Source organism: Saccharicrinis aurantiacus, from assembly GCF_001660705.2.
In the GTDB taxonomy this organism is placed as follows: Bacteria; Bacteroidota; Bacteroidia; order Bacteroidales; family Marinilabiliaceae; genus Saccharicrinis; species Saccharicrinis aurantiacus.
The window spans coordinates 1-40,719 of the sequence record NZ_LYBV02000016.1 but is presented as its reverse complement, the minus strand read 5'-3'; the positions used below and the strand labels follow the sequence as shown (position 1 = coordinate 40,719).

The following is a 40,719-nucleotide window of genomic DNA, read 5'->3' as shown; positions in this document are numbered from 1 at the left end:
AAAAAAAAGGCACTCTAAAAAGAATGCCTCATCTATATTGTATAAAAATCTACAATTCCCAACCAATTCCACTTTGAATAACATAATCCGTAGTTAGGGCATCTGTTGCGGGTTCATTATCGTAGTTAATAGTAGTACCCAATTTTATATAGAAGTCACGAGGAAGATCAAGCTTCAAGTCAAATTTAAAATCAGATCTTACCCTACCCCCCTCTGTTAAACTAGGATAAAGAATAGCTCCTGTTAGAAAGCTAATATCACCTGTATTAAACATATTGAATTCTGTACCCAAAAAGGCATCCATACTTTTACGTACAGGATCGTCATTTGTAAATTCCTCATTATTGTATGCTAGTCCGAGGTTAAGACTCCAATACAATAAATTAGTTTGCACTAAATACTTACCTAAACCTAACTTACCAACGGATCTTAGTTTCAAATTTAATTCGTTATTAGAAGAAAGGTTAACTTCGCCAAGTAAGAAGTATGCCCTCGGTAAAAAGTAATTATACCCTATTATACCATCTGTTCTTTGAATCTTTTCAGTACTATCTTGAGTTGATATTACTTGGTCATATTTACCTGTTAATGAATAATTATCTGTTAAATAACCTAAATTACTTCGCACATTAAATTGTTGGGCATTTTTAGCCTTTGTATAACTAAATCCTAAATCGATATTTGCTGACATTTTACTCCAAAAATCGGTTTCTATGGATTTTATCCAAACAATATCTTCAGCTTGAACTATAACTGCACCTTGTTCAACATCATTAATAACAATTGTCTTATCTCCTTGACTGGTAAACCCTCCAGTTAAACGAGTTCCATCTGCTAATGTGAATAGATAATAAGCATTTGAATGTATCTGACTGATACCGTCCCATTCAATTTTAAAATCAGAATCAGAGTAATCCGTTTCGACCTGAATTACCCCTCTATTCATTTCTTTTATCTCACCAACAATATAATTTCCATTATTAAATACTAGCGAATCATTTTGGGAAAAAGCTGAGAGAGAGATACACAGCCCCATAAAAATAAATGATAAAAATATGTTCAATTTCATAGCAAATATTTTAAAACAAACTAAGGTTTTATATATTGCTAATCAAGTTAGGTAAATTATAATTATAAAAACAAGTTTTAAATTAGGTATTTTACAATACATGTAATATGAACACTAGTTGATATTTAGCACAAAAAAAGCAGACACGTTAAATATGTCTGCTTTATCTGTTATTTTGTGTTATTGTAAATCTTAATACCCAAATGCCTTTGGATGCTGAGTTCCACTATCATATGTTTTATTATCAATATCATCAAAGAATTGATAGTAGTTTCCATACTTATATTTCGACTCTCTTTTCACCCTCATTTCTTTCATCTCATTAAACTTTTTAGTTGCCTCAGCCTGATCGCCAATTAAAAAGAAGTAATCATTCTCACTTAATGCATTCCCTTTTTTATCACTCAACTTAAGTGTTACAAAGAATTTCTTGTCAACACTTTTCAACACTTTTTCGTTGATGGCGAATAAGGACTTAGCACTATTAGCATCAATCTTAGCTACATCAAATTTTTGAGTAGATAGAACAGCGCCGGCATCATCTTTTATTTGGAATTCGATTTTACAGTTACTGTAATCTTTATACAAATCGTTAATTACCCATATGTTACCAACAAATGGTTCTTTCTTATCCCAACGACGCTTTTTAAACTCAAAGTTCACTAACAATGGCTGGTACGCTTTCTTAACAAAGTCGTATGAATTCTTTGGTTTTGCATAGTTATCAACAATACCCCATTTCATATCTGGCCAATAGGTAATCCAATGGCATAAAGCAATACCACTTAAATTAGGCTTTTGGCGACGGAAATACTCAATACCATTTTGGAAAATAATACCCTGTGCATCTTGTGTAGCATTCACAAACTCACCTAAAGAACCTGTCATTTCGCTATCAAAAACATCCCAGTTTTGCATACGTAAGCGTGTTAAATCAGCCCAATGATGTCCCCAACTTAATCCTGGAGGCCACATTTCCTCTTCAGGAATAAACTTCTTTAAACTCTCAACCGATGGAACAGAAGTAATGGCGAACTCTGGCACAATAGGAAATTCAAGTGTTTGATACCAATCTTCATGCAAGAATTTACCCATATCGTAGAAATACCTTAGCGCATGAACAGCTTCTTTATTTTTATAACCAGCCGCTTTAGACACATGACACGTTAATGGTGAATCTGGTACATAAGGTAGCTTCACGTAGTTTTGTAAAGAATCCCCTAAACGCTCTAAGAACTGACGTCCAAATTGAGGATCACGAGTACGTAACATCATTTCTTCTCCACCTTCCATCATAATTAAAGATGGATGATTTCTACGCTCTTTCACTACTTTTACACCTTCGTTAAAAATAGCGGCTAGTTTTTCCTCTTCTGTTGGAATATTACCTGTTCCTAATGGAATCATATCTTGCCAAACCGTCATACCCATTTCATCGCAATACTGATAAAACTCTGGTATCTCTGGCGGATGCCATCCGAAAATACGAATATTATTAAGGTTCGCTTCCTTAGCTAATCGGATCAACTCTTTATATTTTTCAATACCTGAACGACCTACAAAAATATCTGGTGGTCCTCCCCAACAAGCTGAGCGTATAAAATGAAACTTCCCATTGATATATGTTGATCGAGGGAAACTCACTTCTACATTTTTCTCAAATCCAGGATTCCACTTTGAAGTAACTTCACGAATTCCGAAAACAGTTTCGTTAAAATCGTGATTAACGGCTCCTTCTTTTAATGAAATACGTGTTTTGTATAAGTTCTGATCTCCTAAATCCCATGGCCACCATAATTTTGGATCGCTAATGTGTATATTCTTTTCAACTTTATGAACACCTGGCTTAACTGTTTTTGTAAATTCTACAGTTTGAGTCTTCATTTTAAAGTTCTTCCCTTCTAATGAAGCAATAAAAGTCATATCACGTGGTTCCGAATCCGTATTTTCAACGGTCATCTCCAATTTTACATCTGCAGATTTATCCTTATTGATGGTAGTATTTGCATACACATCTTCAAAAAGAACTTTACCTGTTGATACCATACGTACCGGCTTATTAATCCCAAATGGAATCAAATCGCGCCAGTAATCACCAAACCAAGGTGTTTTTTTACCGGCAACCAAAGCGTTTACTTGTGGTGGTGGAGCCAAACGAACCATTAACATGTTTGTACTCGCCAAATGATCCCATTTGGAAATACGTAAAGCATCGTTCACATCAAATGAAAATCCGGAAAAGGCACCTTCGTGGTGACCCAAAAAATGGCCATTTAACCAAACATCACATTCATAATCTACACCGTCAAATTCAATACGCACAATTTGATCGTTAACAGGCTCAGTAACTTTAAATTGTACTGAGTACCACCACTCGTATTGTTGTACCCATTGTGCTTTTACACTATTACGTCCGAAATAAGGATCTTCAATAGCCCCTGCTTTCCATAAATCTGTGTATACATCTCCTGGTACCTGTGCATAATTCCACACTAAAGTTTCAATATCTTCAGGAGGTAGGTTGTGTAATCCTTTTTTAACTCCTTCGCCAGGCAACATCATCTTCATGGTCCACCTGCTGCCACTTAAATCTCGAATAAGTTGGCTATTATCTTCATGAGATTCCGTTGTGTTTGGCTGAGCAAACAACAATAATGGCGAAATCATCAGAAAAAATAAATACGTAATTTTCTTCATTCTATAACAATTTAGTAATGTATTAACAATATCTTAAGTAGCATATACTATTAAATAATGGCTCCTATTTATTCATATATACAACCACACTTCAAATTTGAAACTTTAATTACAATGTTACGGGGGGTAAAAAAAGCAATATTGTTATAATTTAGCACCGTTAGTTTTTGTCTAGGTTACTAAATGTTAGTTTTTAAACTGATAGAACTCAATTTGTAAGATTATTAATCTGATATTCAGTATATATAAATAGATACTTAATCCAATCCGAGTAATCGCATTAATGCCTCTACATAGTAATAATCAGCATAATTTAAAGGCACATCAATTTCATTATTATGAGGAATACTTCCTACACTATGCTTTAAAATAAAGCCATTTTCATGGCCTAGCATAGCACGATATTTATCAGAAGATAACTCTTTCAAAATTCCTTTTGCCTTTTCTGAATAATCCTTACTTGTATATTCGTTCAGCTCAATTAAAGCTGAAGCAATAATGGCTGCTGCCGAAACATCACGGGGCTGGTTGGAAATATTAGGGGCATCATAATCCCAATATGGAATATGATCTTGTGGAAAATTTTCATCGTTAAAAATGAAATCTGCAATAAATTCAGCTTGCTGCAAATACTTTGGATCGTTAGTAAAACGATAACAAATCGTATATCCATATAAACCCCAAGCCTGCCCACGAGCCCAAGCACTATTATTTGCATATCCTTGGGCGGTTTGTTTACTTCGCACCTCACCTGTATCTGGGTTATAATCAATCACGTGAAATGAACTATTGTCATCTCTAAAATGATTCTCTAAAGTGGTATTGGCATGTTTGATGGCTATTTTTTTATATTTAGAATCTCCTGTAATTTCAGAAACTTTAAACAAAAGCTCTAAATTCATCATATTATCAATGATAACAGGGAACTGCCATCCTCTTTTTGCTTGCCAACCTGCATCAACATCCCACGACTGTATACATCCAACATTGGCATTAAAACGGGTACTTAAAGAATTGGCTGCATCAATTAAAACCTGCTTTGAAGAATCATCTTTATTATACTTATAAGCATTACCATAGGAACAATTAAACACAAAACCTAAATCGTGGTTATTTGTAAAAAATCGGTGTTGCTTATAGGTATTCTGTAAAATAAGTGCGCGTTTTTTCCATTTCTCATCTTTCGTAAATTTATATAAGTACCATAGGGTACCAGGAAAAAAACCTTCTGTCCAATCAAAATTCTGATTTGCCCAATGCACTTCTCCTTCAGGCGTTAGAGTGCGAGGAATGCGTTTTATTTCAGCTGCTATTGAACTTATGGAATCAACTTGCATAGAAGCTAATATTAAGTCCTGATTAAATAATTCTAATTTCGATTTTTTATCTGCACAAGCAGATAGCAAAACAATACTCACAATTAATAAAACCCATTTTATCATGTCAATAATTTTTTGATTCCTACTAATCTTATCCTCGCTTTTTTACTCACAGTCATTAATACTCTAAATATTCAGAGCATACTTTATTCTTTGCCCAAACATCATCAACTTTCTTAAGCTGATTTACCAACTCTTTTTTCCAAACAGAAACCATTTTCTCATTCATAGCGTCACCTGTTATGCGATGAAGTTGATAAGGATCGCTTTTATTATCGTAATAAAAAGCTTCCTTAAATGTAGCTTTATCTGAAGTAGTAACAACAAAAGTATAATCTCCTAAATACAGACCGCGTGAGTAATAATCAAAATAAAGTACTGCCTTTGGGCGTTTTATCTTAGTTGATTTATTTGCTATAATTTCGGAATAATTGTTTCCTTGCACCGAAGCTGGTATTTTATCCTCGAAACCCGCTAATGCTAAAAGAGTGGGCATTACATCAGGTACACTTAGTTTTAAATCTTCAATACGATGCTTTAATTTGTCTCCCCACTTAATAATAAATGGGATATTAAAGGCTTCACTCTCGGGATATGGTTTTCCTTTATGTCCGTGACTTCCTAACATTTCTCCATGATCAGAAGTAAAGACAATAATTGTATTACCGCTAATTTGCATCTCATCGAGCTTGTTTAAAACCTTTCCGATAAAATGATCAACAGCACTCACGTTCGCAAAATAATATGGCGCATATTCTCCCACCAATTTATCTGCATTTGCTCTCAATAGAAGTTGATTCACATCAACTTTGCCATTAACGGTATACTGAGGAAAGAAACGCATGTCTGTACTTTCTACAGTCCATGGATTGTGTGGCGGATTTAAAGACCAAGTAATAAAGAATGGTTTATTCGTATTTCGCTGATTATGGGAATTATCAAGATAATTGAGCAAGGCCTCTGTTTCTAATTGCGCATTAAACTTTTTGGGTTGATACAATTCACCATCTAATAAACCATTAATTGCAAGGCTATCATTCGAATAACAAAGAGGATCGTAATGAGTATCCCTCAATGTTTGAAAGAAATATTGAAAGCCCAAACGAGATTTACCAGGTGGAACATACGTATCATAAGCATTTATAAAATGACCTCCAGGCACTATATCTGTTCCTCGATAATTCCCTATTGAATCAAATAAAGGCTCTGTTCGCTGCCAGTGGCATTTACCAAAATAAGCAGTTTCATAGCCTGCCGACGAAAACACATTTGCAATGGCATTTCCATCTGCTTTTATTCCGACAGTTCTATTTTTATGACAATTTGCTGTAAGTCCATTTTTATATGGATAAGTGCCTGTTAGTAACATTCCCCTATACGGACTACATAGCGGAAAATTACTAATCGCCTGACTAAATACGACTCCTTGATTAGCCAATTTATCCAGATTAGGGGTATGAACAGGGTCTGGTTTACCTTGAATGTATTGTGCATTTTTACCCTGCGACCAGAAACCTAAACTATATTGCCGAAACTGGTCGGGAAATATTACAATTACATTGGGCTTTTCCGTTTTAATACAAGAAGTAAATAATAGAATTGATGCAATGACTAAGCAAATTTTCATTACTATATCTTTAAAAAACATAAACGGTAAATTTTACATTTATTTATATGCCTCTATCCACTTTGGCAATTTACCCAAACGAAGTTTCAATTGTGATTCCCAAAGCGATTCAGGACTTACCCGTTTCCCCAAACTTTCAACAATATCCACATCCTGTTCTTTAAACGTAGTTCCGGCACCGTGGAAACCTACAATTATAGGGGGAACTATTTTCCAATACCAAGTTTTTGTATCCCAAAACTCAAAGTTTTCTTCAGCCTCATCAATTTCTTTAAAATTCCATAATACTAGATACCTACCATGATTGGGGAGATTTTGTCGTGCTCCGCCACCTCTACCTGCAAAAAAACCACCTTCTACATTATCAAACAATGTACAACGTGGCTGCGATGCATGCGACTCGAAACAAGTATAATCAGGATAAGTACAGCGCCAAATAACTGTACCTGTAGTACTCCCGCCTTGCACACCAAATGTATGCCACATACCTGCTAAATCAATATTATGGGCAATTAAAATACTTGTAGAACCGCCGCCTGCCGAAATAGCGCTATGACCAAAATTGCCTAGTATTGTATTGTTTAAAGCTGTTGAATATGCACTCTGACTAAAAACTACGGCTCTGCTTACATTCTCGAAACTGCAATCTTTCACCCATGAGTTAACACAACGGCTTAAATTTAATATGGTCCAACCGCCATCGTGCTGAGCATTTTTATGATGCACAAAAGGAATCTTCCAATTCCCTTCAAATTTTATATGCTCAAAACCAACACCTTCAAGATATGCATAAGAATACAACTCCCAGTTATGTTTAGACTGAACATCATAATGAATTGGCTCAAAAAATGTAACTCTATTATTTTTAACACTCTTTATTTGATGACGCTCATTTACAATAACTCCATCATTTAATATAGACACCCATTCTTTTTCAGGTACTAGAGGTTGTAAATCATATTCAATTAATTCAGGAGCATTATTTTTCACCTTTAAAATTACCCAGTCGCCAGGCTTTATAGCTGATGCATCTGAAACTTCAATTGAGAATGATTCACGCCTTGCATCCGCTATAACTTTTGTTATAAACTTGTCACGTTGCTTTACATTAACTTTTATCGATGGAGGACAAGTCCATAACTTAGTAGGATCTTCTGCCGGTAAATCTTTATCAAAAAACAATACTGAACCATCAACAGAATCTCCTTCACCTCGAAAAACAATATTTGATTTAGAAACCAATATAGTTTCTAAATCGTCTCCCTCCGTATTAATCAAATATCGGCCTTTAGGGAAAAATACTATTCCACTTCCATTGTTTTCTGCTGCTGATATAGCCTTTATCAAAGCCTGTTTTGATGATTTATTACCTAATTTATCTGCACCAAAATCAACTACATTAAACTCTTTATATTTAACAATTGGAATGGGTTCTTCTCCATATTTATATCCGGCATAGGAAAAGTTGGGTAATTTAGGCTCTGATCCACTTTCGTAAGCACTTTTGTAATTTTTCCATAATTCACTCTCTTGAGAATAGAGCAAAGATGTGGATAGCATTAGAACTATTAAAATAACTTTATTCATAGACTATACTTTCATTTTAGGGATTTTGCAGTGCTGTAAAATGAACAACACCTTGCAATATAAGAATTGTTATCCTAAGAAACTGTATGTTTTTTTATCCTTTTACTATTAGTTAAAATGCAATAAAACTAATAGAAACAATACTCACAAAGCTTCTAAAAATTAAACAAATAGACAATGATTTATTCTGAGGGCTACTTCTTTCTCAACTTTAAAATATAGTTAGCTAGTGAATTACTCTATATCTCCAGAATGTGAATTAGTATGCTATATCCGTATGTTAAGCAGTTGCTTTAACACTCTCAAAATCTTTCCGAAACTCTGTAGGCGTGCACCCTTGACGTTTTTTAAATATCCTGTTAAAGTTGGATAAATTATTAAATCCACAGATATAACCAATTTCGGAAACCGTTTTGTTAGATTCGATTAAATGACGTGTCGCATAACCCAAACGTATTTCATTAACAAAATCGACAAAAGATTTGCCTGTGCGTTGCTTAATCAAACGGCTAAAAGTAATTGCAGACATACTTATGCTTTCAGCAGTTTCTTCAAGTCTTAGTTTTTTATGAAAATTTGACACAATGTACTTGTAAGCCTTTTCAATTCGTTCGCTATTATAAAAGTCATTTTCGTGATTAAAAGAGAGGTTTGTTAAGAAGCTTTGATTGGCTGAGTTAGCTATATCATATAAAAAGGATTGAAACAGCAGAAAAGCTTCGAAGCCCTCAAGTTTTGTTAGCTTAATTATTTTATGATGAACTTTATTGATTGTTTCAGTTGAAAATGAGATTCCCCTGCAAGAATTATTTAAAAGCTCTTTAATCGGCTTAACATCCTTTTTACAGAGATAACTATTAGTAAATAAATCGCGAGAAAACTGAATGGTAATCTGGCGATACTTTGAATCTAAATTCATATTTCCATTTTCCCAACCATGGTATAAATTAGGACCCACCATCACCAATTCCATTTCACCAACTTCGCTTATATGATCACCCACAATTCTTTTTGAACCGGTGCCATTAATTATAAAATTAATTTCAAACTCAGGATGAAAATGAACTGGATAATTAAACGCATTCTGCTTTCTATCTATAATTAAAAAGCAATCACTTTCTTTTAAAGGCGTAATTTCTCTTCTAATTTCAATACACATAATACGACATAGATTGGTGACTAAAACAAATCTAACACCCTTATGTGTGATCTATTTAAAATCATGTTACATTAACTTCAAATCATGTTACATCTTAATATTATCAAGCGATAAGTAGACTATAATTCAATAAATTATAATATTATTGTATAACACAGTCCAAAACCTTTTTATATGTATAAACGCATTGTTTCCATAGTTATTTCTATTGTTTTAGCATGTCAGCTTTATGCTTATCCTGATAGACTATACTCAAAAGGCGAAGGCTTAGAGGGCAGTTTCTTCTATAATATTATGCATGACCATAATGGAATTATGTGGATATCGGCCATGACAGGTTTAATAAAATTTGATGGCTACAATTTTAAAATGTATCATACTGATATAAATGATATAACAACCTTAAATTCATCGTTTATACTAACATCATTTATCGATAATAATAACCAACTATGGGTTGGGAGTAACATTGGTTTGAATTTATACAATTATGAAAAGGATAACTTTAAACGCCTAAATTTATTACACAACGGTATTAATATAAAAACTCCGATTCAAAAAATACTTCAGTTTGACACGAGAACACTATATCTTGTAAGTCACAATGGACTTATTAAATTTGATACAAAAACCTTTAAAACACAATTTTACAATACCTCTTTTAATTCGGATGGATCTCCGGCGTACATTCACATTTATGGAGGAAGTATAGACTCGAAAAATAATATTTGGCTAGCCACAAACGGTCATGGCATATTGATTTTTAATCCTAAAACAAATCGCTTCTATACCTTTAAAGAGTATACGAAGAACACCAACTTTGAGCCCTTTCAGAGCATTCAAACCATTGAATGTTTAGAGAACAACATTATTTGCTTTGGTGGAATTGATGGTAATATTATTTTATACAACGAATTAGATAACACAATTCAGTGTGCAATAAAAAAACACAACCAGGCATTAGGTGGCATTACTTCTATAACGGAAACTAAAGCTGAAATAATTGTGGGAACTGAATATGCCGGAATTCAAAGCATCAATAAAAAAACTCTAATTCTACAAGATGCCAATAAGCTAGAGAACATCAATAACCTAAATAAGTCATCGGTAATTTGCCAAAAAGATAATGATAATGATTTGTGGTATGCCATTAATTATGTAGGTATTTATCATCAAGTTAACCCTACATTTCCGTTTATAAGCGTTACTCCAAAAAATAGCCAATTAAACCATCATCTGGTAAGAACCATAATTAAAGATAAAAATGAAAACTTATTAATTGGCTCGGATGGTGGCGGCTTAATACACCTGAGCAACGATGCCTCGAATGGTGAAACTATCCATAATTATAATTGGAAGCCCTCGGCAATATTGGCTGTTATGAATGATGAGAGCCAAAATTTATGGATTGGCAGTTACAGTAACGGTTTAGGATGCATTAGAGCTAATGATAACACACTGATTAACTACCCTATAAAATCAGATAAATCTGAACAATCATTAAATTGGATTTTTGATATTGAAGAAGAGGATGATGATCATTTACTAATGGCTACCAATGGATCGGGCTTAGTTAGATTCAATAAACACACAGGTGAATGGACATCGAAAATAAAATTTAAAACAAATTTTGGAAGCACTGAAACCCTAACTAACTTAAACGACCTTCTGATTGAAGAAAACGGAGATATTTGGATGGCAAGCTACCAAGGCCCGTTAATTTGGAAACAAAAGGAACAACATTTAGTACGCCTGCAGGATGAGTTTCCTATTTTTGAGAACACTCCTGTTTATTGTGTAAAAAGAGGATTCAACAAGCAAATACTTTTAGGAACATTTAAAGGATATTTTGTATTTAACCAAATCACAAACAAACTTGAACACTATAGCACTGCCAATGGCTTGTGTAATAATAAAATTGCTAGTATCATTCCGTATAAAGAAAATGAAATTTGGATATCAACTGCCAATGGCCTATCCAAGTTCAATCCGCAGAACAGAACATTTAAAAATTTTAATCAGTTTGACGGGCTTCCTTTTAACGAATTCTTATCAGATGCCAATTACCAAGACAAGGAAGGCTATATATATTTTGGAGGCGTAAACGGATATATTAAATTTCATCCTGACGAAATAAAAATTAAAAACGTTCACTCAAGACTTCATTTTACCAATTTTAAACTTTTTAATAAAGAGCTTAAAAAAGGTATTTCTGCTGATAACAGGCAGATATTAAACAAAAGCATTAATGCTACGGATACTATTAACTTACTTTATTCTGATAAATCATTTTCTATTGAATTTGCAGCAATAAACTACATCGCGCCCGAAAAAATAAAATACAGATATCAGTTATTAGGATTTAACGACAAGTGGGTTGAAACAAGCTACAAGTATAGAGTGGCCACCTACAGTAATCTGAAACCAGGAAGCTACGTTTTTAATGCTAAAACAACCGATACTAATGGGAACTGGCTAAATAATAGCCGAGAGATTATTATCAATATTAAACCTCCATTCGCCTTAAGCTTTTGGGCATACTGCATTTATTTTGTGTTAATTACAAGCATAGTTATTATAATACTTAAGCTATACCGATTTAGACTACGGATGCAGAATAAAGTTTTATTTCAGGAACTAGAAAAACAAAAGCAGCGCAAACTAAATCAGGCTAAGTTCCAGTTTTTTACAAACATATCTCATGATGTAAAAACTCCTTTATCAATGATTTCAGCGCCTTTGCAAAAGCTTAATAGTACTGATTTAAATAATGAACAGAGAAAATATATTTCCTATATCAGTAGGAATACAATGCGAATGCAGCGTTTAATCAATCAATTAATCGACATTCAAAAAATTGACAACTCGCAACTACATATCAAACAAGATAGTGTTAACATTAACGACCTTATTCACAATATAATCTCTCTGTTTGAGATATCAATAAACAATAACTCAATAAGGGTTCAATTTAGAAATCATCTACAATTTAGAACTATTTGTATTGATGCTGATAAAATAGATAAAGTTGTTTATAACATATTTTCAAATGCAGTTAAATATACTCCCAAAGGCGGAAAAATTTCAATTAACATTGAAGAAAATAACAGCATACTAATTCTTTCAATTAATAACTCAGGGTCGTATATCCCAAAAGAAAATCGAACAAAAATATTTGATCGCTTTTATCAAGAATCGAATAATGACGGAACTGGTATCGGTCTTCATATTGTTCAGAAACTTGTTGAAACTATTGATGGTAAAATAAGGATTGAAAGCTCTAAGAAGTTAGGCACTAGGTTTATATTATCTATACCTTTTCAAATAAATTCAGAAAATACAAACATTCACAAAGAAAAGTTTCATGATGAATCAATGGATATAAACAACTCTTCAGAACTAGTTAGCAATAACACTAACACTGAAATCAAAAAATCAAAGCTTCTGCTTGTTGAGGACGATTTAGATATACTTGAATTCTTAAAGAATGAATTTAACAGTACTTATTCTGTTTATACAGCCAACAATGGTAAAGAAGCTTTAGCATGTGTAGAAACCAATTCTTTCGACCTAATAATAAGTGATATTAGCATGCCTATAATGGATGGTAATCATTTGTGTATTGCTATAAAAGAGAACTTAGAAACCAGTCATATTCCAGTCATATTACTAACTGCAAAAACGGCTGATAAATTTGTAATAAATGGTTTACAAAATGGAGCCGATGCCTATATAAGTAAACCTTTTAACATTGATATACTCAAGGCCAAGGTAAAATCAATTATTGATGGACGAGAAAAGCTTAAGGAAGCGTTTTCGCATACAGTGAGTTTTAAAGCTAAGGAAATGACAGCAACAAACACCGATGAACTTTTTTTACAAAATGCCATTGACTTTGTTAATAATCATCTCGAAGACATAGACTTAACTATTGATAAAATAAGCCAAGAATTAGGATTTAGCAGAACGCATTTTTATAGGAAAATTAAAGCACTCACTAATCAATCCCCAACCGAATTTATTAGAATTATTAGGTTAAAACATGCCGCTAATTTACTTGAGAAGAATCAACATAACATCTCTGAAATTGCATATATGGTAGGCTTTAACTCTCACCAATATTTTTCAACCTCATTTCATAAATATTATAAAATGAGTCCGAAGGAATATGCCTTACAGAAGCAAGCTACCTAATGTATAACTAATCAAATATGCTTGCTTTGACAGATGTATTGGCTATACCAAATTCTGAATTAAAAACTTGATCTCCCCAATAGCTTAGAGTTTGCCAATCATTAGGGTCAACTAGATTGAGCCAAGCATTATCTTCGTTATTTCCAGTCCACGACCAAGCAATATATCCATATCCCAATCGGTTGCATGTTTCAAGTATTTTCAGATGATTTACTTTACAGGCTAAGTTATTAATGCCATTTTGAAAGTTATAACCAAACTCTCCAATAATAATAGGCAAGCGTAATTTTTTGGCCTTATTTAATTGGCGGTCGATACTTTCTTCAGAATTCCATGAGCCATACATATGAATGGAAAATAAAATATTATGATTTTTATCTCCATCAATTAGGGCATTTCCGTAGCTCAATATTGGCGAAATATCTTGCCCCCATCCCGATCCGTCAATTACTATTGTAGTACTATATCCTGCTTCACGCAATAAACTTACGGATGACTTGTATGAGCTGTACCAATATTGGTCATCAAGAAGGTGATTGCCCCATTCGTTAGCAATGTTTATTAAAAGGTAATCTTCATATTTCAATAGCATTTCCTTTATATCGCTCTGCGTATAATATTGTACGAGATTAAATAAGGATTGATTTGAACTATCCCCAGTTGCATCGTGTAGTTCAATCATAACTACCATTTCTAATTCAATACATCGTAAAATTATCTTTTCTAGTTCCTCACACTTTCCATTTGTTTCCCACACCACCCTAATACAATTTGTCCCTTTTTGCGCAATACACTCCAAAGCATCATAAGCTTTTTGAGGATACCAAATATTAGGATTATTTACTCCTCTAATAACAAATGGTTTATTATTAGAATCGAGCAATATATTATTATCTGTTTTAAAACCAGGCTGGGTACACGCTTGAAATATTAATAAAACTATTATTGGGAAATACCTAATCAGATTAAACATACTAAACTGTTTAAATTAAGAACAAAATCATCCTGAAAATTGATGAGAATATGGGTTGTCAGTTCATTTCATTAACCTGATCCTAATCGTTTTATAACTTCAATTAAAGCACGTGAATTATGGTAAGGACATTTCCAAAAACCTAATTTAGGATTAAATGTATCCGCCTTTCCATTATCACTAACTTTCCAAAACCATTCCCCTTTTATAGGATCCTTCATAGTACCTATTATATATTTCCAAACACGATTAACATGTTGTAAATAGGCTTCATTATTTGTATTTAGATATGCATCTGTAAATCCAACTAATGCTTCTGCCTGAGGCCACCAATGCCTATCAGTATCTAGCTGTCCATTCTCTTTTTCGTAATAAATACTTCCATCTGGGGCAATCCCCTCGTCTATGGTAACCTCTACCATTTTTATAGATAAATCCATCATACGATTAATATTATTGGTATCATTAATTGCATAGGCCGCTTCGTTTAATAACCATGCTCCTTCAATATCATGACCATACGAGACAATTTGAGAGGTACACTTCCAATCTTCTTGAAAAAAGAGATTGAAATGAAAGGTTTGTTTATTGATGATATGCTCTGAAAATAAATCGAGTAAATATTGAATACTCACTTTTAATTGAGAATTAGACCATACTTTATACAAGTTTGTATACGGCTCTATTATGTGTAGATGCGTATTCATCGATTTAGGTTCATTGGCATCTTTTTCACTCAAACGCATATCAACAAGAGGTTCCCAACAATTAGATAAAGCTTCGAAATAACCACCATGTTTGTGATCTTTATAATGCGCTTCGATTATTCGATATAAATCAATTGCATAAGCCAAACTTTCTTTGTTACCTGTAACTTTAAAATATTCTGAGAAAGCATAAATACCAAAACCTTGCGCATATGCTTGCTTTCGGTTATTGAGTATTGTGCCATCAAAATTTAAAGACCAGTATAGACCTCCATTCTCCTGATCCCAAAAGTATTTTACTAGATATTGATAAGCTCTATTGGCTAATGATAAGTATCTTTTATCTTTTGAAAAAGCATATGCCGCGGAGAAAGTCCATAACAAACGAGCATTAAGAACGGCCCCTTTTTCTGCTTTATCAGTAACAATACCTAACCCATTTATTTCACCGAGAAAACCTCCATACTTGTCATCTATAGAATTCTCAGCCCAATAATTTAACAGGGCACTTAATTCTAGCTTCATTTCATGAAGCATGCTACCTATATTAATATTGATTAGGTTATTCATAGCATTAATTCTAAAATAGATCATAAATAAAAAGGCCGATAAGTCAATTACTACAATTTGATTTACCGACCTTTATCTACTGAAAAAATCAATTCACTTTATACACACTAAACTGTAAAATCTACTTTGGTGAAAAACGGAAATTATCCATATATAATCCTGTAACATCCGCTGTTCCATCAACATAATCCATAATAAAGCCCCAATCGCCTGTTGCTTCAATATTACCATCTGGCAAATTACCATAAGCTGATAAATCTATTTCAACAGTAAACCAACCTTCAAAAGTTCCATCGGCACCAAAACCAAAGCTTCCTAAATTAATTTGATGTTTATTAATTAAAAATGCAAAACGAGGATTACTACCAAATGGCTTAGTTAACTTCATATCAATACGCAGATTATGAGTTGCTTTAGTTGATTGAAAATCCATTGGAGTCCAGTTCATTCCCCAACCCCATATAAAATCACCATTACCAATTGCTGTTCCATTTCCTTTAACACCAGCTCCGTTTGAAACGGCGTCATCTGTAATGGCGAGAAATGGTTGTCCACTCCAATTTAAGCCTCCAGATTGAATAAAGTCGGGCCACACATCAGGGTTATCCGAAATTATTGCATCTGCAGCATCAACCGGAATTAAAGCTGTACGTGTAAGTGCAAAAACAAAGAAGTTCTCTTCTGTTTCTACATTTACAGGCTCTTCATTATCAGTAGCTGTTAAGGTAAGTATTCCACTCTCTATGTGAGCCGGTACTTCAACCATAATCTGACGTCTTGTTTGCTCAACAAAATCGGCTGCAAGCACTACGGTGCCTCCAGGAAACAATATAGACTCAATCTTTTGTAAATCCGAACCAGTAACAGTTATCATTGTACCAGGAACGCCGTATTCAGGAGTAAAACCCTCTAATTCAAAAACTGGCGGAACCTCAACTTCTGGTGGCTCAGGAGTTGGTGAATCAATAGTTATGGGCTCGTCTACTTCTTCTTTCATACAAGAAGTATTAAATACCAATAATGATCCAATTAGTATCATAAAAGATACTGTAAATTGACTTATATATTTTGTTTTATTCATAGCTATAACGTTTTGTTAATATGAGTAACCTTCTTTCTTAAAGTGCCAAAACCAAGCAGCAGCATCTCCATCGTTCGCTGTAGGAGTAGCACAAAGTCTAAGTTCGTTTTCGGTGAGATTAACTATATAATATTCGTAATATACATTAGCCTCTGCATCACCATCAACCCCAAATGGGATGGAATGCCCTGTTAATACAAGCTTTCCTTCAAAAACAACATTGCCTTCTTCATCTAAAACCTGGTGTTCGCCACCAACTTGCAATACCCAAGTACCACTTCCGCTTCCTGGTGTTGCACCTGTTTCACTATCAAAACTTAAACCATCCATTTTAAAAGTTAGCTTATCTGTTAAAGCCATTCCTTTAGAATCAATTGCATCGGCAATAGAAGGAGCCCACCAATTAGGTGTAGGACTTAACCATCCTCCTTTACCCCAAATACAATCGGGTTGATAGGTATTATCATCGGCCCAAACCCATGTTTTTTCAATGGCGCCATCTTCTGTTTTGGCTAATAATTGCCAGTAAGGATGATCGAAGAAATTAGGATCGTCCTGAGCTATATTAAACGATTGAGTTACTTTTACTACTTTATCTCCTCCGTAAAAACTAATATCAATATCATAATCGCCCGCTAATGCAACTACAAATTCATGAGCGGGTCCTGTGGCCATCCATCCAGAAGAAGATACCCACTGTGCAATTAGTCCTTTTTCGGAAGTTGTGCAAACCACCTTATTACCATCTACCTCAACTGAAACAGACGCTAACAATTCGGTTTCTGACTTAGCTGGTTCCATCGATTGCCTATCCTCTATAGGGTCGCAAGCTGCAGATACCAGTAAGCCTATTATAAATAAATATATAGTGTTCTTATTCATTGCTTCATGTTTTAATTATTAATAATTCAATCATTAGAATTAATTATAATCCAATGCTTTACTCCCATCCCGGATTTTGAACCAAATTGCCTTGCGATAATCTAATTTGAGATTCAGGCAATGGAAGAAATACGCGATCTGCATTAAACGTTACTTGATAAGGTTCATCAACACCCGAGTTTTTAACGATTGTACCATTAGCTTCTTCTATAGCTTCTTTGGCATCGCCCCAGCGTAGTAAATCGTAATAGCGAACCCCTTCGAAGGCCAATTCTTTTCTACGTTCTGCTTTTATGGTTTCTAAATCGGCTCCTGCCGATGACATACCTGAACGTGCTCTAACTTTATCAATTCCTGCTACTTCTCCTGTTAATTCTGAGTGCATTAATAAAACATCTGAGAAACGAATAATAATATCATCCTGCATATTCCAAAGCTGCATATTGGCTTGCACACCACCATATAAGTTGTAATACATTCCTCGTACATTTCCCTCGCCATCATCAGCAACAATTGGAATGTGTTTTTTAATATATAGACCCGTTTCTTCTCTATTTCTGTCTAATCCAAACTCATAATCTGGCACTTCTAAAGTTATATCCACAATAGATTGTGATAAGCGACTATCTCCAACAAAAGCCTCGCGCAATTTTGGTGATACCTGAGCAAAACCCCAACCTTGACCATAAGGTGCATACTCTGCTCCGCGCATTCCAATGTAAAGGCAATATTGATTACTATAAGCTAATCGCCCTGGATTACCTGGCCAAACACCTTGGTTTGTATATTTAACGGCAAACACCGTTTCAATATGACCATCCTTTGCCCAATTATCATCTAAGTACGAATAGGGCCAAACACTTTCGTAATCACCTATTAGGTCGTGTCCGCTTTCATTAATACAAGATTCTAACCATTCAACCACCATATCTTTTGTAACATCACCCTCTTCGAGCGTACTCAATTTTGGTTGTTTATAATAGCCTGTATAAAACAAATATACCCTTGCCATTAAAGCTTGTGCAGCCCATTTTGTAGCTCTACCACTATTTACAGATGCCCATGCTGTTGTATATTTTTCTTTTGGAAGGCTATCAATAGCTATTTTTAGATCAGAGGTAATTTGAGTATATATTTCGGTAGGAGTTGATTTACCTAGATATAATAACTCAGGCTCTAACTGTAGTGGAACTTCTCCGAATAATTGAGATAAGCGAAAATAAAAGAAAGCTCTTAAAAAATAGGCCTCTCCTTTTTGCTGCAGCTTTAACTCTTCATCGGTATACGTTGCTTGATCTATTTTAGCCAAGAGTGTGTTTATATAAAATATCCCTTGATAGCAACGCTCGTATATATGCAAGAATGTATCTTCACCCGAATTCTTAGTAAATTTATCTAAATCATTTGGAATTGGATCTGTTGTTCCGGCCCCAGCAAAACAATCATCAGATTGAATATTTGCCATTAAAATAGGATGATTTTGCGCATCATCAACTGCTAAACATGAGTACGCTCCAACTAAGGCTTCATCAACATCTTTTGCATTTTGATAATAGTTGTCTAAGTCTTTTTCAAATAGATTTTCTCTATCTAAAAACTCATCTCCACAACTCGTAAGAATTGTTAGAAACGCTATTGATATATAAAATATATTTTTCATAAATTTTCAATTAAAAGGTTAGACTTACTCCTACTAAAACTGTTCTGGCTGCAGGATACAAACCTAAATCGATTCCTGATGCCCATGGATAATCATCGGGTCCATAACCTACTTCTGGGTCCATGCCATTGTAGTTTGTAAACACGAAGAAATCTTGAAGTGTAACATATAATTTAGCTCCACTAAAATATTCCATGTCTTTTATTAAACGTTTAAAGTCGTAACCAAGAGTTATATTGCTCACCTTAAAATAGTTTGCATCCTGTATATAAATATCTGAGATATAAGTCTGATTTCTACCTATTGAGTAATCTAACCTAGGCATTGTATTAGATGTACCTTCACCATGCCAACGATCAAATACATCAGTAGTGTAATTTTGAAGAGGAGAGTCTCCAAACGAGCGATACGATTTAGCAACTTGATGCCCAAAAGCGCCATTACCCGTTATGTTTAAGTAAATCCCTTTATACTCAGTATTCAATTGAATACCCAATATATGCTTAGGATTAGGATTACCAATATTTACTTTATCCTCATCATCTATTTTGCCATCGCCATTTTGATCTACAAACTTTAAATCTCCAGCTTTTTGATCATCAAAATAAGGTTGACCAGCATTATCCGCGCCATCAGGTGCAACCCAAGCTGCCGCTTCTGCATCATTCTGAATAACACCATCGGTCTCATACCCCCAGAAATATCCTATAGGTAAACCAACTTCAGCCCTAAACATTTCTCCTGTAGATTCACTTAGCACATTACTCGGTCCATTAATAATTCCTTCTGAATTTTTAATATCCGTAACCTCATTTTCGTTATACGAATAAGATGCAGTTATTCCATAATTAAAATCACTTCCTATTCTATCGTTCCATCTAAGCGAAGTTTCAATACCTTGATTGGTTACCTGTCCTCCATTAATCATTTGTCCGCTTATACCATTATGAGAAGGTACTTGAGTCCAAACCAACCAGTCTTTCGTATCTTTTTTATACCAATCGAATGCACCCTGTAAACGTGAGTTTAGAAGATGAAAATCGACTCCAATATTTAATTGCTCAGAAGTTTCCCAAGTAATATCCTTATTTGGAATACGCGCAGGGTACGATCCAATATTTCTAGTAGAAGATGTTGTACCTGGCGCACCTTTATTATCGCCAAAACCATATGATGCATTATAATGTAAACTACTGCCATCACCATCGGTATAACCAATAGTAGATGAGTGTAAATATGGTTCAATAGAGTGATTACCTACTTGTCCCCAACTAGCACGAATTTTCAAAAACGAAAGCCAATCAAGATTTCCTTCCATAAAACTTTCGTTGGTTAATACCCAACCTGCAGAAACAGAAGGGAACACTCCCCATCGGTTATCTTTTGTAAAATTACTAGATCCATCAGCCCTAACCATTGCTGATAAAAGGTAAGTTTCTTTGTAATTCCACGAGAATCGACCGAAATACGACATTAAGTTGCCACCATAATCATCGCTTCCTGATGCATTGGCAATTACTGTAGTATTATTTATATAGGCATTTTTATAGGTTTGAAATAAACTTTCGCGCCCTGTTGCACCTACATCATATGATACTTGCGTTGCTTCCATACTTTGACCTGCCATAACTGAAAAATTATGATTGGCAATTGGCGTAAAATCATAGGTTGCGGTATTTGTCCACATCAATGAATTACCACTGTATACACTTTGCTCTACTTTATCAGAAGCTTCTGATTGATTTTGTGATATATCGTATTTTGGAGTCCACGAACGAGATCCTCCCCACCAAGCGTTAACACCTAACTCAGTACGTAATACCAAATTATCAATTGGCTCAATAACCAAATAAGCCGAACCTACAGCAGTATTATTGTCATTTTCGCCATACTTAGTTAAATAGTCCATCAATGCAATTGGATTACCTTCTTGCGTATTCCAATCAATGGCATAATGATATTCATCGCCACTATAAACAGGCATAAATGGACTAGCACTTACAAAGTTTCGTACATCGTTCCAATATTGATTTCCTTGGCGAATTCCATTATTCTTGGTTTTTGAATACGTTAAATTCTGTCCTAATTTTACAATATCGCGTTTACCGTTATTAATAATAGTGTGCTCACTATTCAATCGGAATGTGTGACGGTTATAAAATGAATTGGACTGTTTGCCCATTACACCTTCTTGATCGAAATAAGAATACCCTAGTGCAAATGCTGAATTTTCGCTACCTCCGGTGATATTTAACGCATGATTTTGAATAGCTGCATTTTCAACCCTAGCCTCTTCAAACCAATTGGTTCCTTTTGACTCTCCGCTTTCTATTTGTTCCCAGTTAGGTACCATAGAAGCATAATCGTTAGGAGCTAAACCACTGTTTACACGAGCCTCATCCATCATTAATGCATACTCTTGTGCATTTAATAAATCAGGCGATTTTCGAACATTTTGAACACCATAATAACCATTATAGGTAACCGTAGTTTTCATATTTTTACGGCCCTTCCTAGTAGTAACCAAAATAACACCATTAGCAGCACGAGCCCCATAAATAGCGGCAGAAGCAGCATCCTTAAGCACATCAATATTTTCAATATCGCTGGTACTTAAGTAATCAATATTGCTTTGAATTACCCCATCTACAATATAAAGAGGCTGTGCATCACCCGTTGTACCAATACCACGTATAAAAACCTTAGTTCCTGCACCTGGCTGCGCACTGTTTTGTACAATATTTAAACCTGGGGTAATACCCTTCATGGCATCAATTGCATTGGGCGTACTTAATTCCTCAAGCTTTTCACCTTTTACATTTAAATTAGCTCCTGTAACTAATTTCTTTTTCATGGTTCCATATCCAACCACCACCACTTCATCTAAACCCTCACTATCCAAAACCATTTGAATATCTAACTCAGTTTGATTACTGATATCAACCACCAAATCTTGAAAACCTATAAAGGAAAAGATTAATGATTTTTGTGCGTCAGGAACAACTAAAGAAAAATTACCCTCAAAATCTGAGATCGTTCCTTGAGTTGTGCCTTCAATTAAAATAGAAACTCCTAGCAAAGGTTGACCACCATCATCCCTTACCGATCCGGAAATTGTTTTGTTTTGTCCTAATATTATTTGAACAAAGCAAAACATCACCATTACCGCAAATAAGCGTAGATTCATTTTCATAAAATTCAATTTAAATTAAGTTTCATTTTTACTTATTGTATATTATACACTTTCATATTTAACAAATTTAAACGTTTTATGAATTGCCCTTACGTACTATTTCATCAATAGATAATACTTTTTAAACAAGTTTGAGAATTCTGTATTTATACCAAAAACATCATCAAATGATTGATATAATGCGTTTGGTATTAGTTGTAAACCCTAACTAATAAAAATCAAAAGGAGCACCAATTCTTTAAAAAAGAATATAGGTGCTCCCTTTGATTGTGCCCTTCTACTATATAAACCAGATGTTTTACAAGGTCATTATTTTAATGTCTTCTGTTTTAATATTTGCAACATCTCCAAAGATTGTAATCATTTTAGATTCATCAGCTTCCATATCAAAGTAATTATCACTCCATTCAAAGCCTTTTGATTTATTTAATGATAAGAATAAGCTTCGCACTAGAGAGTCTGATTTTACAGAAACCACCAACTTATCTTCGGTTTGTTCTATTATGGAAATATCAATATTTGCCTTATCTAGCTCTTGATCTTTAGGAAAAGTAAAATAGTACTTTTGTTCAGCTATAAGTTTATCTTTATCCTTAAGGGTAATTGATAAGTAAGTTTTCTTTTTATTTATGCCTTTTAACTCTGAACTTGCAAACGTGAAAATTTGCGTTGACGTATTGGCTTCGAGTTTAAGCTGCTGGTTAATTGTTTTGAGAACCTTTCCTCCAAAATCTTTTAGCTCAATTTTTAGAGATGCTTTCTTCTCTTGCTGAAAGTCAGAAATACCATATATTTCAATATTCCCCTTATTCTGCGTCGCACTAATTATTATAGGTTCAAAAGCTCGTTTAACGGTGTAATGAACCGCTTTCCAATTATGGTAATAGTCTGTGCTGCTCCAACTGGCAACAGGCCAACAATCGTTTATTTGCCAATATAATGAACCCATACAATAAGGCATTGCTCTCCGATGCGCCTCAATGGCCATTCCAATACCTTCTGCTTGTAAAACATGACTCATATACAGAAACTCTTCGAAATCAGCAGGCACATTATAATACCAACTCATGTATTCTTTAATTCTCAAATTCCCAATTCCACTGCGCTGGTGTGCTGCCATTACATCAGATTCAATATCGAAATCCTCATTGCTCGCATAGGTTTTTACCGTATTCAATTCAGGAAAAGATTGAAAACCATATTCACTCATAAACCGAGCTTTATATTTATCAAAATCTTCAAATCGGTGCAAACCATGCCACACGCCCCAGTAATGCATGTCTCCAGATGTATTTACATCACTGGCATGTTTATCTATATCATAGCCTGCTTGTGGTGACGATGGCCAATAGTCGGCATTATTTGTAAATTCATCCACAACATCAGGTAATACTTTATGAAAAATATTTACATAAGCTTCCTGTATTTCTTCTTGCTGCGCTGGTGTGTATCTTTCTTTCCAGCCCCAGCCTCCTTTTCCAAAGTAATGCCATGCTATATTTATTTCGTTATTACCGCACCATAATACAATTGATGGATGATTGCGTAAACGAATTACATTGTCTTCAGCTTCCTTTCTGATATTATTTAACATGGCCTCATCGCCTGGATACATGGAACAAGCAAACATAAAATCTTGCCAAACCATGATACCGTTTTTATCGCATAAATCATAGAAATAGTCATCTTCATAAACACCACCACCCCATATGCGTAGCATATTCATATTGGCATTTACAGCATCGGCAACAACTTTATCATAATCACTTTTTGTAACGCGAGGTAAAAAACTATCATTAGGTATGTAGTTGGCCCCTTTTGCAAAAACACGAACTCCATTTAATTCAAACAAAAATGATTCTCCTTTCTCATCCTCTTCCCTCACTAATTTAATTGAGCGTAAGCCTGTTGATATACTCTTTGTACTCACCAAATTAGTACCATTGCTAATTTGAATTTCAAAATCGTACATATTAGGCTCTCCTAAACCTCTGCTCCACCATAACTTTGGATTTTCAATTGTAAAAGGAATGGCCACTTTATTCTCTCCTTTATTTATTTCAAAATCTTGTTTTGCGACTATACTATTATCCTCTTTATTTCTAATGATGGCTTTTACATTAGAATGCGACTCTGCCTGAATTTCTATTTCTGCCTCAAGTTCTGCAACATCATTATTCACCATTAATTGCATTAGATAAACCGATTCAATTTTGTAATCATTCCAAGCACGTAACTCAACAGGACGCCAAATACCCGAAGTAACAAACCGCGGTCCCCAATCCCAACCATAATGATAACCGGCCTTACGCGTAAAAACGGACACTTTTTTATCGCCTAACTCTCCATTCTCCGATTGATCATTATTAGCGGGATAAGAATAAGGAGACGCATTATATAATTCTAAACCCCTTTTAATAGGCGAATGAAAAACTATTTTTAACTGATTCTCACCAACTTTTGCAAACTGCTTTATATCTGCATCCCACTCCCTATGCATATTAAAAGCTTTTAATACCAGGTAATCATTTACAAAAACATCAGCATAAGTATCTAAACCATAAAAATGTAATTGAAGTTTATCTTTTGATAACAATGCCTCTTCAATCACAAAAGTAGTTTCATACACCCAATCCTTTTTATCAACCCATTGTTGATCACGTTCGTTAGTTCTGTAAAACGGATCTTCAATTTGCTTATTATTTAATAGATCGGTATGAATAGTACCAGGAACGGAAGCTGCTCCTCTATGTGATCCATCAACTTCGCTATAAACCCAACCTTCATTTAATTGCTTTATTTCCATAGATTCTTTTTTCTCTTGTTTACAAGCACTGAAGGCCATTAAAAGTCCTATAAAATAGATTATGCGCATACGATTTATTTTTGTGGTTATTTGTAGTTTCATCATTAACAAATATAAACCTCAGCTCCATTTCATTTAAATGAAAATCTAACCATATATGATACTATTTCAACAAAATACACCATAAATAATGTTAGATTATTTTTTTATAAAGAAGAAAAATATACTTTTGCTAAACCGATTTAGTATAGATGGCAAAAATATCAATAAAAAAAATAGCTGAACTAGCAGAAGTTTCAAAAACTGCTGTCTCATTCGTTTTAAACGGACGAGGAGATGAAAAAAATATTAGTAAGGCAACTCAAGATAAAATTACTGCCATAGCCAAAGAAAACCAATACCAAGCAAACCACATTGCACGAAGTTTAAGTATTGGTAAATCATTTACAATTGGATTTATTGTTCCGGATATTTCAAACCCTTTTTACGGAAAAATAGCGCGGCACATTGAACAGTTTGCCGAAGATAAAGGCTATTCGGTAATGGTTGCTAGTACAAATGAAGATTTAAAAAAAGAAAAGAAGATTATTGATCAGTTTAAAGCACGACAGGTAGATGGTATTATATTAGCTAGCAGTGCTCCAAACTTAAGTACCTTAAATATTACACTAAATAAAAATTTACCAACCGTTTTATTTGATCGAGTTTTTAAAGATTCATCTCAATCCTTTGTTGATATTAATAACGAAGAAGCTGCAATGCAACTTACTGAAACACTCATCAATAAAGGACATAGCAGAATCGCTTTCTTTTCAACAACATCCTATTTGCCAAATATTTCTGACCGCACTAGAGGCTACAAAGCAGCATTAGAAAAAAATGGAATTACATATGACAGTAAGATTCATTTTGAAATTGATTTTAAAAACAAAAAAGAAGAAATAGTAAATGCTTTTTCAAGCATAATGAATACCGAAGATTGTCCTACAGCTATCTTATTTGTAAATAATGTATTGGCATCTGAGGCATTATGGTGTGTAAATACAAGCTTTACTCCATATAAGGATCAACTATCATTTGCCTGTTTCGATAATCTTGACCTTTTTGATTACTCTTTACCCAAAGTAAGCTCTGTTATTCAACCCAGCGAAGAAATTGCCAACCAGTCAGTTTTCATGCTTTGCAAGCAAATAGAGGATACTATTGGTAAGGAAGGCATTCAATTAAAAACAAAGATTATAAATAGATAATATATTTTTTATCGGTTTACTAAACCGATTTACTAAATAAAATAAATGATACTATGAATATATTTTCAGACGAAAGATTAGTACTAACCTTAGATGCTGGTGGAACTAATTTTGTGTTTAATGCAATTAAAGGTGGAAAGGCTGTACTTAAACCTCACGGAACACCGTCGTATGGTGATAATTTAGAAAAGTGCCTGCAAACCATGATTGATGGTTTTGAGCATATCAAATCGCAATTATCCGAAGATCCAATTGCAATAAGTTTTGCATTTCCAGGGCCAGCTGATTATAGCAATGGTATTATTGGTGACCTAGGTAATCTACCTGCATTTAGAGGAGGTATTGCTTTGGGTGATATGTTGAATAATCACTTTAACATTCCTGTATTTATTCAAAACGATGGAGACTTATACACTTACGGTGAAGCTCTTGGAGGTTTATTAATTGATGTTAACATACAATCTGAGAAACAGTATAAAAACCTTATAGGCATAACCTTGGGTACTGGTTTTGGCGCTGGCTTAGTACATAACAACACGCTTATTACTGGTGATAATTGTATTGCTGCTGAGGTATGGTTGATCTCTAATTCAATAAGTCCTGATAACAATGCAGAAGAAGGTGTAAGTACTCGTGCGATTATTAATACATATAATGATGCTATTGAAACGCCGGATTCTACTTTAATGCCAAAAGATATTTACGATATCGCTACAGAGAAAAAGGATGGTAATAAAGAAGCTGCTCTAAATGCTTTTAAGTTATTTGGTAAGCACCTTGGAGACTCTATCGCCAACCTAATTAATCTATTTGATGGTTTAGTGGTTATTGGCGGTGGATTAACAGGAGCCAGCAGTTTATACATGCCCGAAGTAATGAATGTGCTTAAGGGAAAGTTTAATTGCGGCCAAGACCGCTTGGTACACAAAGTATATTGCCTAGATGATGAAGCGGAGGCTAAAGCTTTTACACAGTCGAATGGCAAACAAATAAAAGTGCCTTTCTCTGATAAAACAGTAAACTACGATGCAGAACAAAAAATAGCTATTGCAACAAGTAAACTCGATGCAAGTACAGCAATTTCGTTAGGTGCATATGCTTATGCTTTAAAGGAGTTAGACAAATAGAAATTCACAAAACGAAACGATAATAAAAACACTATGTTATATCCATTAAAATTTAATCCCATACTTAAAGAAATGTTATGGGGAGGAAAAAAGATTCCAGCAAAACTTAATATTGATGTGGCTGATGATGCTACTGTAGGAGAAAACTTTGCCATATCAGGTTTAAAAAATGATATGTCGGTAGTGAGCGAAGGCGCATTAAAAGGGAAAGCTCTTGCTGATTTAATTGAGGAGCATAAAGGTGCGCTTATTGGCGATAAAGTGTATGAAAAATTCGGCACTAAATTTCCTTTATTGCTTAAGTATATTGATGCGAACGATGATTTATCAATACAGGTACACCCTAACGATGCTTTGGCTGCAGAGGTGCACAACTCGTTTGGTAAAACAGAGATGTGGTATGTTGTTGAATCAGAAGAAGGCGCTGCTTTAAATTCTGGTTTCTCTAAAAAGACTACAGCTCCCGAGTTTGAGCAAATGCACAACGAGAATAAAATAATGGATTTAATGAGCCCACACAAAACAGAAGAGGGCGATACATTCTTTATTCCTGCAGGTAAAGTACATTCGATTGGCAGTGGTAACTTAATTGCTGAAATTCAACAAACTTCAGATATTACTTATCGTATTTACGATTTTGACAGACGCGATAAGTTCGGAAACCCACGCGAATTACACCATGAATTGGCTATGAATGCGATGGATTTTTCTGATGATGATTCTGGTAAAGTTGATTATTCAATTAAAGCAAACGAGTCGGTTAACTTAGCAACTTGCGAATATTTCACTACAAATATCATTGAAGTAAAAGAAAAAATAGAAAAGGATTACAGCGCTATTGATTCTTTTGTGATATTGATGAATGTAGGAGGTGCATGTAACATTGAGTGCAATGGTACAACTACTTCTGTTAACGAAATGGAAACGGTATTAATACCGGCTTCAGAAAAGAACATTACAATTCAAACAGAAAATTCGGCTAAACTATTAGAGGTTTACTTATAATACGAATCAAAAGTTTAGCATAATAGTAAACACTAAGGGATTTCATCCCTTATACCCTGACTTACTTTTCTTTGCTTGATCAAAGAAAGTAAGCAAAGAAAATCAAGGCTGCTTTTTAAATAGCCTTTTTATTATGCTAAAAGTTAAGTGCGGCTGGGTGATCTTCGAGCAAAGCTCTCTGCTTCCCAGTCTTACTAAAGTTTTAACACAAACAAAAGCTATTTAAAAATGAGGCCAATAAAACGAGGCGCTCTAAATAAAAGCTTTTCAACCCTTGATTCACATTTATAATGATAAAAGGGAATCCATTTTCGGATTCCCTAATCTATTTCTCTTTGCTATTCTAACAAACTCATGGTTTCCCATTTTTCAGCAGCCTTACTTTCGGGGTTAGTTTTCTGAAATTTGGCCACATAAGCTTGCCATTCTTTTTCGCGTGGTAAAGTCCCCCATTTTTCGCCATCCACATCCCAATCAAAATCAGGTTTTGTATCCATTATTAAAAAGGCGCGGTAACCAATTAAATAGATTTCCATTTCGTGAATGCCAACGGTTTTCATATTTTGGGTAATCTCGGGCCATGCTTTCCCCAAGCCATGTACTTCAACATAATCCTCGGCCAAAGCCTTATCATTAACAATTTCGAGTGTCAATACAAATCGGCTCTGCTGTTTTTTAGGCATAGGAATTAACTGCCCTTGCTGAGGTGTATAAGCGTCTTTTTGCTCAAACTTATAAATACGATTTAATGGCTCCGTTGAATTTATAAGCTCACTAATAATAGAAATATCATTATTTTTTTGCGCATATTCTGCAAGTAACAAACGTGTTTCGTTTAAATTATAATGCGAAGCCATATCGAACATCAACAATTGAATGGTATCTTTTTTATAGAAAGCTACATCAACAATATCAGTGGTGCCTATTTGTTCGAGTGCTGCATTTACCTTTGAAATATCCGCTGTACTAATAGATGCATCAAATACAAAACGCCTCATTTTGGTTTCTTCTTGATGCGGAGTACAAGCATTTATCAGCAAAATAATAAGTAAGCCAAGGCATAGCTTGCCGTTATTAATATTAAAAACAGAATTATTTTTTTCCATAACGCATTCGTTTTTGATAAGATGATGGAGTTTCTTTTTTTACTTTTTTAAAAACTCGGTAAAAATAGGATGAACTCTCAAATCCACATTCTAAAGCTACCTGTTCAACAGTATAATCGCTATTAAGCAAAAGGCTCGATGCATTCTGAATTCTCAACTCCAATATAAACTCAGAAAACGAACGTTTTGTACGAAGCTTAAAATAACGACAGAAAGCCGAGGTTGTCATGTGCGCCACTTCGGCAATTTTTTCCAAAGGAATTTTTTCCTTGTAATGATCCATGGCATAACAAAGCACACGGTCTAATTTTTCGGCATCGGAATAATTAAATGTGTTTGATGGCAAGCTAGCCGACAAATTACTTACTTCGGTTGAATGCGCTAATATATCAAGCAAACTAAGAATATCGGTAATTTGCTTTACTGGCGAACTCTGATTAAGATGTTCTAAAATTGCCTTTACCTGAGCCTTGGATTCTCCTTCGATTTTTAAACCCGTTCTTACATCCTTAAACAGTTGTTGCACCTCTTTCATCTCTGGAATTTTAAAGAAGGAATCACCTAAAAATGCTTCATCAAAATGCAAAACAATGGCCTCGGCCTTTAAGATTGAATCGGCTTTAAAGAACTCCGGGGCATTTTTAAAATCGTGGGCCAATCTACTGCCCATAAAAAACATATCGCCAGCCTTAAACTGGCCAATATAATCGCCGATAAAAGCTGTACCATAACCCTGCACCATATAGGTAAGTTCTAACTTATCGTGAAAGTGCAAAGGATTATAGAAATGCGGAACAACCTCTCGTGTTAACTGAAAGGATTGTTCTGCATTATCTGATATTTTCACATGACGCATTCGCATTTTTATAGTTTTTAGTTGATACCAATTGGCTATCTAAAAATCCAATATAGTATAATCATGAAAAACACTAATACCCCGGCAAACACACGTGGATCGGAGAAGGATTTTACTTTACCCTCTGTAATAAACGATAAAGGATTTTTTAAAGTAAGCTTTTCCAATACTTCAGCATCGGCTTTAGGCGTAAAAGCACTTACCGCAAAATAAAATACGGTACATATCATAAACATGTAAAATGCTTTCATCATAAAATGGATTTTCCAAACATCGCTAATGTAACGCTGTCCGGCAATCATCTCAAAGTCTAACGAGAAGGCAACAACGGCCAAAACAAAACCAAATATCAGCGTATACAAACCCGCTTTTGGCGTTCCTTTTCGAGAAAATACACCAAACAATAAAACCACAGAAATTGGCGGAGATAAAACAGCCAACAAATCATTAATGGCTTCGAATATACTCGGGAACTTAGCAATTAATGGCGACCAAGCAATGGCAACAATAATTACACATAAAATGGTAATTCGTCCGATGTTTAATAAGGTTTTGTCTTTTGTATCGGGATATTTTCTTTTTACAATATCCATTGATACCATTGTTCCGGCGCTATTTAAACCTGATGCAATGGTGCTCATTAATGCAGCCAATAATGCAGCCGACATTAAACCTTTTAATCCGGTAGGTAAAACGCGTAAAATAAGTTCAGGTAATGCCTGATCGGCAACAGTAATATCATCCTTAAATAATACGTAGGCAAAAATACCCGGAACCACCATAATAAATACCGGAAGTATTTTTATAAAACCTGCAAATATAGGTCCGCGTTGCGCATCTTCTAAAGTTTTCGCTCCTAATACCTTTTGCACAATGGTTTGATCGGCACACCAATAATTTAAACCCAAAACAGGTATTCCCAACCAAAATGCCCACCAAGGTAAAGGCGATGATGAATGCGTGTGTACCATCGATAATTGATCGGGTTTAACGGCTGCTTTTAATTCGGCCCAATTGGTTACGCCAACTTCAGGGAGCATAGTCATGGCCAAAATAGTCATAATAGAAGCCCCTAAAATTAATATCACCGATTGAATGGCTTCTGTGATCACAACAGCTTCGAGTCCGCCGATAAATGCATAAGCAAAGGTAATTACTGCAATTATTGTAATGGCCATATACCTATCTATCCCAAAAAAGTTTTCGAACACTAAACCTCCCGCATACAAACTAACGCCAATGTGAAGGAATATGGCTGTTACCAAGGAGATAAAAGCCAAAACAGAGCGTGCCTGAGGGTTATATCTTCGCTCGAGAAATTCAGGTAACGTAGAAATTTTTGTTTTAAAATAAAACGGGGCAAATATTAATCCTAATACAATTAGTAAAAGTGCTGCCGACCATTCAAAGTTACCCCAAACCATTCCGTCGGAGAATCCCTGACCAGCCAAACCTACCATGTGAATGGTGGATATATTGGCTGCAAAAAGAGCCGCACCAACCATAGGCCATTTAAGGTTTCTACCAGCTAAAAAAAAGCCTTCGCTCGATTTCTTTTTATTCTTTAAGCCTGTAAAAACACCAATACCAACAACCCCTAGTATGTAGGCTATAATAATGATATAATCAATTAAATTTAATTTCATATTGTAGTTTTTTTTTGTCTGATTTTCTCTACATAAATTCGCAATTCTTTGCAAAATCAAAGTCCTTATTCATTATGGGTAATAATATTTTTTGTACTTCAGCAACCAAGTCTTCATCCATTTTTTCATGACTTACTCTGATGTTATTAATCATTCGATTAGACTTTGAGGAAGTAACCAGATTTGTTGGAATTAAGGGATTTGCCACACTAAATTGCAGTGCAAGATCCTCTAAACTGGTGCCATTAGCTTTACAAAACTTTACGGCTTCTAAAACACATTGTTTATCTGCTTGGGTAGCAGGATGCCAATCGGCTACACCGCGCTCGGTTAATAAACCCATACCCAAAGGCGATGCTGCTACTAAACCTACTCCATCGTTTTGTGCATAGGGCACCAAATCGAGCATCATGGTATCGCTAAGCATATAATGCCCGTGACACAACATGGTATCTACCTGTGCTTCAACCTGAACTTGTTTAAATACATCTATCGGATATGATGTGATACCATAATAACGAATTACACCCTGCTCCTTTAATTTTTGTAAATGCGGGATAGATTCGTTTATCACTGTAGAAAGATGTTTTCTGTTTTGGTATTCAATATCGTGTAACTGAAAAACATCCAAATAATCCGTTCCCAAACGATTTAAACTCTCCTGTAAGGATTTATCGATGGCTTCGGGCGAAAAATCGAATACGCCTTTGGCAAATCGTCCTGTTTTGGTAGTTAAAAAATACTTATCGCGGGGCACCGATTTTAAGGCCTTGCCCAGTACGGTTTCTGCTTTTGTATCGCCGTAAAATGGAGATACATCAATATAATTAATTCCGTTATCGATACTTGCATGTACAGCTCTTATTCCTTCGCTATCGTCGGTTCCGCTGAATACGCCTCCCAAAGCTGAAGCTCCGTAACTAAGTACGGATACCTTCATATCTGTTTTTCCTAATTGTCTGTACTCCATTATTTATTTAAATAAAACTGTTCGCAATTAATGCCCATTACCTTAGCTTGAGCTGTTTTGCTATATTTTTTCAGATGTTGACTTACAACATTAAGCGCATCGGAATACTCGCCTGCTAATTTACAAACGGGCCAATCGCTTCCGAACATTAATCTATCTGCACCAAAGCACGCAAACACTTGCTGCAAATAAGGTTCAAAATCTGTAATGGTCCAGTTATTCCAATCAGCCTCAGTAAGCATGCCCGATAACTTGCAGCTCACATTTTTGTATTGAGCCAGATGCAGTAAGTGATCTTTCCATGGCTGCAGGGTTTTATCTTTAATTTTTGGTTTAGCGATATGATCTAATACAAACTTCATATCTGGAAATTGTTTAACCAACTGACTCACCATAGGTAGTTGATGTTCAAAAACCAATAAATCGTATGTTAGTCCATTATCTTGTAACGCCTGAATACCATTCATAAAGGCTGGCTCAAGAATAAAGGACAAGTCCTCTTCGTCTTGCAGCACATGGCGCATACCAACTAATTTAGGGTTTTGAGCGAGTTGTTTAATATCTTGCAATACTGTTGCGCTTCTTAAATCAACCCATCCTACTACACCCTTAATAATATCGTGCGCATTGGCCAATGATAGTAACCATTTGGTTTCTTCAACACTCTGACGTGCTTGCACCGCTATGCATCCGTCTAAACCTTGCTTTTGGAGCTCCTCTGCCAAATCATCGGGCAAAAAATTACGCTTTAAAACAGATAGCTCATCGGATATCCAAGCATAATCGCTTTCATTATATTTCCAAAAATGCTGATGTGCATCGAGTTTCATACTTGATTTATTTAATAGATTCTTAGATTTTAGATAATAGACAAGAGATCATCTCTTCAGCCCTCAGCCTAATAAACTAACTCCTTTGTACACTAAAAACCATGCGCTCTTGCTCCGCCATCTACACTGAAATCTTGTCCGGTAATATAAGTTGCTGCTGGCGATGCTAAAAAGCAAATCATGGCGGCTAATTCCTCCGGTTTACCGTAGCGATGCAATGGCATTCTGTTCAAAATTAACTTCTGACGCTCTTCATCCATAACTTGTTGATTCATTAAGGACGGAAACCAACCTGGCGAAACTGAGTTAACCAACACATTCTCCTGTGCCCACTCAACTGCCAAACCTCGTGTTATACCTAACACAGCAGCCTTTGTTGCGCTATAGGGTACTACTTGGTTAAAGCCCAAATAAGAAGCCATGGAAGAAATACTGATAACACGGCCAACATTGCTCGATTGCTTTAAATACGGAAATGCATATTTACTACAGTTATAAACACCCGAAATATTAATATTATTGATGTAGTCAAGTTCTTCTTGCGTTACCTCAGCAGCTGGTTTTTTAACAGTAACACCTGCATTATTTACCAATACATCGATGCCATGCTTTTCGCCTATTTCTGTAATTTTTTGCTTTACATTGCTTTCGTTGGCCACATCAATGGTATCGAAGCTTAGATTATCAGGAAGACTTCCTTCAAAATCAACTTTTATTTTACCTGATCGGCTTAAGCCGATAACATTAGCACCACACTCGGCAAGCATAATAGCCATTGATAAACCCAAACCGCTAGAGGCTCCGGTTACCACAATATTTAAATCTTTTAAAGAATATAATTGTTCTATTCTGTTCATCTTATTTTATTATAGTTCCAATGTTGTCCTAAATAATTTTTCACTCAAGCCGTGAAGGCTTCTACTTTTTTAGTTCACCACAATATATATTATATAAGGTGTTCATGATTTTCAATTCTTCAGTCAAAAAAGTAGACAAAAAGACCGTCGACTGCACCCATTTCACTCAAAAAACTAGGTTTCATGACTGAAATTATTTTAAACTCTCACTTTCTCGTTCCTCAAAGTGCTCAAACAGAAAATGATTTTTAAACGTCATTTCAATCCTGTTTTTTGGCTCACTGGCTGATGTCGATACTAAACAAGACGTTCTGTATATTATACAAAAATGCTTAGCACTCAATTATTATAGTTCAATAACTATTTTAGTGACAGTTGATGGATCGGCATCCCATAATTTTATTGCTTCATCACTCTTCTCGAATGGGAAAGTATGCGAAACAATTTCTTCGGGATCAATTTTTCCGCTTTTTACAGCTTGTAATACGTGCTCAAAATCTTCCTTTTCTGACCCTCTTGATCCTCTAACATCAAGCTCTTTAAGTACAAAGAATTTGGTTTCGTAACTCACCGGATTTGGTGTGTAACCAATATAAACGATGCGACCTGTAAAGCTAATTTCATCAAAGGCCAACTTATAGGTAATCGGATTTCCGGCGGCTTCAATAATAACATCAGCACCATGCCCATCGGTTAACTCTTGCAAGCGCTCCTGCACATTTTCTTTACTAGAATTAATAACATGTGTAGCGCCTGCTACTTTGGCTTTCTCTAACTTTTCATCCACCAAGTCAACGGCAATTACTTCGCCCTCTCTGAAAGCTGAACCTGCAATAGCACCAATACCAATTACGCCGCAACCTAGCACAACAACTTTATCGCCCTTTTTAACTTGGCCACGCTTTGAAGCATGAAAACCAACTGCCAAAGGCTCTAACAAAGCCAATTTTGTAGCACTTAAGCTATCATCAATAACTAGTTTCTGCCAAGGCACAGCAATATATTCAGTAAGTGCACCATCGCGTTGAACGCCTAATGTTTCGTTGTACCTACAAGCATTAGGTCTATTATTTTTACATGATGAACAAGTACCACAAGCCGTTTGTGGCGTAATGGCTGCTTGGGTTCCTACTTTAATATGATCTGGAACATTTGCACCCAAAGCAGTAACAATGCCGCTTAGCTCATGGCCCGGAATACGAGGATAGGATACCAAAGGGTTAATTCCTCGGTAAGTACTTAAATCGCTACCGCAATAGCCCACTTTTTTAACCTGCACTAAAACTTCACCATCCTGTGGAGTTGGCTTTTCAATTTCGAAGAAACCACACCCTCCCTTTTCTGTTATTTTAAACGCTTTCATTTTTTAGTTTTTGTCAGTAGCCAGAAGAGAGAAGTGTGATTACACTCCCCGCGTCTTTATACTTATGTCTTATTACTTTATACTGACTCTCAAATATTACAACTGTGTTAAGCACTCATCTTTAAATCCGAATCCCCAACCTGGGCGATCGTGAGGAGTTGCCATTCCGTTGTTAATTTGCAGCGGGTGGTCAATTAATGGATCAATCCAATCGAATGACTCAGCTCCTGCTCCATTAGGAATAGTACATAACAAAGGAATATCGTAATCTTTATAATAGTGTGGTAAAACGGGTACATTAAAGGCACCGGCTAGTGCAGCACTTTCGCGCCAAGCTTCAACACCACCTATACGTAAAATATCGGGCTGCCAAATATCAATGGCATTACGTGTTAACAACTCTCGCAAAGGTAAAGTACTGTATTCTCTTTCGCCCATTGCTAAGGACAGTCCGGCTTGGTTTTTTAATATCTGAAAACCTTGGTAATCGGTATGTTTAATAGGCTCTTCGAACCAGTGTATATTTAACTCTTTAGCAGCAGTGGCTAATTGTAACGAAGATGGAACATCCATTCCTTGGTTGGCATCCATCATAATACCAATATCGTTACCCACAGCATCGCGCACCATTTTTAGACGCTCTAAATCTTCGCGCCAATCGGGTTTACCCACTTTAATTTTAACCGCTTTAAATCCGCGTGCTTTATAATCAGTTACTTCGCCAATTAATTCTTCTGGCGTGTACGAAATCCAACCACCACTGCCATAAATAGGTACCTCACGAGCACTTGATCCTAATATTTTCCAGATAGGCTGCCCAAGTGTTTTACCCCAAGCATCCCACATAGCAATATTATATGCAGCTTGTGCCCATCGGTTAACACCTTCGTTACCAAAATACTCGTTGGCTGCATCAATCTTATTAAATACCTTAACGGTATCGTGTATTTCTTCACCAATAACCATTTCGCCCACGTCTTTTAAGGCACCGGCAATGGCCATAGGGCTATATTGAAAACTTAAAAGGTACGATTCGCCTATTATACCTTCTTCGGTTTGTATACGTAAAATTAGAAACGATATTTCGGTTAATGTATGCGTGGCATCAGAAATAGGTTTCTCTAATTTAGCTTTTGCTGAGTATACGGAGTAGTTCTTTATTGAATACATTTAAATATTATTTATAATTTATGAAGGCAAAACTATAAGCTTTAGATTGAAGAAATAAGCTTATAATTGACCAAATACTGACCTATATTTGCAATAATATACATTACTTGATAAATATGTGGTAATTTTGGTCGTAATTAAGCTGATTATTGAGTAGAAAAAGCATTGTACATCCGTTGCCTGCACAAAAATGGCAAGGTGCTTTTATCTCTATTTGTCATTGGGCATAATTTCAGCAATAATCAAATACAACAAACTCCCTAATCTTAAGACCAGGGAGTTTGTATGTTTATACTAATTTTTATAATGCTTACTTTATGGTTGTTGCTATTTCTAATAAATCAACACTTCGTAATGAAGTGGTTTTAAAAGAATACTATTGGTAGTATTTATACCAATATTCTTTTAAAATGAGCATTATAATTCAATTCTTTTGCGTTTACTCTGCGTTGAAAAAGATCAAGGTAACTATGGCTATCTCTCACTTTTTCGCCTTGATTAAACACAAAATATATTGAATTATTTAATACGCATCTCAAAACAAAATTGGTATTATGTAAAAAAGGGCTGAATAAACAGCCCTTGTTGAATAACACCTATGCCTCTACTTTCTTTTTACTACGACTTTTTACGGTAGTGTTATTGGTATCAATAATTTTATCAATGGTTAAGGCCAAACTACCATAAGTGGCTTGGTTTGCCTTTTGCATGGCGCCAAGGTAAAGTACTATATCGTTATTAACGATACTACATACCTCTTTTTTAATAAGCGATGCACTTTTTAACTTGGCTTCTTGCGAGCTTTGTTCTTTATAATGAAGTTCGGCGGCATTAAATTTATTTTGCGCCGTAGCCAAAGCCTCAAAGGCATCGCTAACACCCGCTAATACATCAACATGCCCTTTTAATTCGGGCTTTAACATATCGGCCATTAGCGATTCGGTAAGCGAACTTTGCACGGCATAACTTTCGCTAATTATTTTAACGCCATACTTATCGTATACCTTTTTAAGGGCTGTTGCCGATGTTCTGAATGTTGGATTAGGGTTACGCTCAAAACCCATAAGCAGATAGTTTACCGACTGAATTAACTCGTCTCTAACGGCATCGAGCGTATCGAGTTCCGATTCAACAGAATCGCGTTTTATGGCAGTGGATAATTCGGCCACTTTAGATGTTAATTGATTAATAAGATTTGAGATATAGGTATCGGCACTTAAATCGACCCTACTAAAGGCTTCAAGTATAAGCTTGCTTGTTGCATCAACTTCGGTTACTCTGCTTTGTGTAGACAATTTGTTAATCATAATTAATAATTTTAAGATTAGTATATAGATGTTATTTAAAGTATTTTATTGGCTTACTTGGCACTCAGGCTAGCTTTAAAAACGTTTTAATGGCTTCGGCCAAGCTCAGGTGCGCTTTAAAAGTATTTTATTGGCTTACTTGACACTCAGGCTAGCTTTAAAAACATTTTATTTGCTTACCTGACTCTCAGGCGGGCTTTTATAATAATGTATCGCTCGGTTTAGTTACAACTTACCATTCACCAGCAATTATATGGCGAAATTTCTATTATAATAAGAGATACTTGTTTTTTACGTGGTGTACAATTTGAAGATGTGCTAGTAATGAGGGTGTGCTTTTGGGGTATCATAAATATTTAGGTTCAAGAATTATACTTATGTAAAAATAAAACCTTTATCCTAATTAGCAATTATTTAGATAAAAAAAATCTCAAACATGCCTTACATTTGGGGTTTATAATACCTTATTTTAAGGTAGAATTTAAAAACATATCACAAACCTTATTTATCCTTTAATAATTCTTGAAGTCGTCTCGTTTCCCCATATATTATAAACTCTTGCCTATCTCTTTCAAATTGATCTTCAGCTTTCCTATGGTCTAAATGAAATGGCAGCTGTTTAGATATAAAGGGTGTAAGAAAACAATTTACCTTGTCGAAAAATGATAAGGGTTTATTTCTTACTTTTAATCTAATATTTAGTCCCTTTTTCGCAATACTTAAGTCTTTCTCAGCGTATTTTCTCTTTTTTAATTCTTCTACAACTAAAAAATATTCTGGATGCTCTTTATCAATGAAGTTGTTTAAAGTTGTCTGGAAATTTCGAGAGTGACATATTAGTTTTCAGTGACAAGGCTCAATTTTTCTTGCATAGCCTTAGCTACGGAATAAAAATTAGCTGAAGTCAATAAAATCAAGATGTTACTCGCAGTTTTTCAGCACGACTTTAAACAACTTCAATAAGTACCTCTAGTAAATCGACCAAAGAATATTGGTGAATTGCTTTTTTAACTTTGTATTCTTGCATTAGCTTCTGCGTATTATTTTAGCTCTTGGGCGATGATTGAGATATGTATTTGAGGTATTAAAAGTAGAAAAAAATTTTGTGTAGCATCTTTTATATTAGGTTCAGTATATGAAGTTGTTTAAGGTTGTAGGGGAATTTCGAGAGTGATAATTTGATTATCAGTGGCAAAGCTCAATTTTTTATTGCATAGCCGTAGCTACGGAATAAAAATTAGCTGAAGCCAATGAAATCAAGGTGTTACTCGCAGATTTTCAATACAACTTTAAACAACTTCTATATTTAGAATAGCACAATTCAAATGCATTATTGCATGATTGATAAGAAATTGAATTATTTAAAGATGCTACGATACGTAAAATAGAGATATAGCCATATTTAAACTGATGTTTTATGAAGTAGTAGAAGCTTTATAGAAACAATTTATGTCAATCATTTGCTGATGTTTTTGGTTTTATAGTTGTTTACACCAACTTGGCATATAATTACATAATAAAATATATCTTCGCAGTTAACAACAAAAACCTAATAGGAAACTGACATGGCCAGAGCAAATTATGGGGCACACAAGGGCGTGATTGTAATGTGCATTGCTTATGTGGGTTTTGATAAATTATAAACACA

26 protein-coding genes are annotated in these 40,719 nt (G+C 35.0%); 4 read left to right on the top strand and 22 right to left on the bottom strand.

What is annotated here, in order from left to right; genetic code table 11:
• Window positions 1–49 precede the first annotated feature (49 nt).
• The 6 genes from A8B35_RS05780 to A8B35_RS05755 all read right to left on the bottom strand — a co-directional run bounded on the left by A8B35_RS05780 (window position 50) and on the right by A8B35_RS05755 (window position 9,518).
• Window positions 50–1,069 (bottom strand): DUF481 domain-containing protein, encoded by a 1,020-nt coding sequence (locus A8B35_RS05780; RefSeq protein WP_068471816.1) that lies wholly within the window; start codon window positions 1,067–1,069, stop codon window positions 50–52.
• Between the two features lie 192 nt (window positions 1,070–1,261).
• Complete coding sequence (locus tag A8B35_RS05775; protein ID WP_083634335.1) at window positions 1,262–3,766, bottom strand: beta-mannosidase; 2,505 nt, start codon at window positions 3,764–3,766, stop codon at window positions 1,262–1,264.
• Between the two features lie 257 nt (window positions 3,767–4,023).
• Window positions 4,024–5,208 carry a glycoside hydrolase family 88 protein gene (locus tag A8B35_RS05770; protein ID WP_139314824.1) on the bottom strand — a complete coding sequence of 395 codons (1,185 nt, stop codon included), beginning with the start codon at window positions 5,206–5,208 and terminating at the stop codon, window positions 4,024–4,026.
• Between the two features lie 55 nt (window positions 5,209–5,263).
• Complete coding sequence (locus A8B35_RS05765) at window positions 5,264–6,772, bottom strand: sulfatase-like hydrolase/transferase (protein WP_068471825.1); 1,509 nt, start codon at window positions 6,770–6,772, stop codon at window positions 5,264–5,266.
• Window positions 6,773–6,811: 39 nt separating this feature from the next.
• Window positions 6,812–8,359 carry a DUF4955 domain-containing protein gene (locus A8B35_RS05760; RefSeq protein WP_068471812.1) on the bottom strand — a complete coding sequence of 516 codons (1,548 nt, stop codon included), beginning with the start codon at window positions 8,357–8,359 and terminating at the stop codon, window positions 6,812–6,814.
• A 280-nt stretch (window positions 8,360–8,639) separates the two neighbouring features.
• Window positions 8,640–9,518, bottom strand: coding sequence for an AraC family transcriptional regulator (locus A8B35_RS05755; RefSeq protein WP_068471810.1), 879 nt, complete (start codon window positions 9,516–9,518; stop codon window positions 8,640–8,642).
• Window positions 9,519–9,692: 174 nt separating this feature from the next.
• Between A8B35_RS05755 and A8B35_RS05750 the strand changes: the two genes are divergently transcribed.
• Window positions 9,693–13,712, top strand: a complete 4,020-nt coding sequence (locus A8B35_RS05750; RefSeq protein ID WP_068471808.1) for a hybrid sensor histidine kinase/response regulator transcription factor — start codon at window positions 9,693–9,695, stop codon at window positions 13,710–13,712.
• Between the two features lie 7 nt (window positions 13,713–13,719).
• On the opposite strand, the gene A8B35_RS05745 is transcribed toward A8B35_RS05750, so the two are convergent.
• The 7 genes from A8B35_RS05745 to A8B35_RS05715 form a co-directional block, all read right to left on the bottom strand.
• Window positions 13,720–14,685, bottom strand: coding sequence for a cellulase family glycosylhydrolase (locus tag A8B35_RS05745; protein WP_068471806.1), 966 nt, complete (start codon window positions 14,683–14,685; stop codon window positions 13,720–13,722).
• A 71-nt stretch (window positions 14,686–14,756) separates the two neighbouring features.
• Complete coding sequence (locus tag A8B35_RS05740; protein WP_245820772.1) at window positions 14,757–15,962, bottom strand: AGE family epimerase/isomerase; 1,206 nt, start codon at window positions 15,960–15,962, stop codon at window positions 14,757–14,759.
• Window positions 15,963–16,083: 121 nt separating this feature from the next.
• On the bottom strand, window positions 16,084–17,043 hold the full coding sequence (locus A8B35_RS05735) for an IPT/TIG domain-containing protein (RefSeq protein ID WP_075602406.1): 960 nt from the start codon (window positions 17,041–17,043) through the stop codon (window positions 16,084–16,086).
• 15 nt (window positions 17,044–17,058) lie between these two features.
• The gene (locus A8B35_RS05730; protein WP_068471803.1) at window positions 17,059–17,925 is read right to left on the bottom strand and encodes a hypothetical protein; all 867 of its coding nucleotides are present in this window, start codon (window positions 17,923–17,925) and stop codon (window positions 17,059–17,061) included.
• Between the two features lie 58 nt (window positions 17,926–17,983).
• Window positions 17,984–19,585, bottom strand: coding sequence for a RagB/SusD family nutrient uptake outer membrane protein (locus tag A8B35_RS05725; protein ID WP_068471801.1), 1,602 nt, complete (start codon window positions 19,583–19,585; stop codon window positions 17,984–17,986).
• Window positions 19,586–19,595: 10 nt separating this feature from the next.
• A complete protein-coding gene (locus A8B35_RS05720) occupies window positions 19,596–22,778 on the bottom strand; it encodes a SusC/RagA family TonB-linked outer membrane protein (RefSeq protein ID WP_083634334.1) in 3,183 nt (1,060 codons plus the stop codon).
• A gap of 298 nt (window positions 22,779–23,076) precedes the next feature.
• Window positions 23,077–25,653 carry a beta-mannosidase gene (locus tag A8B35_RS05715; protein WP_171973162.1) on the bottom strand — a complete coding sequence of 859 codons (2,577 nt, stop codon included), beginning with the start codon at window positions 25,651–25,653 and terminating at the stop codon, window positions 23,077–23,079.
• A 182-nt stretch (window positions 25,654–25,835) separates the two neighbouring features.
• Between A8B35_RS05715 and A8B35_RS05710 the strand changes: the two genes are divergently transcribed.
• From A8B35_RS05710 to A8B35_RS05700, 3 genes are read left to right on the top strand one after another with little or no spacing between them, the layout of a single operon-like run.
• Complete coding sequence (locus A8B35_RS05710; RefSeq protein ID WP_068471799.1) at window positions 25,836–26,834, top strand: LacI family DNA-binding transcriptional regulator; 999 nt, start codon at window positions 25,836–25,838, stop codon at window positions 26,832–26,834.
• 53 nt (window positions 26,835–26,887) lie between these two features.
• The gene (locus A8B35_RS05705; protein WP_068471797.1) at window positions 26,888–27,961 is read left to right on the top strand and encodes an ROK family protein; all 1,074 of its coding nucleotides are present in this window, start codon (window positions 26,888–26,890) and stop codon (window positions 27,959–27,961) included.
• Window positions 27,962–27,994: 33 nt separating this feature from the next.
• Window positions 27,995–28,966: a type I phosphomannose isomerase catalytic subunit gene (locus tag A8B35_RS05700; protein ID WP_068471795.1), complete on the top strand. Its 972-nt coding sequence runs from the start codon at window positions 27,995–27,997 to the stop codon at window positions 28,964–28,966.
• Window positions 28,967–29,304: 338 nt separating this feature from the next.
• Here the strand turns inward: A8B35_RS05700 and A8B35_RS22985 are convergent, their stop codons facing one another.
• The 9 genes from A8B35_RS22985 to A8B35_RS05655 all read right to left on the bottom strand — a co-directional run bounded on the left by A8B35_RS22985 (window position 29,305) and on the right by A8B35_RS05655 (window position 39,071).
• Complete coding sequence (locus A8B35_RS22985) at window positions 29,305–30,072, bottom strand: L-rhamnose mutarotase (RefSeq protein WP_083634332.1); 768 nt, start codon at window positions 30,070–30,072, stop codon at window positions 29,305–29,307.
• A complete protein-coding gene (locus A8B35_RS05690; protein WP_068471793.1) occupies window positions 30,059–30,934 on the bottom strand; it encodes an AraC family transcriptional regulator in 876 nt (291 codons plus the stop codon). The genes A8B35_RS22985 and A8B35_RS05690 overlap by 14 nt, the downstream gene beginning before the upstream one ends.
• A gap of 29 nt (window positions 30,935–30,963) precedes the next feature.
• Complete coding sequence (locus tag A8B35_RS05685) at window positions 30,964–32,574, bottom strand: sodium:solute symporter family transporter (RefSeq protein WP_068471791.1); 1,611 nt, start codon at window positions 32,572–32,574, stop codon at window positions 30,964–30,966.
• A gap of 28 nt (window positions 32,575–32,602) precedes the next feature.
• Window positions 32,603–33,544: an aldo/keto reductase gene (locus A8B35_RS05680; protein ID WP_068471789.1), complete on the bottom strand. Its 942-nt coding sequence runs from the start codon at window positions 33,542–33,544 to the stop codon at window positions 32,603–32,605.
• Complete coding sequence (locus A8B35_RS05675) at window positions 33,544–34,374, bottom strand: amidohydrolase family protein (protein ID WP_068471787.1); 831 nt, start codon at window positions 34,372–34,374, stop codon at window positions 33,544–33,546. Before A8B35_RS05675 ends, A8B35_RS05680 begins: the two co-directional genes overlap by 1 nt.
• A 92-nt stretch (window positions 34,375–34,466) precedes the next feature.
• Complete coding sequence (locus A8B35_RS05670) at window positions 34,467–35,231, bottom strand: SDR family NAD(P)-dependent oxidoreductase (protein ID WP_068471785.1); 765 nt, start codon at window positions 35,229–35,231, stop codon at window positions 34,467–34,469.
• A gap of 346 nt (window positions 35,232–35,577) precedes the next feature.
• Complete coding sequence (locus A8B35_RS05665; protein ID WP_068471783.1) at window positions 35,578–36,594, bottom strand: zinc-binding alcohol dehydrogenase family protein; 1,017 nt, start codon at window positions 36,592–36,594, stop codon at window positions 35,578–35,580.
• A 96-nt stretch (window positions 36,595–36,690) separates the two neighbouring features.
• Complete coding sequence (locus tag A8B35_RS05660; protein WP_068471782.1) at window positions 36,691–37,764, bottom strand: mandelate racemase/muconate lactonizing enzyme family protein; 1,074 nt, start codon at window positions 37,762–37,764, stop codon at window positions 36,691–36,693.
• Window positions 37,765–38,360: 596 nt separating this feature from the next.
• Window positions 38,361–39,071, bottom strand: coding sequence for a DUF6261 family protein (locus A8B35_RS05655; protein ID WP_068471780.1), 711 nt, complete (start codon window positions 39,069–39,071; stop codon window positions 38,361–38,363).
• Window positions 39,072–40,719: the final 1,648 nt, after the last annotated feature.

What these genes read in the sequence shown, in the direction of transcription:
- A8B35_RS05720 (WP_083634334.1), bottom strand. Translation starts at nt 22,778, where the DNA reads ATGAAAATGAATCTACGCTTATTTGCGGTAATGGTGATGTTTTGCTTT.
- A8B35_RS05780 (WP_068471816.1), bottom strand. Translation starts at nt 1,069, where the DNA reads ATGAAATTGAACATATTTTTATCATTTATTTTTATGGGGCTGTGTATC.
- A8B35_RS05685 (WP_068471791.1), bottom strand. Translation starts at nt 32,574, where the DNA reads ATGAAATTAAATTTAATTGATTATATCATTATTATAGCCTACATACTA.
- A8B35_RS05665 (WP_068471783.1), bottom strand. Translation starts at nt 36,594, where the DNA reads ATGAAAGCGTTTAAAATAACAGAAAAGGGAGGGTGTGGTTTCTTCGAA.
- A8B35_RS05705 (WP_068471797.1), top strand. Translation starts at nt 26,888, where the DNA reads ATGAATATATTTTCAGACGAAAGATTAGTACTAACCTTAGATGCTGGT.
- A8B35_RS05700 (WP_068471795.1), top strand. Translation starts at nt 27,995, where the DNA reads ATGTTATATCCATTAAAATTTAATCCCATACTTAAAGAAATGTTATGG.
- A8B35_RS05755 (WP_068471810.1), bottom strand. Translation starts at nt 9,518, where the DNA reads ATGTGTATTGAAATTAGAAGAGAAATTACGCCTTTAAAAGAAAGTGAT.
- A8B35_RS05660 (WP_068471782.1), bottom strand. Translation starts at nt 37,764, where the DNA reads ATGTATTCAATAAAGAACTACTCCGTATACTCAGCAAAAGCTAAATTA.
- A8B35_RS05715 (WP_171973162.1), bottom strand. Translation starts at nt 25,653, where the DNA reads ATGCGCATAATCTATTTTATAGGACTTTTAATGGCCTTCAGTGCTTGT.
- A8B35_RS05690 (WP_068471793.1), bottom strand. Translation starts at nt 30,934, where the DNA reads ATGCGAATGCGTCATGTGAAAATATCAGATAATGCAGAACAATCCTTT.
- A8B35_RS05770 (WP_139314824.1), bottom strand. Translation starts at nt 5,208, where the DNA reads ATGATAAAATGGGTTTTATTAATTGTGAGTATTGTTTTGCTATCTGCT.
- A8B35_RS05735 (WP_075602406.1), bottom strand. Translation starts at nt 17,043, where the DNA reads ATGAATAAAACAAAATATATAAGTCAATTTACAGTATCTTTTATGATA.
- A8B35_RS05655 (WP_068471780.1), bottom strand. Translation starts at nt 39,071, where the DNA reads ATGATTAACAAATTGTCTACACAAAGCAGAGTAACCGAAGTTGATGCA.
- A8B35_RS05775 (WP_083634335.1), bottom strand. Translation starts at nt 3,766, where the DNA reads ATGAAGAAAATTACGTATTTATTTTTTCTGATGATTTCGCCATTATTG.
- A8B35_RS05675 (WP_068471787.1), bottom strand. Translation starts at nt 34,374, where the DNA reads ATGAAACTCGATGCACATCAGCATTTTTGGAAATATAATGAAAGCGAT.
- A8B35_RS05680 (WP_068471789.1), bottom strand. Translation starts at nt 33,544, where the DNA reads ATGGAGTACAGACAATTAGGAAAAACAGATATGAAGGTATCCGTACTT.
- A8B35_RS05730 (WP_068471803.1), bottom strand. Translation starts at nt 17,925, where the DNA reads ATGAATAAGAACACTATATATTTATTTATAATAGGCTTACTGGTATCT.
- A8B35_RS05710 (WP_068471799.1), top strand. Translation starts at nt 25,836, where the DNA reads ATGGCAAAAATATCAATAAAAAAAATAGCTGAACTAGCAGAAGTTTCA.
- A8B35_RS05745 (WP_068471806.1), bottom strand. Translation starts at nt 14,685, where the DNA reads ATGTTTAATCTGATTAGGTATTTCCCAATAATAGTTTTATTAATATTT.
- A8B35_RS05760 (WP_068471812.1), bottom strand. Translation starts at nt 8,359, where the DNA reads ATGAATAAAGTTATTTTAATAGTTCTAATGCTATCCACATCTTTGCTC.
- A8B35_RS05740 (WP_245820772.1), bottom strand. Translation starts at nt 15,962, where the DNA reads ATGAATAACCTAATCAATATTAATATAGGTAGCATGCTTCATGAAATG.
- A8B35_RS05765 (WP_068471825.1), bottom strand. Translation starts at nt 6,772, where the DNA reads ATGAAAATTTGCTTAGTCATTGCATCAATTCTATTATTTACTTCTTGT.
- A8B35_RS22985 (WP_083634332.1), bottom strand. Translation starts at nt 30,072, where the DNA reads ATGGAAAAAAATAATTCTGTTTTTAATATTAATAACGGCAAGCTATGC.
- A8B35_RS05725 (WP_068471801.1), bottom strand. Translation starts at nt 19,585, where the DNA reads ATGAAAAATATATTTTATATATCAATAGCGTTTCTAACAATTCTTACG.
- A8B35_RS05750 (WP_068471808.1), top strand. Translation starts at nt 9,693, where the DNA reads ATGTATAAACGCATTGTTTCCATAGTTATTTCTATTGTTTTAGCATGT.
- A8B35_RS05670 (WP_068471785.1), bottom strand. Translation starts at nt 35,231, where the DNA reads ATGAACAGAATAGAACAATTATATTCTTTAAAAGATTTAAATATTGTG.